Genomic DNA, 57,671 nt, shown 5'->3' with positions numbered 1-57,671 from the left:
GAGGTACAATAGTTACCTTAATAAGTGGTGCAGCGTGTTCCAGCATCCAGCTTACAGTAGCGTGACCAGCTTCGTGAATAGCAATTGCTCTCTTTTCGTCTGGAGTGATAATTTTGTTTTTCTTTTCTAAACCACCAATAATTCTATCTACAGCATCTAGGAAATCTTGTCTGTCAACCGCTGTTTTATTGTTACGAGCAGCAATTAAAGCAGCTTCGTTACACACGTTTGCAATATCAGCACCTGAGAATCCAGGAGTTTGTTTTGCTAAGAAGTCTAAATCAAGTCCTTCAACTTTTTTGATTGGTGCTAAATGCACTGCAAAAATCTCAGCTCTTTCGCGAATGTCTGGTAAGTCTACAAAAATTTGTCTGTCAAAACGACCTGCACGCATTAAAGCTTTGTCAAGAACATCGGCTCTATTGGTTGCTGCAAGAACAATTACGTTAGAGTTTGTACCAAAACCATCCATTTCTGTCAATAATTGGTTCAAAGTATTTTCTCTTTCGTCATTTCCGCCAGACATATTGCTTTTTCCTCTTGCTCTACCAACGGCATCAATCTCATCAATAAAGATAATAGCAGGAGATTTTTCTTTAGCTTGTTTAAATAAGTCACGTACACGAGATGCACCAACTCCAACAAACATTTCTACGAAATCAGAACCTGATAATGAGAAAAATGGAACTTGCGCTTCACCTGCAACAGCTTTAGCTAATAATGTTTTACCAGTTCCTGGAGGTCCTACAAGTAAAGCTCCTTTTGGGATTTTACCTCCTAGATTAGTATATTTTTCAGGGTTTTTAAGGAATTCTACAATTTCTTGAATTTCTTCTTTCGCACCTTCTAAACCTGCAACATCTTTAAAAGTAGTTTTGATATCTGTTTTCTCATCAAAAAGTTTTGCTTTCGATTTTCCAATGTTAAAAATTTGTCCGCCGCCGCCTCCAGCACCGCCTGACATTTTACGCATAATGAAAATCCAAACACCAATAATGATGATGATTGGAAGCAGACTGATTAAAATGTCGCTCCAATTGTTTTTTTGCAAGAAATTGAAATCTTTCAGTTTGCCTTCGCCAACTGCTTTTTCAAGTTTTGTTTGAAAGATTTGATCGTTACCAATTTCCAAAGTATAGTGAGGACCTTTGTTTGGTCTTTCAAAAATATCTTTAGAAACTTTTTTATTTGCGGCATCTTTAAGTGCTGCTTGAGTTAAGTAAACTTCGGCCTCGGCTTTATTATAAACGATAACCTTTTCAATTTGACCTTTCTCTAATAAAGTATTGAATTTAGATGAAGTTAATTGAGCAGGTTCGCTCATACTTGATCCACCAGTTGCAAAACTTATAAATAAAAAAACTAGAAGTATTGCGGTGTATATTAACCAAGGACTTATTTTAAATTTACTCGGATTTGGATTATTATCTTTAGCCATTAGAAAAAATTTTCTTTAGTATTTGTTTTCGATTGTAGTTATTTTGGCATCACCCCAAAGACTTTCGATATTGTAGTATTCACGAATGTGTTTCTGGAAAACATGTACCACGATATGCACATAATCCATTAGAACCCATTCTGCATTATCGGTTCCTTCTACGTGCCAAGGTTTGTCTTTTAAATCTTTTGAAACTGTTTTTTGAATTGAGTTGACAATGGCGTTAACTTGGGTGTTTGACGTTCCGTTGCAAATTACAAAATAGTCGCAAACCGCCGTATCTATATCTCTTAAGTCAAGAATATCGATGTCATTTCCTTTTACTTCTTCAATCCCTTTGATTATGTTCGCCAATAGAACATCATTATTAATAGTCTTTTTCGCCATGAATTATTTTATATGAATTTGTAAAGTTACCAAATTTTGTGATTATTTTTGATGCTTAACAAAATATTAAATTAAGTTATTTAAATTACTTAGATGAAACTAATCAAACTCGATGCCATAGATTCTACAAATGATTTTCTTAAATCAATGTCAAGTCAAGATGAACTAGAGAATTTTATGGTCGTAACTGCTGAAAATCAAACAAAAGGCAAAGGACAAATGGGAGCGAAGTGGGAGTCTGAGTTGGGTAAAAACTTAATTATGAGTGTCTTGGTGAAGGATTTTGTCTTTGATAATGAGCGAGTTTTTAATCTAAGCATTGTTGTTTCTTTGAGTGTTTTAGAAGTCCTAAAAGAATTAAATATTCCTGAATTATCTATAAAATGGCCAAACGACATTATGTCATATAATAAAAAAATTGGTGGCATACTTATCGAAAATACCTTAAAAAGTGATGGCAGAATCGTGTCAGTTGTCGGATTAGGGTTGAATGTTAATCAAACTAATTACGATGAATTGCCAAATGCTTCTTCGCTGGCTGTTATTTCTGGAAATAGTTTCAATAAGGAATCTTTAGTGGTTTTAATCGTTGAAAAAATGAAACAGAAAATAGATTTATGGCAGTCGTCTGCTTCATTTTTTTGGGAAGATTATTTTAATTTCTTATTCCGAAAAGGAATTCCAATGCCTTTTAAAGATCTTCATCCAAAAACTTCTGGAAAGAATTTCATGGGAATTATTCAAGGAGTATCTTCAGTTGGTAAATTGCAGGTTTTGTTAGAAGACGATTCTATATCAGAATTTGATATTAAAGAAATTCAGATGCTTTATTGATAGGCTCAAATGTTCAAAGCAGCAAAGGTTTAGAGGTTTTTTATCGGCTAAATCATTGTTTTGTTTTTAAACCTCTAATGCTTTTGTGTTTTTTGGTGCTATTTTTCTATTCCAATACATGATGTAGATTGTTCCTAAGATAGATGGAGCCATCCATGTAATGATATTTCCTAATCCGATTCCCGCAACAATAAAAGCCGTTATAGATGCGATTAAAGCGCCAATCATTTTACCAATATGTTTAGAAAGCCATTTTTTCTTTATTTCTGAAACGTTTTTAAAGAAAATAAAATCCTTTACAGTCATATAAAATCCAAAAGCGCCAAAAAAAGTGAATAAAATGCCATTTGCAATAGCGTTTAATTGGCAATACAATCCAATAGAAATCATTATTACAGAAAAGAACAACATACTTCCAGAAATTAATTTGTCTGTAAAATCAGCTTTTTGTTTGTGTTTAAAAGCCAAAGCTCTATTTCCAGAAACAACCAGATAAATGGTAAATAGGCCAATTAAGAACAAAAAGATATTTTGATGTTTAGGCATCCAGCAGATCGGAATCGAAATAAGTGAACTTATAATCATTCCGATAGAAAAAAGTTTCCCCATTCTTTTGTGTAGTACACTGCCTTTTTTAACAATGATGCTTCCAATTCCAGTTATCAGTCCAATTCCGCCAAAAAAAGCGTGAATGTAAATTAAGATCTTAATAGTTGCTTCCATTTTGTGGTTTGTTAGTTTTGATGGATCAAACTTCGGTCAATAATTTATTTTGTAATAATTTATAGTGCTGAACTGTATTTTTTCGAGGATGAGTTGTTTTTTTTTTGAAGGTTCTGAGGCTCTGAGTAATTATCCCGAGGCTTCGGGACTAAGGTTTTAAATTTACATGACAAAAAAAAGTCCAATCATTCGATTGGACTTTTCATTTATAATTCACAATTAATAATTCACCATTATTAAAGTTTCGTCATATTTGTTGCTAGAGTTTCGATAAACTTGCTGATAGGTCCTTTGATCATCATTCCCATCATGGCATTAAATTCACCATCAAATACTAATTGAACAGCACTTTCTGAATCAGAAACACTGTCAATATTTGAAACTAAAGTAAAAGGAAGTTTATCACTTGCAGCACCTAAAACAATTTTGTTTGGAGCTGTTTTTTCTTTCATTTTAAGTTTGATTTCCGGCATACCTTTCAATCCAAAAATAAAAGCATCTTCGCCTGTTACTTCAAATTTTGCGATATTATCCGGCATTAATTTTTCGAAATTCTTAACATCAGTCAATAAATCAAATAGATCTTGAGCTGATTTCTGAACTGTAACTTTTGGACTTTCTAAGTTCATATATTTTTTGTTTTATTATTTGTTTTTTTACCGCAAAGGACGCAAGGTTTTTCTATTTTACTTCGATTTTATTTAAGTCCGCAAAGTTGGAATTAAAAAAAGAGCAAAGCGATTTTTTAGAAAATCTAAAATCTAATCCCGAGACTTCGGGACTAAAATCTATTCAGGTTGTCCCCAAGTCGACGGACTTTCGTTCCATTCAAGCAAAGTCGATTGTTGATCTTCGGTAATGTATTGTTTTTGAACAGCTAAATCAAGCAGGTTTTCGTAGTTGCTTAATGTGTACAAATCGATATTAGCGTTTTTAAAGTTTTCTTCGGCAACATTAAAGCCATAAGTAAAAATCGCCGCCATACCTTTAATATTTGCACCTTCATTGCGTAAAGCTTCAACAGCCATCAAACTGCTGTTTCCGGTACTAATTAAATCTTCAACAACAACAACATTTTGTCCTTTTTGTAAAAAACCTTCAACTTGGTTTTGTCTTCCGTGCTTTTTTGCTTCAGGACGCACATATACAAATGGCAGTCCAAGGCTTTCGGCAACCAGAATACCAACTCCAATCGCTCCAGTAGCAACACCGGCAATTACGTCAGGTTTTCCAAATTGTTTTTCAATGTTTTTCGCAAACTCATCACGAACGTAATTTCGGATGCTTGGAAATGAAAGAATTAACCTATTATCACAGTAAATAGGAGATTTCCAACCAGAAGCCCATGTAAAAGGATTTTCGGGATTCAATTTAATTGCATTTATTTGCAAAAGCAATTCGGCTGTTTTTTCGGCAGTATCTTTATTAAAAATCATAGTACAAATGTATAAAGTTTTTGTGAACGACAAACCACTTTTTTTGACAAATGAAATCTCAAGAGAGACTGATTTTCAATTATTCTTGTTAGAGAGTATTGATATTGAGCAGCTTATTGTCAAAATGTTTCAAAATAAAATTCAAAAGGCATATTTGTATCATCCTGATGAAAAGGAGATTATGAAGACCCTTAAAGCCAAAATTCCTGTAAATAAAGCGGGAGGCGGTTTTGTCTATAATAAAAAGGGAGAGGTTTTATTTATCTTTAGAAACGGAAAATGGGACCTGCCAAAAGGCGGTATCGAGAAAGGCGAAGAAATCGAAGCAACTGCAATGCGCGAAGTTGAGGAAGAAACGGGCGTAGATCAACTTCGAATAACAAATAAACTGCAAAAGACATATCATATCTTTAAACGCAATGGAAAGTATAAGCTAAAAATTACGCATTGGTTCGAAATGCATTCCGATTTTGAAGGCATTCCGCAAGGTCAGCTTGAAGAAGGAATCGAAAAAGTGGCGTGGCTCAATCCTGAGCAAATCAAAGAAGCCTTAAAAAACTCTTACGAGAATATTAAATTATTATTTGAAGAAGAGAAGAAGATTAAAACCAATTAAAGTTTGTTTATCCAGATATAAAATTTTTTTTGTAGTAATAAGCTGAATATTAGAACGTAGGGATTAAATTTAATTTGTATTTTCGTTTACTTGTAAACTAACTTATTAAATGTAAATTCTATGTCATTTCAAGCGTATTTAAAGACAATTAAAGAAAAAACGGGCAATGGTCCTGCTGAATTTAGAGTTTTAGCAGAACAAAAAAGCTTTACATCAAACGGGAAACTTAAACCCGAAGTAAAAGCCGGCGAAATTGTAAACTGGCTGAAAGAAGATTTTGATTTAGGACAAGGACATTCAATGGCAATTTACGCTTTGCTAAAAGGGATTAAAGACGAAAACAGCAAATAACGATTATTAAAATCGGGGCGTGCCACCAATAAAAAAAAGACCCAATCAACTTTGTGTTCATTGGGTCTTTTTTTTATTGCTGTCGGGCTATACGCTCCGCTGCGGCGGACTGCTTCTATCCCTCACGCGGGCAATCGTTTTCAGAATATCTTTTAGATTATTAATTATTCTAAGTTTAAGAATTACCGTTTAATTTTGTCAAAAGATTATTTTCATTAAAAACAGCATTAATTATATTTTCATTCTTTTCAGCTTTAATTTCATTTTCGTTCAATGTTAATTTATAGCCCTTTTGAGTTAAGTAATTTGTAAAAGCATTTTTATGGTTTTGAATTTCAAACGTCGAAATCAGTTCTGGAAAAACAGTTAAGATTCTAGATAATTCGTCACTTTCAGATTTGTCTATTGCATCAGATTTTATGGTAACAACCATTGTTCCTTGACCATAATTTCCAAGATAATAACCGCTTGTATTAAACATTTCAGTTGCAATCATACCAATTAGATGTAAATCATTAGAAACAGCATCAAATTTGCCAACTTTTAATAAATCAATATTATTTTCTTCTCCATATTGTTTCAACAATAGAGCTTGTTTCATGACAGATTCTGCGTAACCGCCCGCTTTATTATCCCAGATCCAAAGCCAAGTTTCTGATGAATGCGAGAATGAACCCAAAACCTGCATTGGAAAAGTAAGATCATCTCCAAATGTTATTTCTTCTTTGTCCATGTCAACATTCCAAGAAAGTCCGCCAGTTACACTATAAAGATTTCTTTGTTTCTCTAAAGCAAGCGCCCCAAATTTTTCTAAAAAATCATTTTCATTTGTAAATTGTTTATCAATTTGTTGATCGATAGCTGATGCTGTTTTTTCTTCTTTCTTTTTAAAAAGAGTGTTAAATAGTCCCATTTTGTTATGACTTTTAGAATTGTAAAATTGATTGTATTCAAATATATAACTTTTAAAATAAGTCAGAAAAACATTAATTAAATATAAATGAACTTTTAGGTTTCAGCGTTTTATATAAAATTTTATTTTTAACTATTTCATGTCTCAAAAAGCGTACTTTTGTTCAATAAGCAATATATTTCAATTATGAGCACACTAGCAAAACCAAATCATATAGGGCGAAAAATAAGCCGAATTCGTGAACTTCGTGACATGAAGCAAGAAGCTTTGGCGCAAGCTTTAGGAACAAACCAACAAGCAATATCTGCTTTGGAAAATAGTGAAACAATCGATGATGAAAAGCTTATTGCTGTCGCAAAAGCTTTGGGAGTAAGTGTTGAAGCGCTTAAAAACTTTTCAGACGAAGCTGCGATTAATTATTTTAATAATTTCACAGATAATAGTGCTGGAACGTTTAACAATCACTGTACTTTTAATCCATTAGATAAATTAATGGAATCTATAGAAGAAAATAAAAAACTATACGAACGTTTACTTCAAGCTGAAAAAGAGAAAACAGAGTTTTTAGAAAAAATATTGAAGGATAAATAATAGTCTCTAACGAGATATAAAAGAAAAAAGCAACTCATTTCTAAGTTGCTTTTTTCTTTTTACAGTCTTTACTACTTATCGTTGCGGGCGCAAAGTCACAGACATTTGCGCAGCGTGCGACACTTTGCGGAGCTGGGGTTTCAATAGATCAACATGCGTTTTATTAAATGCATAACATATCTACAAGTTTTCTTGCACAAAAAGAATATGGTTTATTTTGATCAATTTCTTTGTCAATTTCTTTTTTTAGTGCGTCTTTTAATACTCCAACTGGAGTTGTGTTAAAATTGTCTATCAAAGTCCTAATTGTTCTCATTCTTTCCCCACGAATTTCCAGTAACTCAGGTCTATTTAAATCAATTTCAATCTCAGTAATTTTCGCTCTAATATCACCAGATTTTGCCCATAAAAAAGCCCCGATAGCTTCAAAATGATTTTTTGGATCATCATTATATGGGTCTATAAAAGGAGTTAAGTTGTCATAGGTGTCACTTTTGTTCATATTACATTTAGGACATGAAAGTCCTAAATTAAAATATTCGAAAGTAAATTGTGGAAATTTATCTTTGGCCTTTGGTTTAATATGTTCTATGTGCTCAAATGTAATATGACTGATCATACTTTCACAATACATACACTTACTATGACTTTCTTTTCTCAAAGAATCTTTTATTTCTTTTTTATTATAATTGTTTTCAAGAGATTTTGGTATTTTAGTTCCTAATACTATGTGATTTAACAATTGAGTAGTCCAATCCATTTTATTGGTTGTTAATATTACAGGTTCTGCTTCTTTTGTCAATTTAATCATAATTTATTTTTCAAAGTTTTATCAATTGCTAAAGGCATTAAATCTTCCAATCCTAGAATTTTAAGATCCTCTCGCATTTCATTAAACAATGTTTCATTCATTTCTCGTCCTGAATGTTTTTTAATAATTCCGTTTAATGTTTCTTCAACCCATATTGGCATTGTAAAGGGAACTCCCAAAACTTCATTTAATATTTCATTTGCGCTTTTTGCCTTGTTTATTAAATCTAAACATTCATTAAAAATTCTCTTATCTTCATTATATCTAAAGGCATATACATTTGAATCTTTTACAGATCCAATAATTAGCGGGCTATGAGTCGAAATAATAAATTGAACATTTGGAAATGCAGATATTATTGAAGGTAAAATAGATCTTTGCATTGTTGCGTGAAGATGGTTTTCTATCTCATCAATTAAAATTGTTATTGATGATTCATTTTGTTCAGAATAATTAAAAATTTGCCATCCTAAATCTATTATAGCACTTATGCCACCTGAAACAGCATCGAGCATAAATTCTCCAGTTTCGGTAACTAGTACAATTTCATAGCTTCTAATTGCAATTGATTTAAAACCTAAAGATTTTGGTAAGATTTGTTTTAAAACATTTTCAAAACCTACAAAATATGAACGAAGTTCGCTGTCTGCTTCAATGAATTCATTACCAGAACCTCCAATTGCCCAATTTAATAAAGTTTCTTTAATGTAGTAATTAGAAGGTTTGTATCTTGAATTTTCTGACAAAAGCTTTTGATAAATACTTGTGAAATATAATTGATAAGCTTGTAATTTTGTTCGTTTTGTTGTTGAAATGTGAGGAATTGATTGATAAAAAAATACAGGTCTATGAGATGGTATGTTTAAACCATTAACTTTTTGAATATTAGCTATATGGATACTATACTGAGCATTTTCATTTTCAACTGGAATATTTAAATCAGTCTTAGTTCCATTTGAATAATTTAATTGTCCTATGTTTGTTTCTTTTTTTTGCTCATCATTAAATAAACGAGTAAAAAAATTAATTATACCTGTTTTTTTGTTTTTTGCGGGTGTTGCTAATTCATTAATATACCAACCGAAATGTTGAGCTAGTAAATTTAGAATTGTGGTTTTTCCTGAACCATTTGCACCGGTTAGAATAGTTAGATTGGGATGGAATTCTATATCTATATTCTTGAATTGTTTCCAGTCATCAATTTTTAAATGTTTAAATTTCATTTTTGTAGAATTTGATAATAATATTTTTTGTGATCTCTATAATAACTAAAAAAGTATATTCTTAAGATTAAATTTATTTTAAATTACTTTTTTATTAAAATTCTATTTAATTCTCAAATATAGAGATTAATAAAAATTAATATTAAGGGAAACCATAAACAATAAAAAAAAATTATAAAACACGATAAACAGGATACTGCAAATGCGCCTTTTCATAATAAACAGAATGTTTGTAAATCCAGTTTAATTGTGGACCAGGATTTTTAGCAAATTCGGTATCAGATTGTTTTTTAGCTTCTAATTCTGCTTTTAGAGTTGGATTATCTTTTAGAAGTTTTGCGGCCGTATCTTCAAAAATATATTCGGAGTAATGTTCTTTTTGCTGTAAAATAGGATCGAAAAAATTCCAGTTAAAGAACGAATCAACGCCTTCTGGTTCAAAAGCTTCTACGAGATATTTCACACCTTTTTGGTTTGTTGGAACCAAGTAATCACCTTTGGCGAAAGCCATTTTTACAACTTTAGAAGTTATTGCTGTATTGTAGTGTAAATAATGTCCTTCGTAAGCGTTTGGAACCGTTTTAAAATCGGCAATTTTGTAGCTTTCAACCTCGATAATCGTGTCGTTTTTAAGCTGAGAATAAGAGATGTTGTTATTTTTTAAAAGATCAATAATATTCCAATATCCACGCGGAATAATATAAGCTGTCGGAATCACAACTTCTTTAACCGATTTGAATTCTTTTATATACGGAACATCTTTTTTATATGGTTTGTTTCGGTCATAATATAAACGGTTTCCAGTTGTGGCTTCGCTTTTTTTGTAACCTGCTTCATATCCTAAAAATGAAAATGTAGTTGCTTTTGTACTGTCCAATTCCCATTTTAATGTATAGGATTTTTTAGGCTGATATTGCTCTAAATTTTTTACTCTTAAATCTTTTATCTTTTGATAATTTGCATCGGTAAAATCCAAAGTCGATTTTGTGTATTCGTAGGTCATTTTTACACGTTCGGCATATTTTTTCAGCATATGTGTTTCAACCACAAAACCAATTGTATTAAATAACGATGTATAACCTGTTGTATATCTTGGATTATCTACAAATTGTCCAAAACCTTTATCTGGTGTATCTTTAAAAGAATCTACATACGGCGTTGTTTCAATTTTCTTTTTCTGTAAATCTTTTACCAAAGCGGGCATCATTTCGGCATTCATAAAATCGCCCAAAACGGTTCCTAACTTATTATGTTGTGTCATAATATAAGTTAGTTTGTATTGATAATCAGAACCATTGCTTACGTGATTATCAATAAAAACATCAGGATTTATTTTTTGGAATATTTCGACAAAACTTTTCGTATTTCGAGTGTCTGATTTCATCAAATCACGATTCAAATCATAATTTCTGGCGTTTCCTCTAAAACCATAAATTTCTGGTCCGTCTTGATTGGCTCTTGTCGTCGAGTTTCGGTTTAAAGCGCCGCCAATATTGTAAACAGGAATGGTAACTAAAACGGTGTTTTTTGGTGCTTTTATTCTTCCAATTGCCAAATCTCTGTAAAATTGCATTGTGGCATCGATTCCGTCAGGTTCACCGGCATGAATACCGTTATTGATAAAAAGAACAGCTTTGTTTTTCTGAATTTTATTAAAATCAAACTCCTTGTCAGGATTATAAACAATCATGTGCAAAGGTTCTCCAGAATCAGTCAAACCCATTTCTTTCATTTGAATTGTTGCAAAATCGTTAGCCAATACTTTATAATAGTCAATAGTTTCTTGGTAGGAAGCCGCTTGATTTCCGTTTCCTTTTTCGAAAAATGTATCGTATTTTTTATTGTTTTGAGCGAAAAACGTGATGGTGAAAAGTAAAATGGGAAAAGTAAAAAGTTTCATGGTTTGGTTTTATTGTAAATCAAATATAAGTTTTTTGTTTCAGGTTTCAAGTTTCAGGTTTGATCTACTTTGTACGTAGTTTTACCGCAAAGAGCGCAAAGTTTTATATAGTTTAGTTTTTATAAAAAAGCGCAAAGAGTTCGCAAAGCTTTATGTTTAAACTTTGCGAACCTTGCTTATAATCATTGCGCGCTTTGCGGTTAAGCAACTTGAAACAATGGAAACATGAAACCTGAAACAAAACTTTTTTCCCTACTTTTGCAAAATGAATAAAAAACACCATTCCAATAATATACTTTCGAATTTAGGTATTGAAAGCCTAAACGAAATGCAGGAAATGGCGCAAGACGCCATTTTGAACGACAACAATGTTTTGCTGCTTTCTCCAACAGGATCAGGAAAAACATTGGCTTTTTTGCTTCCAATTTTAGAATTATTACAGCCTGAGATACTTTCAGTTCAATGTTTAATTTTAGTGCCTTCGCGCGAATTAGGACTGCAAATCGAGCAGGTTTGGAAAAAAATGGGAACGCAGTACAAAGTAAATATTTGTTACGGAGGACACTCGATTGATACTGAAATTAAAAATTTGAGTAATCCGCCGGCTGTTTTAATTGGAACTCCAGGAAGAATTGCAGATCATATTGACAGGGAGACTTTTCGAACAGATAAAGTTCAGACTTTAATTTTGGACGAGTTTGATAAATCTCTTCAATTAGGGTTTCATGAGCAGATGTCTTTTATAATTGGCAGATTACCAAAAGTTAATAAAAGAGTTTTGGTTTCGGCAACTTCTGATATTGAGATTCCAAAATATACACGAGTTGTTAATCCAACTATTTTAGATTTTATTCCTGAAGAAGAGGAAAAAGCTAATCTTTCTATGAAGATGATTTTGTCTCCTTCAAAAGACAAATTAGAAAGTTTGTTCAATTTGATTTGTTCCTTAAAATCACAATCGGCTATTATATTTTGTAATCACCGCGATGCTGCAGAACGTATCAGCGATACTTTGAACGAAAAAGGAATTTACGCTACGTATTATCATGGCGGAATGGATCAGGATGAACGTGAACGTGCTTTGATTCAGTTTAGAAACGGAAGTGTGAGTTATCTTGTTACAACAGATCTTGCTGCGCGTGGATTGGATATTCCTGAGATGAAACATGTTATTCATTATCATTTGCCTTTAAAAGAAGATGAGTTTACGCATCGTAACGGTCGTACGGCACGTATGCAGGCAACTGGAACGGCGTATGTTATTGTTCATGAAAGCGAAAAAAAGCTGGATTATATCGATTATGATATGGAAATCCTTGATGTGAAGAATACGACAAGTCTGCCAAAACCACCCGAATTTCAGACTATTTACATTAGCGGCGGTAAAAAAACAAAACTGAATAAGTTTGATATCGTTGGTTTCTTTTCTCAAAAAGGGAAATTAGAAAAAGGTGATTTGGGACTTATCGAGGTAAAAGATTTTGTTTCGTTTGCAGCAGTAAAATTCGGAAAAGTAAAAGAACTGCTTAAGAATATTAAAGACGAAAAAATGAAAGGGAAAAAGTTCAAAATTGAGGTGGCTCGTAATGTGGTAAAGAAAGAGGAGGAGAAGAATAATAATAAATATTAAGGGGTGTAAAATTGCAGGTAATTTAGTAATGTTAGTTTTATGTAATTGTATATCAGCTTTTTAATTGTTTTATGTTTGAAGTTTGTGGTTTTATGTTAAAAAAATAATGATTTGATAGGTGTTTTTTCATTATTTCTGTGTTTTTTTGTTGCAGTAAAAAAAATATAAATCCCAAATTTATTATGAAAAGAACTATTACGATTGCCATTTTGTTCTTTAGTTTTGTGTCGTTTGCACAGATTAAAGTTCTTGAAACAGTTCCTGTTGAAAAACTAGGAAAAGTAAATAACAATTACATTCAGAAAATTGGAGATGAATACACGGTTTATTACACAAGTATTCAAAACGATGATGAAGACGCATCAAGTTTAAGAAAATTTACCTTCAAAAATGTTGACAACGATTACGTAAATCTTTACAACATTATTGTAAATGGTTTTACAGCAACTCCGTTGTATGACATAAAATTAGAATTACCAAACAATTATATTTGGTTACACTATACAGGAAACGTTGTTCCAGACAAAGCGACAGTTCAGTTTATGGTTTCAAGCAAAGATAAAGATGCTGCGACAAACAATGTTTCTGAGCCGTTGATCAAAGAGCAAATCAATAAATTATTTCAACGATAATTTTTAGTTTCTCCCGAAGCTTCGGGATCAGGTTTAATTTGTTTCAAGTTATTTCCAGAACAGAAAAATAATAAAAAAGGCTATTCGTATTTTGAATAGCCTTTTTTAGTTTCAAGTTTCAAGTTTCAAGTTTCAAGTTTCAAGTTTCAAGTTTCAGGTTTTAAAAGTTAAGCAAAAGCCTTTGCAACTTTACCACTTTGTAACTATGAACCTAAAAAAAAAACTATATCTTCTTCACATATTGCGTGATAATCACAATTTGTTGACCATCGACTTTTCCTTCAATATATTCGGCATTTTCATGGTCAAGACGAATGTTTCTAACTGCAGTTCCTTGTTTGGCAACCATACTTGATCCTTTTACTTTAAGATCTTTGATTAAAACAACTGAATCTCCATGTTGTAAAACTACGCCGTTGCTGTCGCGGTGAACTAATTTGTTTTCGTCGTCTTCGCCTTCGCCAGTTGCTTGTGCCCATGCCAGCGTGTCTTCGTCTAAGTACATCATGTCAAGTAATTCTTGCGGCCATCCTGCAGCGCGCATGCGGCTTAACATTCTCCAAGCTACAACTTGTACAGCAGTATTTTCATTCCACATGCTGTCGTTAAGGCATCTCCAGTGATTTAAATCGACGTTGTCAGGATTTTCAATTTGGTCAATACAGGTATTACAAGCTAAAATACTTTCGTCAAGACCGCCTTTTTGAGTTGGTAATACTTGATATACTTTTAGGTTTTCTTCAGCGCCGCAAAGTTCGCATTTAGATCCGCTTCGTTTGTTTAATTCTCTTTCGATACTCATTACTTATTGTTTATTTTAAAAATGCGAAATTACTTATAATTAAATTGGTTTACAAATTTATAAGGATATCACTCAATCATATTTTAGAGGTCCAGTTTACAATTTTATCGAGTGCTTGACGATCTATTTCATACAAGTCACTGTATTTTTTTGTTTTTTTCCAATCATCAGTGCCGGCTTTTAAAAAATGATTTAGTCCGTTTAGTATTTCGACATCTATATTTTTATTGTTTAATGCATTGACTAATTCGGCTGTCTTTTTACTGTCAAAAAAACTATCGTTTGTGCCTGCAATAAAAAGCATTGGAATTTTTAAATTTTCAAATAATACTTTGGTGCTTACTTTTATTTTTGGATTACTTCGAGAGCTGTATTGAGGTTTATCAAATGATTTAAATTTTTCAATTGGCGTAGACATTAGGATTAAAAAATCTAATTTGAATCCTTGCTGATAAGCATCAATTGTTGCGATTCCGCCTAAACTGTGTCCTAGAGCACCGATTTGCTTTTTAGAAAGGGAATCGATTTTTTGAATATTATCTAAAGCATAATATAAGTCTTTGATAATTTGATCTACGCTAAAATTTACATTGCCTCCAGATTTTCCAACTCCTCGATCATCAAAACGATAAACTGCGATTTGATTTTTTAATAGTTCTTCTGCCAAAACATCATGTGAATTACGATCGTTTTGACCGCTTCCAGGCGTAATAATTACGATTTTTGAATATCCCGTTTTAGGAAAAAGTAGAGTTCCGCTTAATTTTACATTTTCTTCGGAATCCATAAAATCAATTTCCTCTGAATTGTACTGATCGATATTCTTTATTTCTCTGACAGAATTAGAATTGTTTTGACTGTTTATTTTGTTGAATGAAATAAAAAGAAGAAAAAGAAAGAGCTTTTTAATCCAGAAAGGGTAGGTTTCGAGAATGTATTTTTTGCTCATTTTACTTTTTAACTCTAACCGCTTCTGGAACCAGCATTTCGTATTCGCCGCCATTACGCAATACATCACGCACAATGCTTGAACTTATGTATGATGTGCTTGCAGCAGTTAATAAAAAGACAGTTTCTATTTTAGACAGTTTTCTATTGGTGTGTGCAATAGCTTTTTCGAATTCGAAATCGGCTGGGTTGCGCAAACCTCTTAATATGAAATCAGCTTTTTGTTTTTTTGCTAAATCTATTGTCAGACCTTCGTAAGTGATAACTGAAACTTTTGGTTCATCTTTGAAAGTTTCTTCTATAAAACGTTTTCTTTCTTCTAATGAAAACATGTATTTTTTTTCGGCATTTACACCAATTGCAATTACGATTTCATCAAATAAAGAAATTCCTCTTTTGATAATATCTTCGTGACCTAAAGTAATTGGGTCAAATGATCCTGGGAATAGGGCTTTTCGCATTTTTTTTAAGGTTCTAAGGTTCTGAGTTTTTAGGTTAAAAGGTTCTTTAGAAAACTTCGACTTTACTCCGTGTGGTAATATTGTGTTTGAAAAAGAAAGTGCTAAGATCGTAGAACCTTAGCACCTTAGTATCTTAGCGTCTTTAAGAAAGAGCCAGTTCAATTGCATTTGTAAACAAATCTTCAAGAGAAATTCCTGCTGCTCGTGCTTGCTGCGGAATCAAACTTTCTGTTGTTAAACCAGGAATTGTATTCATTTCGAGCATATATGGTTCGTTGTCTACAATGATAAATTCGCTTCTTGAGAATCCTTTCATTTTTAGAACTTCATAAGCACGTTTGGCAACATCACTTACTTTTTGTGTTAACTCATCAGAGATTCTAGCTGGTGTGATTTCTTGTGATTTTCCTTCGTATTTGGCTTCATAATCGAAGAAATCATTATCAGATACGATTTCGGTAATTGGCAATACTTTAATTTCTCCTTTGTAATTGATTACTCCAACAGAAACTTCGGTTCCGTCAAGGAAGCTTTCAATAATGATTTCGTTGTCTTCTTTGTAAGCAACTTCAATCGCGATTGGAAGTTCAGCTTCTGTTTTTACTTTTGAAATTCCAAAACTAGATCCAGCTTTGTTTGGTTTTACAAAACATGGCAAACCTACTTTTTTAACGATTTCCTCAGTATTGATAACGTCGCCTTTGTTTAAGTAATACGAAATTGCTGTTTTGATTCCGTAAGGTTTTAAAACAGATAATAAATCTCTTTTATTGAATGTTAACGCTGATTGATAGTAATCGCAAGAGGATTGCGGAATTCCTAATAATTCAAAATAAGCCTGCATTAATCCATCTTCACCTGGAGTTCCGTGAATGGCATTGAAAACACAGTCGAAAGTAATTTTCTGATCGTTTATAGTTACAGAAAAGTCGTTTTTATCGATTGCATATTCAGCGTCTTTTTCGTCTACATATACCCATTTTTCTTTAAAAATATGTATACGGAACCCGTTGTATTTTGTTTTGTCAAGATATTGATATACAACGTTTCCGCTGATAAGCGAAATTTTGTATTCGCTTGAATATCCGCCCATGATGATGGCAATGTTTTTCATTCTATGATGTTTATTTGTTTTATCTTTTATTTGTTTAACTGTTTATTCGTTTAACTGTTTGTTTGCCACGAATTTTTCAAATTTTCACGAATTGTTTTCTTATGCGTTTTGTTTGTCAGACTGAGCGGAGTCGAAGCACCGTTTGTTGAATCACTTTGCGGGGCTTCGACTCCGCTCAGCCTGACAATATTGTGGTTACGTTATTAAAATAAAGAACAAAAATCTTCTTTTGAAACCAAGCGCTCTAGCCCTGATGGGAGCGGCATCCTTTTGTGCCGGTGTTCGGCATAAAAGATACAGCAGACAGCAGGAAACAGCTCCTTATACTAACAGGTATTAAAAGCTATTTCGTTTAAAACAAAATTATCATTTTTTTTGAAACGAAATAGCTTTATCTTTGCCTCTAATAAAAATAAATTTATGAGTTTACGTAAGTATTTAACAAGCCGTGTATTTTTTATTCAAGTATTAAGTGCGGCTGCTATTATTGCCGTTTTAGGTTATTTGTTTATGCATTGGCTGACTTTTACCACGGATCACGGTCATGAAATTGCGGTTCCAAATTTAGCTAAACTGACAGAAGAGCAGGTAGAGCAAAAACTGGATGAGCTGGATTTAGATTATGTGCTTTTGGATAGTGTTGATTATCGTAGTGAATTTCCAAAATATAGTGTTGTTGAGCAAGATCCATTGCCGGGAACAAAAGTAAAAGTGGGAAGAAAAATATATATTAAAATAAATTCATCAGGATTCTCATCTGTTAGAATTCCTGATTTAATTGAAAAAACGTATCGTGAAGCGGTTCCAACTTTAAAAGCTTTAGGGCTTGAACCGGGAACGATTACTTATATTCCGAATCTTGGAAAAGATATGGTTTTGGAGATGCGTTATAAAGGAAGAAATTTAAAAGTAGGAGATCGTGTGTTGAAGGCTTCAAAAATCGACTTGGTTTTAGGAGACGGAAAAGCAACTTACGAAGATGAAGGTAAGGCTGCCGATAGTACAGCTGCACCAACTACTGAAACCCCACAAGATGAACAATAATATTGAAAATTTAGATCTGGAAGACGAATTATTCGAGCATTTCAGATTTGAAGTCCCTAAAGGTCAAGCGCTTTTGCGTATTGACAAATATTTAATGAATTTGATTCAGAATGCAACGCGAAATAAAATTCAGAACGCTGCAACTGAAGGAAACATTTTTGTAAATGATATTCCAGTAAAATCAAATTATAAGGTTAAACCTTTTGATGTTGTAACGGTTATGTTATCGCATCCACCGTTTGAAAATCATATTCTGCCAGAAGATATTCCGTTGAATATTGTGTATGAAGATGACGCTCTTTTATTGATTAATAAAGAGCCTGGAATGGTTGTGCATCCTGGTCACGGTAATTATACAGGAACGCTGGTTAATGCTTTGGCGCATCATTTTGATAATCTGCCAATGAACAGCAGTGAACGTCCGGGTTTGGTGCATAGAATTGATAAGGATACATCAGGACTTTTGGTTGTGGCGAAAACGGAGGCAGCAATGACTCACTTAGCAAAACAATTTGAAGCTAAAACTTCTGAACGTGAATATATTGCTCTTGTTTGGGGAAATGTTACGGAAGAAGCAGGAACAATTGAAGGAAACTTAGCAAGACATTTAAAAGATCGTATGCAAATGGCGGTTTTTGCTGATCCAGAAATTGGAAAACCTGCAATTACGCATTATAAAGTTTTGGAACGTTTTGGATATGTTACTTTGATTTCTTGTAAATTAGAAACAGGAAGAACACATCAAATTCGTGCGCATATGAAACACATTGGACATCCGTTGTTTAATGATGAGCGATATGGCGGACATTTGATTTTGAAAGGAACTACTTTTACAAAGTACAAACAGTTTATTGAAAATTGTTTTAAAGCGTTGCCGCGTCAGGCTTTGCATGCAAAAACGCTTGGTTTTGTACATCCGAATACAGGTGAAATGATGCGTTTTGATACGGAACTGCCACAGGATTTTCAGGATTGTATTGAAAAATGGCGTAATTATGTCAAATCGCATAATACGGAAGACGAAGAGAATTAGATTTGATAATTTGTCAATTAGAAAATTAGAAAATTTGTTATAGTAAAAAAAGCTCCTGATGGAGCTTTTTTTGTTGTATTATATTTGAACTATATAGCCAAAGGTTTTAAGCTTGGGAAACTTAGGAAACGGATTAGGATAATTTATTGCGCTCTAAAGGTTGAAACCGCTGGCAATGTTTTTTTTCTAATTCAAATAGATTTTTATTGAAGCGTTTTAATCGTTAAATCGGTTATTTTGACTTCTCCGTTGGTTATGAAACCTAGTTTTCCTTGTTGGCTGAGATTACTTTTTTCTAGGGAACATTCTAATGAGGTTTGATTGTTTACTGAAAAGTGTAATTGATTATTTTGAACTTTTATTTTTACATTGTACCATTTGTTGTTCTCTAATTTCATTGGTTTAGTAAATAGACTTTTCCCGCCTCGTTTACCATATTCATCACTGTTTTTGTTGTAAACACCTTTTCCAATTACAATATTTTGATCAATTTGATAGAGATAAGTTCTAATGTAGTTTTCTTTATCAAAGTTCAACATAATTTCGAATAAAGATTCTTTGGTCATGTTTGCTTTAAAATCAATTTCGTAGTTTTTTGGAAGTTGTTTTTTGGATAGTATTACTCCCCAATGCATCGGGCCTCCGGTTCCTATCAAAGTATCTTTTTTTAGAAACCATTCTTTTGAATCGCTGTTCCAATCTGATTTTAGTTTTGAAACTTCAGCGAGCTTATAATCTTTTCTAACTGTAGAAATTGAATTGGAGCAGGAGGTAAGCAGAAGTATTGTAAGTACAGCTGCATAATAGTTGAATCTCATTTTCTTGTTTAATTTAATTCTGAATGGTATTTTATTTTACCAATAGAACCTGTTGACGCTGGCAAAAGCTCAAAAACAGAAGTAGGAGCAAGTCCAGATTCAATTCGGTGAGAAACATATAATACTGTAACGTTAGTTTCCTGTTTGATGGTATTGATCAGCTGAATAACTAAATCTACATTTTCGTCGTCTAAGCCTTCTACAGGTTCATCTAAAATTAATAACGGCGGATGTTTTAAAACGGCGCGAACAATTAATGCTACTCGCTGCTGTCCGATAGAAAGATCTATAAAACGTTTTTTTCTTAAATGCGTCATTTCGATGACTTCAAGCCATTGCGAAACAATTTGTTTTTGGTGTGTTGTTGGCTCAATGTAAAGTCCAATAGAATCAAAGAATCCAGAAAGAATCATTTCTTCAAGTGTATGGCTTTTTTGAAATAAATCGGTCATCGAAGTAGCAAAGATTCCAATTTGTTTTTTGATGTCCCAAACGCTTTCACCGCTTCCTTTTTTTCTTCCAAATAAAAACAAATCCTGACCAAATCCTTTTGGATTATCGCCAGTGATTAAAGATAGAATAGTGCTTTTTCCTGAACCGTTCTGACCAACTAACTGCCAGAATTCACCTTGTTTTATAGTCCACGAAATAGTATCAAGAATTTTTCTTTCGTCGTAACTTACAGAAACATTGTCGAGTTTAATTAATACACTTTCGTGAAAAGTATGCGATTCAATCGCTCTAGGAATTGCGGCTGTATTTAGAGTTTTAAAATGATTTTCGGTTTTTGAGATCGGATGAAGTTCGAAGGTATTGTCGTTAATCTGCGCTTTATTCGGAACAAAATCAAGAACATCAACTGTACGATTCAGAAGTTGAATAATAGCAATTTCATTCGTTAAGCTTTTTAAAGATTCTGCCAAAACTACACGAGAAGCCTGATCTAAATGATCAAACGGATTATCGAAAATGATAAAATCAGGTTTTTGATTGATACAGTATTTTAAAAATTCTTTTTTACGTTCTCCCGATGAAAATGTACGCAGTTGTCTGTGCGATTCTGGAGATGCTTCGACACTATCATATTGGTATTCTTTTTCAATGAATTTTTCAATTGCAATGTCAGAGAATAAAATCCCTTTTTGATTGTTAAAAACGGCTAATTCTCCTTTTGCTTCACTCGAAAGCAAACTGTCTATAAAAGCTTTTTTATTTACTTGATTTGATAAAAGTATATCCCAATGCTGCATTTCTGTATTTTAAAAAATTGTTGATTGTGTTGTATTTTTGAGTCTTTTTGCTGTTTTCAAAAGTTATTGGAAGCATCAAAACTATTTATTCTGTTTTTTTTACTGCCATTTCACGATCATTTCTAGACCATTCGCTCCATGATCCTACATAAAGCTTCGGAATTTCTATTCCGGCATAATCCATTGCTAACAATGTGTGACATGCTGTAACGCCTGATCCGCAATGTACAATTATATTTTCGGATGGTTTGTCTTTTAAAATTGCAGCATATTTTTCTGCTAAAACTGCTGACGATTTAAAAAGACCATTTTCGTCTAGGTTTTCGCTAAATGGAACATTTATTGCGCCAGGAATGTGTCCGGCAATTAAATCCAACGGCTCGGTAAGTCCGTCAAAACGATTTTTATCTCTTACATCAATTACAATATTCTTGCTGTTGTTTCGTGCTTTTTCAACCTCTTCAATATCTGCCAGTTTTAGTTTCCATTCAGAAACTGGACAATTCTCTGCTGTTTCATAAGGTTTGATTTCAGAAGTTACAGGGAAACCTGCTTTTATGGCTTCTTGTAAACCTCCGTTTAAAACCTGAACTTGTTCGTGACCAATTGCTTTTAGCATCCACCAAAACCTAGAAGCGGCGTTTGAGCCGTTTTTATCATCATAAATTACAACATACGATGTTGGTGAAATTCCTAATTTAGAAAGTACTTCAGAAAATTTAGAGAAAGATGGTAATGGATGTCTGCCGCCGTTTGAAGGATTCTCGACTGTTGCTAAATCTTTGTTTAAATCAACATAACGAGCACCTTGTAAATGTTCGATTTTAAAGTTTTCTTCGGCATTAATTCCTGCTCTGGCATCAATCAATATGATTTCAGATAAATTGCTCAGGTTCAATAATTCTTCAGCATTTATAATTGGAGAAAGTTTAGCAGCCATTTTGGATAAATTTATTTTTTAGAGCTTCCTAACCAGAGTAAGCTGTTTGTAATTAATTTAGTTTGGATTTTATTTTCAAAAGTATACGAAAGCGTTTCGTTAGTTCCGTTTTCATAATCTATATCATTATGTCCCATGTTGATATAAATCATTTTGTAGTTTTTATTTGTCCAGACAACTGGATAATAACCGTTATGCCAAATTTCGCTTGCTTTTGGTCCTGTTCCTAACGGAAAACTGCTTTCATCAATCGCAACAAGAATTTTTATGTCTGTATTTTTTCTTAGATCATTACTCCATTTGTACCATTCGTTTGGTGCTGAAGCAAAGGTTTTAGGAAGGTTTTTTGTTGCGGAGTGCTGATTTTCAATTTTTAAAACTGCCGACGTTGGTTTCCAAGTATTACTTACATATTCGCCGGAACCTAAAAAAGTATTGTGATACCAATTCCAGTTTTGTGGATATTCTGAATCATTTAAAGCAAAAGCAGAAAAGTGAAAACCTATAAAACCGCCGCCATCTTTCATGTATTTTTCAAAGGCTTTTCGCTGTTCTAATGTTTCAGGTCTTGTATCTAAAAATAAAACGACTTGATAATTGGCTAAAAATTTCGAGTTTAAGTTGTTCAAATTGTCAGTTGAATCATAAACAAAATGATTTTCTTCTGCGATTTTAGGAAATCGTTTATTGGCTTCATGAACAAAACTAATATGGGCTTGATCATTTTTTGCCGTATAAAAAGCAATAACCTTAAATTTAGGTTTTTCTTTTTTTTGCTGTGAAAATCCTGTAAAGCAAACTAAAAAAAGCATCATAAGGATACTTTTTTTAGTTGTAGAATATTTTTTGTTATTGAAAATAAGCATTTCTAAGGCAGCTTAACTTGGAATTTTCTCAATTAGAATTTCGTTTTCTGCGCTATCAAAATAAGTGCAGGTCATTTCTATAATATCAACTCTCCATTTTGCTATTCCGCATTGACCAGAATGGTTGCAAAAAGTAATATAATCTGTTTCGCCGTGTTGATGTTTTACTAAAAATTCTATAAAAAGCTCTTTATTAACCGTTGGAGCAATTGCAATTGGACTGTATTTTTCATCAGAAGTAACAGTATAATTGTTTACGCCGTAATATTCGACATGACCATCGTGTACAAATGTGTCGTAGCCTTTTACGCCCAGAATAATCAGGTCTTGTATATAATTAGGAAAATCGGCACCGCTTTGTACTTTGGCGTGAGCCTCTTTGATTTGCTCTATAGTAAACATATGTTTCGTTTTTAATTAATTACTTTTTCAAAAATACGATTATTGATTTTATTAACGAATCAAATTAAGGAATGTATCATAAATAAGGTTGAGAAAATGTAAAGTATAAAATTACTGTTATGCATTTTGAAATACAAAAAACAGTGTCATAAAGTTATCAGAAAACTGGTATTCTAAGTTGTTTTGTTGTTTTTGAAGCCATTTATCGATTATTTATTGTGTTTTTATCGATTAAATGATCTTGATTATGAAAATAATGTATTTAAACGAGTAATGTGGTACTTGGAGGGACTTCTTTTATTAACAGGAAAATTGTCTTTAAATTAGTGTAAGAATGTTGTCAGCTAAAAATGGTATTATGAAAAAAACAATACTTATACTCTTGCTTTCCGTCTCTGCATTTGCTCAGGAAATCAATACTTTTGATTTCGCCGTTATAAACTCTACTCTGATATCTGCTAATATTGATCTTGATAAAGGAAGGAGTGTTGTTGCGGCAAATAAAGATCAATATTCAGCCTATTTTCAGTATGCTCTTGCGATGTGTCAGGAAGATATTATTTTTGGTGCTGGAATTGATAAATCTGAGATTGACAGGACTTATATTGGTTATATTGGTAAGATATGCGATAAGTTTAGAGCTACAATCGGAATTGGTTATGTTGATTCTCGAAGCGGTTATCAAGGAACATTTACAGGATTTAGTATTTCGTATCATTTTGGAGAAAATACTTATGTGGGAGGAAATTTAGAAAATGTACATTCTGTAAGTATGGATTATGAAACGGATGAAAGTTTTGATTATTATCAAAAAATGGTTCCGAAGGTTTTTGCCAGTTATGAGTTTGTTCCAAATTTTATTGTTTTCGGACAATTAAGCAGCAGGGTTAATGATATAGCCTTGAAATATCAGGTTAACCGATTTTCGGCAGGTGGATTTTATTCGGGACATGGTGTTGAAGGAATTTTTGGAACTGTAAATATTGGCCGATTTGCGATTTCTTGCAGTACTACTTTTGACAGGGTAAATTTTGGATTGAAGTTTGAATAGGTTTGATTTAAAAGGAAATAAAAAATCCGAAAAGTGATTGCTTTTCGGATTTTAGTGTTCTATATGCAGTTAGATTTAATTTTATAATCCAACAAAATCATCGCTTTTAGGAAAAATACTCAATGCCTGAATTGCAATTTCCGGTGTTGGAGAAGCTAGTTTTCTTAGTTTAGTATCCATCCACGCGCCATCCACAGTAATAACAGCACAAAGTGTATCGTCTTCACGTCTAAATTCATGAATAATAGACCAGCGTGAAGCATCGGCTTTCATTTTTGATGTTTTGGTATGAATAAATATTTTGTCTGAGAGTTTTAATTCTTTTCTAAAAACACATTCTTCTCTAAACAAAACAGGACCAAAACCTTGTGTTTGCATTACTCTTAAAGTTAAACCTAATTCTTCTAGAATTTCGATACGATGCTGCGCACCAAAATCGTAATAAGCACTATGACGAACGTGAAAGTTTGGGTCTAGATCTGACCAGCGAAAAGATATTTCTTTTGTAAATGATGCCATTTTGTAATTGTAATTTTAATGAGAAATCGAAATTACGAATAAAAAAGGAAAGGTAGTTATGAATAAGCATATTATTATGCACGCATATTAAGTTGCTTACCTTTATTAGAACGAAATTTTAAGTCATTGAATTGAAACTTCTTCAGCAGCCATTTCTTAGAATTATATTTATTGATATTCTATAAATGCTTTATGAGGTGGCAGACTAAATTCTGAATCAGAAATTTTTATTTTTTTTATATCGATGGCTGTCATACTTAATGTAAATTCTGGATAATAATAACTAAGTTTAAGAAATACAGCTTTCATTAAGTCGGTAATTTTGTTTTTATTGAATGCAGAAAAGTCTTTGAAATATTTAGGGTTCAGTTTTAAATCGGGTGAATAAAAATACTCTTCTCGAATAATATTTAAAGTGTCTTTTACAGTTAATTTATCACATAAGTAGCCAAGTATAGTAGCAGCATTTTTTGTAATTTCATATTTGAAACTAACATTTTCTAGTTTTGAAGGATCTAAATAAAACAAAGTGTCAGATTCTTTTTGATTCCAATTATTCTTAATGTAGAGTTTTTTTTCATTAGATGAATATAATTGAAAACTCATAAAATCACTATTAGTAATCTGTTTATACTTTCCTTTTTTTGTTATAAAAGTTGATTTTTCTCCCATTAACTGGTTAACTTTTGGAATATTTACTTCGACATTATTTTTATCAAAATAAGTAATTTGATATTCAATTTTTCCTTCAAAGTCCTGTGAGTAACCTAAATATGTAAACAGGAAAATTATAATTGTTTTTAGGTTTTTCATTTTACAAATTTTCAAGATTTTGTTTGATTTTTTATCATTACAGTTCCGCTGATAATATCATGAACGGCTCTTTTTTTATTACTTGAAAAGATGGTGATAAAAGAAAGCCATCCTAGAAGAAGTTTGAAAAAATAACGAATAATAGCTTGAAAAAAATTAATAGATTGGGTTTCATCCGAGTTTTTTCGAATTTGTATTCTCTTTATATTGTTGGCAATAGTTCCTCCAAAAGTGGTCATAATTGGTTCGTACAAAAATATTAGGATTAATAAAACGGCTCTTAACCAATCAGGAACATTTTTGAAATTGGATAAAACGTCAGAAATAAGAATCATGCAAGCAATAATTAGTATAGAGTCGATGAGAATAGATTGAATTCTTTCAAGTAGAAAAGGGTATTTTTCTTCCATAATTTTTATCGAATATAAAATTAATTTTCTTTCTCTGTTCCTGTTTTTTTTATTAAACTAACAATCCACTTTCTTTTAGATGCTTAAAGATAATTTTATCAACCTCGGAGATTATATTTAAATCAGTGTAGTTTAACCATTTGATTTCGGCTATTTCGTTGCTCTCTTTTGGTGTTCCAATATAATCTGCTTTGTAGCATGTCATTTTTACAATGATTCCATTCACATCTCCATCTGATTGTGCTTTGAAAGTTCCTATGTATTCAATAGATTCGGGGATGATGTCAACACTTAATTCTTCTTGAATTTCTCTAATTAAAGTTTGCTGGTCAGTTTCATTATTTTCTCTTTTTCCGCCCGGAATATAATATTTGTTTTTTCCTTTTGATTTTGTGCTTAAAATTTGACCATTTTCAATTTTTATTAATGCAATTTTATCAATTTCAACCATCATTATTTTAACTGTAGTTTTTTTGGCTTTGTTTTTTTGGCTTTGTTTTTTTTGCTCTTTTATAGAGCTTATTAATTTTCAAATGTAGGGTGTTTTTGTATTAATAATCAATAGCATTAATCATTTTTATTATGCTTTTATCGAACACAGGTAAGATTGGTTTGAATGCGATTGTGTTCTGATAAATAATATGTAAATGAAATTGTAATAGGTAGTTAGGTGAAAATTATAGAAGAAAAGTAATGAGAAATGCGACAAATTAATGACATGAATTATTGAGTTATGCCATGTGTGTCAGGTTTGAAAAATGTCATGTTGTCAGCCGATTATTGGTTTGTCAATAGTAAAACTGACAATTTTATTTAGTTTTTTATATTGGCACAAAGATTGACTTATGCCACCTGAGTTATAAAATTAAATCAAAAATTAAATATATAAAAAATGGGTAAAATAATCGGAATTGACTTAGGTACGACGAACTCTTGTGTTTCTGTAATGGAAGGTAACGAAGCAGTTGTTATTCCTAACGCAGAAGGAAAAAGAACAACTCCATCTATCATCGCTTTTGTTGAAGGTGGCGAAATTAAAGTAGGTGATCCTGCAAAAAGACAAGCAGTAACGAATCCTACAAAAACGATTGCTTCTATTAAACGTTTTATGGGACACACTTTTGCTGAAACTCAAGAAGAGGCAAAAAGAGTTCCTTACAGTGTTGTAAAAGGTGACAACAATACTCCACGTGTGGATATTGACGGTCGTTTATACACTGCTCAAGAATTGTCAGCAATGACACTTCAAAAAATGAAAAAAACTGCTGAAGACTATTTAGGTCAAACTGTAACTGAAGCGGTTATTACTGTTCCTGCTTACTTTAACGATGCACAACGTCAAGCTACAAAAGAAGCTGGAGAAATTGCTGGTCTTAAAGTTATGCGTATCATCAATGAGCCAACTGCAGCTGCACTTGCTTACGGATTAGATAAAAAAGGAACAGATCAAAAAATTGCTGTTTACGATTTAGGTGGAGGTACTTTTGATATCTCTGTTCTTGAATTAGGAGATGGTGTATTTGAAGTATTATCTACAAATGGTGATACTCACTTAGGTGGTGATGATTTTGACCAAGTTATTATTGACTGGTTAGCTGACGAATTCAAAACTGAAGAAGGTATTGATTTACGTTTAGATCCAATGTCATTACAACGTTTGAAAGAAGCTGCTGAGAAAGCTAAGATTGAATTATCATCTTCTGCTGAAACAGAAATCAACTTACCTTACGTAACTGCTACGGCTTCTGGACCAAAACACTTAGTGAAAAAATTATCTAGAGCTAAATTTGAGCAATTATCTGATACTTTAGTAAAACGTTCTATGGAGCCAGTTGCTAAAGCATTAAAAGATGCAGGTTTATCTACATCTGATATCGACGAAGTAATCCTTGTTGGAGGTTCTACTCGTATGCCAAGAATTGCTGACGAAGTTGAAAAATTCTTCGGTAAAAAAGCATCTAAAGGTGTTAACCCTGATGAGGTTGTTGCTATTGGAGCTGCTATTCAAGGTGGAGTTTTATCTGGAGATGTAAAAGATGTATTGTTACTTGACGTAACACCTCTTTCTTTAGGTATCGAAACTATGGGTGGTGTATTGACTAAATTAATTGAGTCTAACACAACTATCCCAACTAAAAAATCTCAAGTATTCTCTACTGCTGCTGATTCTCAACCATCTGTTGAAATTCACGTATTACAAGGAGAAAGAGCAATGGCTGCTGATAACAAAACTATCGGTCGTTTCCACTTAGATGGTATCCCGCCAGCACCAAGAGGAGTTCCTCAAATCGAGGTTACTTTTGATATTGATGCTAATGGTATCATCAAAGTTTCTGCAACTGACAAAGGAACTGGAAAATCTCACGATATCCGTATCGAAGCTTCTTCTGGATTAACAGCTGAAGAAATCGAAAAAATGAAAAAAGATGCTGAAGCTAATGCTGATGCTGACAGAATTGCAAAAGAAAGAGCTGAGAAATTGAACGAAGCTGATAGTACTATTTTCCAAACTGAAAGTCAATTGAAAGAATTGGGAGATAAAATTACAGATGAGCACAAAACAGCTATTGAATATGCTTTAACTGAATTGAGAATGGCTCACCAATCTCAAGATCTTGACGCAATCCAAAAAGGATTAGACAATGTTAATGTAGCTTGGAAAACAGCTACAGAAGCAATGTACGCTCAAGGTGATGCAGGACAACAAGCTGCTCCACAACAAGAGCAGTCTCAAGGAGACAACGTTGAAGACGTTGAATTCGAAGAGGTAAAATAATTTACTCTGTAGAGGCGCATTATGTGTGTCTTTGCAATTGAATATGAAAACCGAGTCAGAAATGGCTCGGTTTTTTTTATGCGTATAATTCAGGTTTAATTACTGAAAATAATAAAAAGTGTACTTTTTAAAAGCAATGTGTTTTGTTAAATCTTTCTGAGCAAAATGATAAATGTCATTTCTCATTCGGATTCTTTTTCGTAATATTACTATTGTAAATTTTTTTGAATGAGAAAGATCAAATACAAGAAAGGGAGAAAGCTGCAACATATTACTTTAGAGTATACAGGCTCGCATAAAGAGCATGAAACCGAAATGCAGCTTTTTGTATATAACGATACAGATGTTGTTGAATATGATAAGTTTACCGTTCTAGCTCTTAATTCTTGCTTTGATTATACTAAAAATAATTGGCTTAATATTCATGGTTTAAATGACATTGGTTTGCTTAAAACTATAGGTGCACATTTTAAATTTGATGATTATTTATTGGCTGATATTTTAAACACTACAAAAAGAACCAAATTAGAAGAACAGCCTGGTATTTTGTTTTTCAATATAAAATCACTTTTACCTTCGGAATATTCAGATAATATAAGTGTTGAACAGCTTAGTTTTATTTTAAAAGACGGAATTTTAATTTCTTTTCAAGAAAAGCGAAGTGATTTCTTTACGCATATTCGCGAACGCCTTCGAACGCATTCTGGAATTGTAAGAACTAAAAAAGTAGATTATCTGCTTTATTTATTATTAGATGCTGTAATCGAAAATTTCTACATTACAATTGAAGATGAAGAAGATAAAATTGAAGAACTTATCAATTTGACTAAAAAAGGCGCAGATCCTGTTATTTTAGAAAAGATTGAAAATCACCGTGATAATTTTAATTTTTTAAAGCGTTCAATTGTTCCTCTTCGAGATTCGCTTTATTATTTAAAAACCATTAAAGACGATGACGACAATGGTTTGATACAAAAGGAAACTTTTAATTTTTTTATCAGACTGCATCAAAAAAGCTTAGAACTTTTAGAGCAAATTGAATCAGATATGAGCTCACTTGAAAGTGCTTCTAACTTTTATTTTTCGGAACAAAGCCGAAAGATGAACGAGATTATGAAAACCCTTACTATAATTTCTGCCATATTTATACCGCTTACTTTTATTGTTGGAGTTTACGGTATGAACTTTGAAAACATGCCAGAACTTAAATATCGTTACGGTTATTACAGTGTAATGGCGGCAATGGTTTTACTAGTAGTAGCCTTGATTGTTTACTTCAAGAAAAGGCGTTGGTTTTAACTTATTAATATTAAAATAGAATTCAAATAGATACGTTAAGTTTCAAAATATAAATTATGAGTAAAGCAATATATATAGCAACGAGCGATCACAATAGCGGAAAATCGATTATTACACTCGGTTTGATGAGTATTTTGATTGGAAAAACAGCCAAAGTTGGGTATTTTAGACCTATTGTAGAAGATTTTGTCGATGGCGAATTAGATAATCATATTGAAACCGTTTTGTCGCATTTTAACCTCGATATTAAGTTTGAAGATGCTTATGCCATCACAAAAAGCAAACTGATTAAGAAAAAGAATAAAGGAAAAATAGGAGAGGTTTTAGATTTAATTATCGAAAAATATAAAAAACTCGAAGAACGTTTTGATTTTGTTTTGGTAGAAGGAACAAGCTTTACCGGCGAAGGAACTTCAATTGAATTAGATTTGAATGTTTTAATTGCCAAAAACTTAGGAATTCCAACAATAATTATTGGTTCAGGAGTTGGAAAAACATTGGAAGAATTGGTTGACAGTTTATATTTAGTTTACGATTCGTTCAAAGTAAAAGAGGTTGAGGTTTTATCAGTTTTTGCTAATAAAGTACAACCGGAAAATATTGAATTAGTAACTAAAAGTCTTCAAAAAAGCTTACCAGAGAATGTTTTAGTCAATACAATTCCGTTAATTTCAAGTTTAAACAATCCAACAATGCAGGAAATTGTTAATGAACTTGATGCTAAAGTTTTGTTTGGAGGCAACTATTTAAATAATGAAATTGGTCACTTTAGCGTTGGCGCCATGCAATTGCATAATTATTTGGTTCATTTACATGATAATGCTCTTGTAATCACTCCTGGAGATCGCTCGGATATTATTTTAGGAGCTTTACAGGCTAATGAATCGGCAAATTATCCAACAATATCAGGGATTATCCTAACTGGTAATATTGTTCCAGAAGAAAGCATTTTAAAGCTTATAGAAGGACTTTCGGCTATTGTTCCAATTATAGCAGTTGACGGCGGAACGTATCACATTACAAACAGAATTGGTGCCATTAAGTCTGAAATCTATGCTAACAACACACATAAAATTGAAACGTCGATAACTACTTTTGAAAAATACGTTGATAACGAAGCTTTATCCGAAAGATTAATCACTTTTGAAGCGGAAGGCATGACGCCAAAAATGTTTCAATACAACATGGTTAAAAGAGCCAGACAACATCGTAAACACATCGTTTTGCCTGAAGGTAATGATGAGAGAATTATTATTGCAGCTTCGAGACTTTTGTCGATGGATGTTGTGGATATTTCGATTATTGGTGAAAGAAAACAAATTGAAAGTAAAATTGCAGAACTTGGAATTGCATTTGATTTTTCTAAAGTGAATATCATCAATCCAAAGGAATCTGAATTGTATGAAGATTATGCTAATACTTATTATGAGCTTAGAAAAGCAAAGAATGTAAGTATTACAATGGCAAGAGATTTAATGGAAGATGTTTCGTATTTTGGAACAATGATGGTTTATAAAGGCCATGCAGACGGAATGGTTTCTGGCGCGGCACATACTACACAGCATACTATTCTGCCAGCTTTACAATTCATAAAAACTAAACCTAATTCGTCTGTAGTTTCATCTGTATTTTTTATGTGTTTAGAAGATCGAGTTTCTGTTTTTGGAGATTGTGCTATTAATCCAAATCCAACTGCAGAACAATTGGCTGAAATTGCAATTTCATCGGCAGAATCAAGCTCAGCTTTTGGAATTGAACCAAAAATTGCCATGCTTTCTTATTCTTCTGGATCATCAGGAAAAGGTGACGAGGTAGATAAAGTAAGAGCAGCAACCGAAATTGTAAAACAAAAACGTCCTGATTTAAAAATTGAAGGTCCAATTCAGTATGACGCTGCAGTTGACCGCGCTGTTGGAAAAAGTAAAATGCCAGATTCTGAAGTAGCAGGGCAGGCGAGCGTGCTAATTTTTCCTGATTTGAACACAGGAAATAATACTTATAAAGCGGTACAGAGAGAAACAGGAGCGTTGGCAATTGGCCCAATGCTGCAAGGATTAAATAAACCTGTAAACGATTTAAGCCGTGGTTGTACTGTTGACGATATTATCAATACAGTAGTAATTACAGCAATTCAGGCGCAGGGAATGTAAATTCAATTAAAAATTAAAAATAGAACGCGGATGAAACTGATTCGCTAACGCGAAAACGCAGATTTGGATGGATTTTATTATTTATAGAATTAAAAATCTGTTTTAATCCGTGTCTTTACGAAGTAAATCCGAGTCATCCGCGTGCTAATCTCAACAATAAAAAATTAAAATTTTCTGTCTTCGAGATTAAAAACAAAACTTAGTGACTTAGCGCCTTCGCGGCAAAAACATAAAAAGAATGAAAATACTAATAATAAACTCCGGAAGTTCATCTATAAAATATCAATTAATGGTTATGCCTGCAAACGAAGTGATTTGCAGTGGTATGATTGACAGAATTGGTTTAGAAACATCAAATATTACTTTTAAAACAGCTTCAAATTCGCGTGAAGAAATATTGCCGATTCCAACTCATAAAGTAGGATTGCAAAAAGTAGCGGATATGCTTTTGGATGCTGAGAAAGGAGTAATTAAAACAACTTCAGAAATTGCTGCGGTTGGGCATAGAGTTGTACACGGAGGAAGTTATTTTTCTGATACAACAATTATTACCGAAGAAGTAAAAGAAAAAATTAAAGAACTTTCAGAATTAGCTCCGCTTCATAATCCAGCACATTTGGTAGGAATAAATGTTGCAGAAGAAATATTTGCTGAAGCCAAACAAGTTGCGGTTTTTGATACTGCATTTCACCAGACAATTCCGGTTCAAGCTTATAAATATGCGATACCAAATTATCTTTTAACAGAGAACAAAGTTCGTGTGTATGGATTTCATGGAACAAGCCATAAATATGTATCTGAAAAGGCAATAAACCACTTAGAGAATAAGTCTAGAATTATCACAATCCATTTAGGAAACGGATGCAGCATGACGGCTGTAAAAGACGGAAAAAGTATTGACACAACAATGGGGTTTTCACCTGCAAATGGTCTAATAATGGGTACAAGAGCAGGAGATATTGATCAATCTGTAATATTTTATATGGTTAAAAATTTAGGATATACACCAGATGAAGTAAACTCGATTTTGTTGAAACAAAGCGGAATGCTTGGCCTTACAGGTTACAGCGATTTGCGTGATATTGAATCGGAAGCTGAAAAAGGAAACAAAGAATGCCAGTTGGCTTTGTTAATGAATGCTTATAGAATTAGAAAAACTATTGGAGCTTATGCAGCTTCTTTAAACGGATTAGATGCTATAATTTTTACAGCAGGAATTGGCGAAAACTCTTCATATATGCGTAAACTGGTTTGTACGGATATGGAGTATTTTGGAATTGAAATTGATGACGATAAAAATCAAATTCGTTCGAAAGAAATTAGAGAAATCAACAAGCCAAGTGCCAAAGCCAAGATACTTGTAGTTCCAACTGATGAAGAATATGAAATTGCGAATCAGGTTTTCCAGTTACTAAACAACTAATTTCTTAAATTGTTTGAAATGAATATTATTGCGCTATTGTTATTTTTAATTTTTGCCATTATTTCGGGAATTCATTTTTATTGGGGTTTTGGTGGAAAATGGGGTAGTAAGGCAGTTGTTCCTACAAAAGATGATCAAACACCACTTTTTGTACCTAGCACAATTTCGACCTTTGTTGTGGCGGTTGGAACCTTATTTTTTGGAGTTCTATATTTGATAAAATTTGAATTCATACAGTTAAGTTTACCTTTAGGGCTAGACAAATATGGATTTTGGATCATAATTTCGATATTTATTTTAAGAGCAATTGGGGAATTTAACTACGTTGGCTTCTTTAAAAAACATAAAAGTTCGCAGTTTGCTGCTAATGATACAAAATATTATTCGCCATTATGTTTGATAATTGGCATACTGACTTTAGTTATAGAACTGAATAACTAAATATTTTGAATTAAAGATTATAAGAAAGCTCCTTGTCGGGAGCTTTTTTTATGGCTTCAGATTAAATATTTGTGAGTATCTTTGAGGTATAAATCCGAATATTTTGAAATCGAAACTTTTTAAATTACTATTCTTCTTTTTCATTGCTTTTCAAATTCAAGCACAAGAATTACTTCCCTTCGTTGAAAATTATAATAAATCAGATTATCAAGGTGATAATCAAATCTGGAACGTTGCTCAAGGTAAAGATAAGGCAATGTATTTTGCAAATAATCATTATGTGCTGCGTTATGATGGTGTCATTTGGGAAAAGTACTCTTTGCCAAACAAAACGATAATTCGATCGATTTTGATTGAAGGCGATCGAATTTATTCAGGATCGTATAAAGAATTTGGATATTGGTACAGAAAAAATGGTAAAATGCATTACGTTTCTATTACCAAAAATCTTCGCTTATTTGATGAGAAGGACAATGAAGAAATCTGGAAGATATTCAGGTTTAACGGTTCATTGTATTTTCAATCTTTCAATGATGTTTTTATTTACGATGGAAAACATATTCAAAGAATTAAATTTCCTTTTTTAGTTTCCTATTGCTTTGTAGTCGATAATAACCTTTATGTCGCTTCTGTCGAGAAAGGTCTTTTTCGAATGAATGGTTCCCGAATTGCAATTCCAAAAGGCTGGGAGATTTTAAAAAAAACCGTTGTGCATGCGATCGAAAAATATAACGGCAAGACTTATATTTTTACTCAAAAGCGCGGAGTTTTTGTTGCGGATAAAGACGGATTAAAACCTTGGAATAATCCATTGAATGAAACATTAAAGTCTAACGGAATTAATGTTGCTAAGTTTATTAAAAATAATAAACTTGTGGTTGGAACAGGTAATAAAGGTGTGTTTATCTACGATTTTAGTACCAATACATTTAAAAACATTGACAGAAACAATGTTTTGATGAATAACTCAGTGTTAAGCATTGGTTTTGACAAAGAAGAAGATTTATGGCTTGGTTTAGATAACGGAATTGCTCATGTTGAGGTAAATTCTCCAATTTCATTTTTTTATGACAATTCTGGAATCTTAGGCTCTGTTTATTCCGTCGCTACTATTGACAAAGGATATTTAATTGCTTCAAATCATGGTATTTTTGAGTTTGATTCTGGAAACTTCAAAATGATGCCTAATACCCAAGGGCAGGGATGGAATATCACCAAAATTGGAAGTAAATATGTTATAGGTCATAATGACGGTACATTTTGTTATGAAAATGGTGCTTTGACCAAGATTAATAATGTAAATGGAGGTTGGAATTTATCAAAAAGTATCATTAACGATAATTACTTTCAATCGACTTACAGTGGGATTTTAGTATATAACAATATTTTAGATCTTAGCCAAAGCAAGAAAATTGACGGATTATCAAAACCTATAAAATATGTTGCCCAGAATAAGAAAAATGAAATTTGGGCGGCAGATAATTATCGCGGTTTATATAGAGTTTTCTTAGATGATAATTTCAAAACCAAGAAAGTTGAAAACATAACTCAGCTAAGTAAAATAAAAAATGATTTTGGGGTTAAGATTTTTGAATTTAGAGGAGAAATACTTTTTCTAATTAATAACATTTGGTATACGTTTAATTCTATCACAAATAAATTAGAAGAGAATGAATTGTTCAATACCAATTTTAAAAATATCTCAGATGTAGTTGCCATAGATAAAAACCATTTTATTGTTCTGCAAGAAGGTGTTCTCTATCATATATATGCAAATGAGAATAAATTTGTCTGGAATATTATTCAAGAAAAATATTATAAAGGAAAGTTGATTAATGAAAATCTAAGAATTTTTAGAAGCAACAATCATTATTTATTAAATCTTGATGATGGATTTATTTCGCTTCAATTAGAATATGAAAATAAGCAAAATAAAGGAGTCAGAATTGAAGCTTATAATAATGGTGAACTTCTTCCAGATGAAAGTAAAATAAAACACAATACTGAACTTAGAATAAATGTGATTTCGGGAATTTATGGAGCCAGTAAACCAAATTTATTTTATCAGATAAATAATGACAAAAAATACATCCCAATTTCAAATGGTTCTGTTGTTTTAAACAACTTAAGCAGTGGATCACATTCTGTCATGATTTTTAAACATGATGGTGCTAATTACGATAAAGTTTCAAGTTTTGAATTTAAAGTTTCGCAGCCTTGGTATTTTTCATTTTGGATGGTGCTGCTTTATTTACTGGTAATAGCCACAGTCTTATTCTTTTATTACAAATGGAATAAACTTCGTTATACACAAAAATTAAAATTGCAGGCCGAGGAGTTAAAACATCAGCGCGAAATTCTTGAAATGGAACTTAAGAAAGAGAATGAGCTGAATATTCAAGAATTTGAGAAACATATTCTAGAGCTTGAATTACAGACAAAATCATCTGAAGTTGCTGGTAAATCTTTGTCGATTGCCAAACAAAGCGAAATGATCGAAAATATTCAAGGTATTCTAGACACAGAAAAAGATTTCAATAAACTAAAAAGTGAAATCAAAAAGGCGATAAAAATAAATGAGGTTAATAAGCACGAGTGGGAGACTTTTGAAACAAATTTGAATCAAATTCACAATGAGTTTATTATTAACCTTTCTAAAAAATTTCCACATTTAACTCCAAAAGATATAAAGCTCTGTGTTTATCTTAAAATGAATCTTTCTTCAAAAGAAATTGCTCCTCTAATGAACATTTCTTTTAGAGGTGTAGAATTGCATAGATATCGTCTAAGAAAGAAGCTGAGTCTTACTCAAGAGGAAAACCTGTCAAAGTTTTTATTAAGTCTGTAAGATTTGGTTTTAAAATTTATAGATCTTATATTTTTCCATCTCATTTTTTATATAATTCTAATACATCAATACTACATCATAACGTTATGTTAACGAATTTTATTTAACATTTAGAATGTTGATAATCATTTGTATAACTTGAAAATTTAACACAATGATGTAGTTATGTTGTAGTGGTATCTGATGTACTACAACGTTGTAATTGTTTAATTTGGCTCTACTAACTTAAACGATTACATACTGTATGAAAAATTTTATTTTTAGCTTTTTAGCGCTCTTATTGTTACCATCTTATATGATGGGACAAGCGCAAGCAATTAAAGGAAAAGTAGTAGACAGCAGCGGAATGGGAATTCCTGGAGCGATAATCGCTTCATCTGATGCTCGTGCTACTGCTGATGCAGATTTCGACGGAAACTTTACAATTAATGCAAAACCTGGCGACATATTAAAGGTGTCTATGTTAGGCTTTAATTCAGTTTCTGTACCGGCAACAGCCGCACCAATGACAATTACCTTAAAAGAAGCAGAAGATACTGCATTAAAAGAAGTAGTTGTAATTGGATACGGTACAAGAAAAAAGATTGATAATACATCTGCTGTAAGTTCAATCAAATCTGAGGAAATTACCAAAATGAAGGTAATAAATGCTTCTCAGGCTATCCAAGGTAAAGCAGCTGGTGTACAGGTATCTACTTCAGATGCGCCTGGAAGTACACCTTCAGTAATTATCAGGGGAGCTGGTAGTGCTTTAGGAGGAAAAAATCCTTTATATGTTGTTGATGGTATGCCTACTGACAATATCAACAACATTAATACTAATGATATTACATCTTACGAGATTTTGAAAGATGCTTCTTCATTAGCTATTTATGGAACCAGAGGTGCAAATGGTGTAATTATGATTACAACCAAAGCAGGTAAAGGTAAAATGACTGTGGACGTTGAAAGTTTTGCAGGTTTTAGAACTCCTTTAAAAACCGTAAGAATGGCAAATAGCGACGAATTTGTTCGTTATTCTAATGAAGCATTTAGAACTCCCGCTAAACCTCAAGACAGATTTTCTGCAAACCAGCCTTACAATACCAATTGGTTTGATCAAATTACAAGAACGGGATCTTATACTCAGAACAATATATCAATCTCAGGGGCTTCAGAAAACGTAAAATATTTTTTTAGTGTTGGTAACTACGAAGAAAAAGGTATTTTAAATGGTTCTGATTATGGAAGAACTACAATTAGAAATAATAATGAGTTTAAACTTTCAGAGAAAGTTAAAATAACTCAGAATTTTAGTTTAAGCAGTATTAAAAACACACCAATGCCTTTAAGCGCTTTTACAAATGCTTATAGACAATCTCCACTAGTTCCAGTACGTTTTCCTGATGGAAAATATGGTGTACCTTTTGTTTCGAACGGAATTGTTTCTGAAACAGGTGATTCATTTAATAATGTTGGTAATCCAGTAGCTCAATTAGACTATACAAATGAGCAGCAGCAAACTGTTGTTTTACAAGGAGGTTTAAAACTGGATTATGATATTATCAAATCATTAAAATTTACATCACAATTTAACGGAGAGTTTTATACTTACAAACAGTATAATTATGTAGACAATTTAGCTCTTTGGTTATCACAAGATCCTACACGTGTAGAATCAGCATATGATACAAAAAGTTTAAATACAAATACTTTAACAAGAAGTAGAGATCAATATTTCAATTGGAATTTATCTAACTACTTAACTTATAATAAAGTTTTTGCAGACATTCATGATGTTGAAGTTACTGCTGGTATCGAGGCAAATGTTCAAGGTACAAGAGAGAAGCTAACGATTGACAGAAAAAATGTAAATCCAAATTCGGATTATTGGTCTTTAAAAGATATTAATGTAGCAAGCTCAGTTACAGGTTATAAAGATGAGGCTCTAAATCAAAGAAGATTAGCATCTTATTTTGCTCGTTTCCAATACAAATTAATGGATAGATATTTACTTACAGGTACTGTAAGACGTGATGGATCATCACAATTTGCTGAAGACAAACGTTGGGGAACATTTCCATCAGTTGGTTTAGGATGGATTGTATCTAAAGAAAGCTTCTTAAGTAATGTAGAAACAATTAATATGTTAAAAATAAGAGGTTCTTGGGGTAGATTAGGAAACCAAAATATTCCATTAAACACTCAAACTTTCACTTCAGGAGTAGATGTTCCAGGTCTTGGATCAGGTACAACAATTAACTCGCAAGTTGATCCTAATTTATCTTGGGAAATCGTAGAAGAACTTTCAGGAGGTTTTGATTTTGAAGTATTGAACAACAGATTAAAAGGATCTTTTGATTTGTATGAGAAAAACACAACAAATACAATTTTAAATGTTAAGCCTTACGCAACTTCTGGAATAACAGTTCCTGCGCCAGCACATGTTGGAGAAGTATCTAATAAAGGTTATGAAATTGCATTACGTTGGGATGATAAAATAAATGATAATTTAAGTTACTGGGTAGGTGGAAACTTTTCTCACAATAAAAATGCACTTACAAGTCTTAAAAATGTTCAAATAGCTTCAGTTATTGGAGGAAGTTTAGGAAATGGTCAAAACACCAAAATACTTGATAATACTTCTATAGGGCAGCCATTAGGTAGTTTTTATATGTATGAATTTGCAGGAATTGATCAAGCAAATGGTAATATGTTATACTACACAGCAAATGGAGATAAAGTAGTTCAGACTGTATTAAACGAGAAAACAGATAAAAAATATGTTGGATCAGTTCTACCAACTTCTAATTATGGAGTGACATTAGGTTTGACTTATAAAAATATTGATTTTTCTGTTGACGGATACGGAACTGGAGGAGCAAAAGTTTACAATGGTAAAAAAGCACAGCGTTTTGGTGGTGAAAACATAGAAGCTTCTACGGCTCGTGATTTCTGGACTCCAACTAATACAACAGCTTCTAATCCAGCTCCTTCAAATGTAACACCATTTGCTTCAACATTTTTCTTAGAATCAGCTGATTTCTTTAGAATCAATAACATTACTTTAGGATACAAACTTCCGATAAAAGATGATAAATTTTTTAGCTATTGTAGAATATATGTAAATGCAATTAATCCATTTATCTCTCAAAAATTCTCAGGATTTTCTCCTGATGTTGTAAGCGATGGTAAATTGGTTGAAGGTACTCAAGGAGTTGAGTTAGATGCTTACCCATCATTGAGATCATTTGTTATGGGAGTTAATTTAAAATTTTAATATTATGAAAAGAATATATATATCAATGTTTGTATTATCTGGATTATTTTTTTCTGGATGTTCAGATAATTTTTTAGAAGTAAATCCTACGGAAGCAATTCCGGCAGATGTTGAACTGGTAAATAATGATACAGATGCGAAGGGGTTTGTAACGGCAATTTACAACCAGTTTTTAGGTTGGGACATGTCTTCTTTTGGTTGGTATGCAGTGACAAGTATTATTACTGATGATGCTGATAAAGGTTCAGATCCTGGAGATGCAGGTGGTGATAAAGATATTGTTGATGCTTTAACCTATAACGCTTCAACTCCATCATTTCAATCTACTTGGGATGCTAATTATGCAGCAATAAATAGATGTAATCAAGCTTTGGCTATTTTTCCTAAATTGGATAAAGTAACACCTAGTTTAAAAGTAAGATTAGAAGGTGAAGCTAAATTTATGAGAGCTTTTATGTATTTTACTTTAGTTAAAGGATATGGCGGAGTTCCTATTATAGATCACTTACCAATTCCTACATCTGATGAAGATAGAATAATGCAGTTAACTCGTAAATCGCCAGCAGAGGTTTATGCGTTTATTGAAAAGGATTTAAATGATGCTATAACAAATTTACCAGATAAATCAGCTTACGGACCAGATGATAAAACCCGTGTTTCTAAAGGTTCTGCTTATGCTTTAATGGCAAAAGTAAATCTATATCAAAAAAATTGGCAGAAAGTAATTGACAATTGTGATAAAGTAACCGGCTATGCATTAGTTTCAGATTATGCTTTACAGTATAAAAAAGAAGGTGAGTTTGGACCAGAATCTCTTTTTGAGATTAATGGAGTTGGTTCAACTTCTAGCCCTGGATTTGGAATTGGAAATTATACTGTTTCTCAAGCTCCACGTGGAGCTGGAGGATGGGGATGGGGCTTTAATACACCATCACTAGGTTTGGCAAATGCTTATGAAGCAGGTGACGTAAGAAGAGCAGCTACAATTATTTTTAGAGGAACATTTTTATATGATGGAAGAGAAGTACCTTCTACTGTATCAAATGCGATGTATAATTATAAAGCATACTCATCTAATTTTTACAATCAAGAATTTACCGATACAAATCTTAGATATTTAAGATATGCTGAAGTTATATTAATGAAAGCGGAAGCATTAAACGAATTAGGACAAACTTCTGGTGCTATTCCTTTAATAAATCTAATTCGTAAAAGAGCAGGTTTAGGTGATACTCCTTTTACTTCTCAATCTGATGTTAGAAAAGCAATCTACAAAGAAAGAAGATTAGAATTTGCTTTCGAGCACGACAGATGGTTTGACATTGTGAGAACAGGACAAGCTGAAGCAGCTATGGCAGCAGATGGAAAAACTTTTGTTGTTGGTAAACATGAATTATGGCCTATTCCAACTACATTCTTAAGAGAAGCTGCGGGACTTTCTCAACAAAACCCTGGTTATTAATTTACATCTTAAAAATCACTTCCTCTAAAATCTTAGAGGAAGTGATTATTTATTCAATATTTTAAATTTTTATAATGATTAGAATTTCAGTTTTATTTTTAGCTTTTACTTTTTTTGGATGTGGATCCTCTGCTGATAAATCTAAAGGAAATACAGAAGAAAAAACTTCTAGTGTTACTCTGACAGATGAACAGCTTATCGAAATTGTTCAAAAACAAACCTTTAAGTATTTCTGGGATTATGCAGAGCCAAATTCTGGATTAGCAAGAGAACGTTATCATCCTGACGGAAATTATCCAGAGAATGATTCAAACATTGTTACAACAGGAGGTTCTGGTTTTGGTTTAATGGCACTTGTATCAGGAATGTCTCAAGGTTATATTACAAAAGAACAAGGAGTTGAAAGACTTAACAAGATTGCTGACTTTTTGGGCAAAGCAGATCGTTTTCACGGAGCATGGTCACATTGGATTGACGGAAATACAGGAAAAGTAAAACCTTTTGGAACCAAGGATAATGGCGGCGACTTAGTCGAAACTTCATTTTTGGTTGCGGGAATGATTACAGTTCGTGAATATCTTAAAACAGGTTCTGAAAAAGAGAAAGCTGTTGCAGCAAAATATGATGCACTTTGGAAAGGCGTTGACTGGCAATGGTATACCAATAACAAAAATGTTCTATACTGGCACTGGTCGCCAAATTACGACTGGCAGATGAATTTTCCGCTTGAAGGATATAATGAATGTTTAATTACTTATGTCTTGGCAGCATCTTCGCCAACACACACAATCGATGCAAAAGCATATCATGAAGGCTGGGCTAGAAGCGGCGGAATTGTTACTTCAAAAACAAAATATAACATTCCTTTAATTCTAAAACATAATGGAGCTGAAGAGTTTGGCGGACCATTATTTTGGGCACATTATTCATACGTTGGATTAGATCCAAATCAATTAACAGATAAATACGCTGATTATTGGGATTTAAATGTAAATCAAACAAAAATCAATTATGAATATTGTGTTGAAAACCCAGCAAAAGTAAAAGGTTACGGCCCTGATTATTGGGGATTAACAGCATCATATTCTAGAAATCCTGACGGATCAATAGGATACAATGCGCATATGCCAAGTAATGATCAAGGTGTTATTTCTCCAACTGCTGCTATAAGTTCAATTGCATACACACCAAAAGAATCTATTGCTTTAATGAGAAACCTTTATCAAAACCATAAAAAAGAAACGTGGGGCGAAGCAGGTTTTTATGACGCATTAAGCTTAGGAAATAATTGGGTTGCAAAACGATATTTAGCCATAGATCAAGGTCCAGAAGTAGTAATGCTCGAAAATTACCGTACAGGATTACTATGGAAATTATTTATGAATGCTCCAGAAGTAAAACAAGGTTTAACAAAACTTGGATTTAAATCCGGAAAATACGGAATTTAAGATTTAGTATTTATGAAATATAAAGCAGGCTTATTGTTTATCCTTTTTTCTCTAATTGGTTTTGCACAAAGTGAAACTACAGGAAAAATAAAAACGGTTGTTGTAACCAATTATGAGTTGGGATATGTTTTACACAAACCGTTAAACATAAAAGAGAAAAAGCCATTAATCGTTTTTATTTCAGGAGATGGTGAAAAAGGTACTGACCTTGAAAAAGTCAAAATTAACGGGCCTTTAAAATATCTAAAAACCCATCAGCTAGATGCTTATGTTTTAGCGTCGCAATGTAAAGAAGACGAGAATTGGGATATAGAATCAATTTATCAGCTGATTTTAAAAATTCAGAAAGAGAATAAAATTGATTCAGAACGAATATATGTTACTGGTTTAAGCTCAGGAGGCTGGGCTTCATGGAATTTGGCTTTTGCACACGCGGATCTATTTGCAGCAAACGTACCTGTCGCTGGTTTTGTAGATTTAATTCAGTTAGAAAAAGCTTGTGAAATAGCCAATATTCCAACCAGAATTTACCATGGTTTATTAGATGATGTGGTCAATGTAAATTATGCGATTACGATTTACAAAGAATTAAAAAAATGTAATGCAAAAGATGTTCAATTGACCATTTTTGATAATGCAGGTCACGACAGCTGGACAAGAGTTTATGACAATCCTGAAATTTATGACTGGATGTTTAAACAGAAAAAAACGAATACGAACAAATAAATATAATAGAATGAAAAACAAATTAGTCTTACTATTTTTAGGATGTGCTGTTTTGGGTTATGCCCAAAAAAAGAATACTAAAAATACAGTAAAAATTAAACCAAAGTCAGAGTTTGTAGCTGAGCTTTTGTCAAAAATGACATTAGACGAAAAATTAGGTCAGCTTAATTTACCAACTTCTGGAGATATTACAACAGGACAAGCAAACAGTTCTGATGTGGCTAAAAAAATTGCTGAAGGTAAAGTTGGAGGTTTATTCAATATTAAATCTGTTCAAAAAATTAAAGAAGTACAAAGAATTGCAGTTGAAGAAAGCCGTTTAAAAATTCCATTGATTTTTGGTATGGATGTTATTCACGGTTATGAAACAACATTTCCAATTCCGTTAGGATTATCTTGTACTTGGGATATGGGCTTAATCGAAAGAAGTGCACAAATTGCCGCGCAAGAAGCAAGTGCAGATGGTATCAACTGGACATTCTCACCAATGGTTGATGTTTCTCGCGACCCACGTTGGGGAAGAGTTTCTGAAGGTTCAGGTGAAGATCCATATTTAGGAAGTGAAATTGCAAAAGCAATGGTTAATGGATACCAACAACACGATCTTTCTAAAAACAATTCAATTATGGCATGTGTAAAGCACTTCGCTTTATACGGTGCGCCAGAAGGTGGTCGTGATTACAATACTGTAGACATGAGTCATATTAGAATGTTCAACGATTATTTTCCTCCTTACAAAGCCGCTATTGACGCTGGAGTAGGTTCAGTTATGGCTTCTTTTAATGAAGTTGACGGAATTCCTGCAACTGGAAATAAATGGTTAATGACAGATGTTTTAAGAAAACAATGGGGCTTTAAAGGTTTCGTAGTAACAGATTTTACAGGAATTCCTGAAATGATCGAGCATGGAATGGGAGATTTACAAGCAGTTTCTGCTCAGTCTCTAAATGCTGGTGTTGAAATGGATATGGTTGGAGAAGGATTCTTAACTACTTTGAAAAAATCTTTAGACGAGAAAAAAGTTACAATGGCTACAATCGACAATGCTGTTAAACTTATTCTTGAAGCAAAATACGATTTAGGATTATTTAGTGATCCTTATAAATATTGTGACGAAAAAAGAGCAAAAACAGAAATCTTTACTTCAAGCAGTAGAAAAGAAGCAAGATCAATCTCTGCGCAATCTTTGGTTTTATTAAAAAATCAAAACCAAGTATTGCCTCTTAAAAAATCGGGAACTATTGCTTTGATCGGGCCATTGGCAGATGCTAAAGAAAATATGCCGGGAACTTGGAGTGTAGCGACAAAAATGGAGAATGCAATTTCATTGTTAGCAGGAATCAAAGAAGTAGCAGGAAAATCAACAAAAGTATTATATGCAAAAGGAAGCAACTTAGATTACGATGAAACTTTTGAAACTAACGCAACAATGTTTGGAAAAACATTACACCGTGATTCTCGTTCAAAAGAAGAGTTATTGGCAGAAGCTTTAAAAGTAGCGAACCAATCAGATGTAATTGTTGCAGCTCTTGGAGAATCTGCAGAAATGAGTGGAGAATCTAGCAGTCGTACGAATTTAGAAATTCCAAAAGCACAAAAAGATTTATTAAACGCATTATTAAAAACTGGAAAACCAGTAGTTTTAGTTTTATTCGACGGTCGTCCGTTAGTTATTAAAGAAGAAAACGAAACTGTTCCAGCTATTTTAAATGTTTGGTTCGCAGGTTCAGAAGCAGGTTATGCTATTGCTGATGTTTTATTTGGAGATGTAAACCCTTCAGGAAAATTGACTTCAACTTTCCCAAGAAGCGTTGGACAATTGCCAATTTACTATGCACACAAAAATACAGGAAGACCACTTTCTAACACAGAAGGAAAATTTGAAAAATTCAGATCTAACTATATCGACGAAAGAAACGAACCATTATTCCCATTTGGTTTTGGTTTAAGCTATACCACTTTTGATTATTCAAATTTGAAAATTTCATCTGATAAAATGAATTTCAGTGGAAAATTAAAAGTTACAGTTGATGTAGCAAATACTGGAAATTATGACGGAAAAGAAACAGTTCAATTATACATTAGAGATTTAGTTGGTTCAGTAACAAGACCAGTTAGAGAACTGAAAGGTTTCCAAAAAATAGCACTTAAAAAAGGTGAAAAACAAACCGTGACTTTTGATATCACAGTTGAAGATTTAAAATTTTATAATTCTGATTTACAGTTTGTAGCAGAACCTGGACAGTTTGATATTTTCGTTGGAGGAAATTCAACTGCCGACAAGAAAGTTAGTTTTGAGTTAACTAAATAGTTGGTTTATTGGTTAGTTAAAAGCCCTTCGTTTGGTTGACGGAGGGCTTTTTTTCTAAAAAGACGTTTTTATTCAATTATAATTTCAAAAAAATGAATACTAGTAAAATATTTCGAGCACTTCTTTTTTTCGCAGTAATAATAGCTTTCCATTCTTGCAGTGTACAAAATAATGGTATTGTCGCACATCGTGGCGCATGGAAAAAGAATAATCTTCCAGAGAATTCTATAGCAGCTTTAAGACACGCTATCGATTTGAAAAATGCAGGTTCTGAATTTGATGTTTGGAGAACTGCCGATGATTCTCTTGTAATCAATCACGATGCACATTATAACAAATTACTTATTGAAGAAACAAATTACGCAGATCTGATAAAGTTCAAACTTTCAAACGGAGAAAAACTGCCAACACTGCATGAATATATTACAGAAGGCAAAAGAAACAATAAACTAACACTTTTAGTCTGCGAAATAAAACCTTCGGAAATAAGTAAAGAGCGAGGAAAAAAGACTGCTTTAAAAGCGGTAGAAACCATCAAAAGATTGAAAGCTGATAAAATTACCTGCTACATTAGTTTTGATTATGAAATATTAAAACAAATTAGAGCAGTTGATAATAAAACCGTTTTGCAATATTTAGAAGGAAATAAATCGCCAAAAGAAGTAAAAGTGGATAATATTAATGGTATTGATTATCATTACTCTGTTTTCAAAAAACATCCTGAATGGATTAAAGAAGCAAAAGAAAATAATATTATTCTAAATGCTTGGACAGTTAACGAAGCTTCGGATATGGATTGGATTATTCAAAGTAAGTTTAATTATATAACGACAAATGAGCCAGAACTTTTGGCGCAAAGAATAAAAGAGAAAAAGTAGTTTTCAAGAAAAGCTTAATTCAAAATAAAGCAAATCATCTTGTTTTTAAACTTTAAAAATCAAAAAATGAAAAATAGATATACACTACACTCAAAAGTACTTTCGTTGCTTTTAATAGTTTGTAGTTCCGTCGGTTGGGCGCAAAACAATAATATTCCAGGTAAAACAGAATGGTTTGATCCAAGTAAACCGGCAACAACTTATTGTAATCCTATAAACATTGGATACAATTATACAACCGAAAATCATAATGGAATTCCAGTATCTCGACGTTCAAGCGCAGATCCTGTTATTATTACCTTTAAAGGCGAATATTATTTATTTGCCACAAATCAGGCAGGTTTTTTTTGGAGTAAAGATATGTCTGATTGGAAATTTGTCTACGGAAGCTTTCAAAGAAAACCTGCAGATGATGATCAATGTGCACCAGCAGCTTGGGTTGTAAATGACACCTTATTTTATGTAGGTTCTACTTGGAAAAGAGATCATCCAATCTGGAAAACCGATGACCCAAAATCTGGTCAATGGCTGCGACATGTTGATAAAGCAATGCTGCCAACATGGGATCCTGCCATTTTTCAAGACGATGATAAAAAAGTATATATGTACTATGGTTCAAGCGGAAAATTGCCGCTTGTAGGTGTAGAGGTAGATTACGATACGTGGCTTCCAAAAGGAAATCAGGCTGATTATGCAGAATTGTACAAAGCTACTGAAGTAGAAGATATTCAAAAAGTTTACGGTCAAGTAAAAGAAGTTGCGATTTTAGATCCTGCAAATCATGGATGGGAGCGTTTTGGACCAAACAATGATATGGAACCAGCGCCTTGGGGTAATTTTATTGAAGGTGCTTGGATGACAAAACACAACGGAAAATACTATATGCAATATGGTGCACCAGCAACAGAATTTAAAGGTTATGCAAACGGAGTTCATGTAGGCGATAATCCGCTAGGACCTTTTACCTATCAAAAACACAATCCGATGTCATACAAACCAGGCGGATTTGTAATTGGTGCAGGTCACGGAAATACATTTGCAGATAATTATGGAAATTATTGGAATACTGGAACGTGCAAAATATCTATTAAAGATCGTTTTGAGCGTCGTATAGATATGTTTCCAGCAGGATTTGATAAAGATGATGTAATGTATTCAATAACTTCTTATGGAGATTTCCCAATTGTGCTTCCAACAAGTCAGCGCGATCAAACAAAAGGAGCTTCATCAGGATGGATGCTGCTTTCGTACAAAAAGCCAGTAACCGTTTCTTCATCTGAAGAATGCATGGAAGTTGAAACACACAGAATGGATAACGGAGGTAAAAAGGTATATGAAAAGTTCTGTTATGGACCTGAAAATTTAACCGATGAAAACATCCAAACCTATTGGTCAGCCAAAACAAGTGATTCCGGCGAATGGCTTCAAATGGATTTGGGCAGACCAATGGAGATAAAGGCATTGCAGATTAATTATGCAGATCATAAAGCAACACAATACAATAAGGCAATGGATATTTATTATCAATATAAAATATTCATGTCTGATGATGCTCAAAACTGGACATTAGTTGTCGATAAATCTAAAAATGCAAAAGACGTTCCGCATGATTATGTTGAACTTACAAAATCAATAAAAGCGAGATATATTAAGATGGTTAATATTCATAATGCATCAGGTTTATTTGCAGTTTCAGATTTCAGAGTATTTGGAAACGGATTGCAGGCAAAACCTAAAGCTGTTTCCTCTTTTAAAGTAGATAGAAAAGCAGCAGATTCACGTAATGCAATGATTTCATGGAAAAAACAAGCAGATGCAGTTGGATATAATATTTACTACGGAATTGCTCCAGACAAATTGTATAACAGCATCATGGTTTACGGTGAAAATGCCTATGACTTTAGAGGTTTAGATAAAGGTACAAAGTACTATTTTACAATTGAAGCTTTTAATGAAAATGGGATTGGAGATAAGACCAAACTTATTGAAGTGAAATAGTTTATTATAATAAAATAAACCCGCTGGGTGTAATGCAATAAAAAATAATAGTTGAACACATAGAAATATAGATTTTATGTTAAAAAAAAAGTAAACCAAAAAGAAGCTCGTTTCTCACACATAGTCCCGAAGCTTCGGGATGAATTAATGCAAGTGAAACGCCTTTCTTTAGTTCAATAATTCTATGTTTCTATGTGTTAAAAATAATTACACCGAACGGGTTAGTAAAATAAATGAACTCCAATTGCAAACGAAATAGGTTTGTAATTGGAGTTTTTTTTGAGAAACGTTTAGAGAAAAACTCGAACAGTTTTAAAAGAATTTTGTTCCTTTGTGATCTAAGCTAAAAAAAACTCAAACAAAAGACCAAAACGCTATAAAAACTATGAAAAAAACGATTCTTTTAACTGCTTTAGTTTTAAACGGATTGACATTATTTGCCCAATCAAATGACGAGAAAAACATTAAATTATTTTATAAAAAAGCTTTAACCGAAGCAAAATGTTATTCTTGGTTAGAATATTTGTCTAATGATATCGGAGCACGTTTATCAGGCTCGGCAACTGCAGAAGAAGCAGTTCAATATACCAAAAGACAATTAGAAAGTCTTGGACTTGATAAAGTATATTTGCAAGAAGTTATGGTGCCTCATTGGGTGCGCGGCGAAAAAGAAACTGCTTTTATCCTTGACGGAAAAGTAAAAACTGCCGTTCCAATTTGTGCTTTAGGCGGATCTGTTGCAACGGCAAAAACAGGACTTACTGCCGAAATTATAGAAGTGCAGGGCATTAAAGAATTGAGTGAATTGGGAGCTGATAAAGTAAAAGGGAAAATTGTTTTTTACAACAGACCAATGAATCCTGAAAATATTGAAACATTTACTTCATATGGAGCTTGCGTAGATCAAAGATATGCTGGCGCTAAAGAAGCCGCTAAATTAGGAGCTGTAGGAACAATTGTTCGTTCAATGAATTTACGTTTAGATGATTTTCCACATACAGGAGCGCAAAGCTATGGAGATTTGAAAAAAGAAGAATATATTCCAACAGCAGCAATTAGTACAAATGGTGCCGAATTGTTGAGTAAATCTTTAAAAAGAAACCCAGCTTTAAAATTCTATTTTAAACAATCATGCGAAACTTTACCAGATGTATTATCTTATAATGTTATTGGAGAATTAACAGGAACAGTAACACCAGAAAATATCATGGTTGTGGGCGGACATTTAGATTCTTGGGATTTAGCAGACGGTTCTCATGATGATGGAGCAGGAGTAGTACAAAGTATGGAAGTAGTTCGTATACTTAAAAACTTAAATTATAAGCCAAAAAATACAATTCGTGTTGTATTGTTCATGAATGAAGAAAATGGCGGAAGAGGTGGAGCGAAATACGAAGAAGTTTCTAAGCAGAAAAAAGAAAACCACATATTTGCATTAGAGAGTGATTCAGGCGGATTTTCTCCAAGAGGATTTTCTATAGAAGCTGATGATGCTAATTTTAAGAAAATACAAGGATTTAAAGACTTATTTGAGCCTTATTTAGTACATAGTTTTACAATTGGGCATGCAGGTTCAGATATTGGTCACTTAACGTCTAAAGCCATCGTTAAAGCTGGTTTAAAACCAGATTCACAACGTTACTTTGATTATCATCATGCTGCAAATGATAAATTTGATGCTATCAATAAAAGAGAATTAGAACTTGGAGCAGCAACAATGACTTCTTTGATGTATTTATTAGATCAAAACGGAATTGAACTGCCGAAAGCTAATTAAGATTTAAAAATCTATAATATATAAAATAGACTGTCATTTTTGACAGTCTATTTTTTTTGATAAAAATAATCCCAGAGGGATGATATATTTACAGAAAGAATAGTCATTTTATTGTAAAGTTCCAGCGGATCGACATATATAAACAGAAAATAATTATGTCGCTCCGCTGGAGCTTTTTGACTTCGTGTAATTGTTTTTCTATAAATATTATGCTTCTCTGAAGCAAAAATAATTTTAAATACCAAGTGAAAACCCCAGAGGGATGAAATATTTGTAGAATAGAAGAATCGTGTTTTTAAGAAAGCTCCAGCGGAACGGCATATGTTTTGGGATAATTAAACGGATGATTCATAATTTGTATTTAAAGCCTTATCACAATCAAATAATACAAAAAGGTTATTGGAATATTAGAAAGCAGTATTAAAATCTTAAACGCAATCTCTTTTCGATATTCCGGTAAATGAATAAATCGATCCGTTAGATTCACTAACATTATAGTATTTACAATTATCGCAGAAGATGCAAACGGCCATGCAATAACTAATACATTCGGGCTTTCATTCGAAATAATATAAAGCATAAATAAGATCGTACTAATAATAAAAGTGCCAACAGCTAATTCAGTCGATTGCTTTTCTTCAAAAGGTTTGTGATGAGTTGTTTTCATAAATTAAATTTTAAATGATTGCTGAATAGTATGAATTGGTTTTAAAAGCATTTTTGAAAAATCAAGATAATGGAATGGCAGCGCTCGTTTTCCTTTTTTGTATTGCTTGATAAAATACAGCAGTTTGTTTGGGTAAAATACAGTTCCAGAGAGTATAACCATAAACAAATACAGACTTCGTTTCCCGTTTCCTAAAAGATAATACTGCATTCCAATTTCTTCATATACAGAGATACCCGTATTTGTCAAGACATGAATAATGTCATGATCTTCAAGTTTCTCTTGTATATCGAAATGATTCTTATACAGAAAATTACCTAATCCGCGGCCTAAACTTCCTTCTGGATAATCCATTAGCTGCGACTTGTCTATTTCCCAAGGTGCATTTTTTTTAAAATATTTTTGATATGGCTTTTTACTGCATTCATAAAGTTTTTCAATCAGATAATCTCGCATAGATATATTTTTAAAAGTTCTTTGAAATTCAAAGTAAAATAGTAAATAAAAAAGCCAATTGATTTTTCGAATTAGCTTTTAGTTGTTTTCTAATAATTATTAACTAAAGTTTTTAGTAAACTCGAATCTGAAAGGTCAGAAGGAGCAACTACTTTTTCTTGAAGCGGAATTTCATTACCATATCGTTCTTTTAATATTTTTTGAACTCTGACATCAGTTAAATTAAAATCTTTTAGTTCTCTTAATTTTGAAAGCTCAATGTCTGCAGCATTTTTATAAATTTTCCAAACCAATTCCGAACAATAAATTCTATTATCTGTCCATTCAAAATAAGAATCATAATCTATACCATCAAACTGCTGACTGTAATCTTTCATTTTTTGAAGAACAGCAGGAGTTAAAACAGCTGTATTTTTTAATCTTTTTACCACATATTTATTGTCTTTTCCATGCTGAATCCAATCTTCAAACGGAGTTAGTTTTATTGGTTGAACGGCTTCAAAAACAAACCATTTTCCGTTTATGTCGTAGATAATTCCGCAATGTGAGAACTTTGAGTTTGTGGCAATTCGCACTGCTTCGCATTGAGGCGACTGTGATGTTTGAAAAATAATATCACCATCTTGAATTTTACTCACAGCCTTATTTTCTGTTTTCGCTTTAGAAGAAAATGGATTATTTGGAAAAACAGACATTGCTACAAATAAAGCAAGACCAAAGCTCAGTAGAAATGTAATGCCGAAAAATAGATATTTTTGTTTTTTCATGTTTTTTATATTTGAAAGCTAAAAGTAATTTTTTCGTCGTTATATCTAATTTATTTTGATAAAAGATTAACACAACTAAAAAGAACTTTGAATTACAAAGTAAATAATAAAAAAAATAGTTACCAAATAAATGATAACTATTTTTAATTCTTTTCTTACGAAATATTAGATTCTGAAAATACCGCCGACAGCAATAATTCTTTGAAAAAAGAAAAAGTCTTGCGAAGCCTTATCTTCGTTGCTTACTGTAGTTCTAATATCCTGCATATTGATGTAACCGCCTTTTAATTCTCCCTGAATATAGAAGTGTTTGAAAAAAGTAACATTGATACCAGCTTTTGCCGAAACACCGTAACCAGAAATATGAAAATCATCATGACGATCTTTTCCTAGTAAAGTTGTATTTGTTTTAGGATATAAAAGTCCAGCACCTAAACCTTCAGTCAAGTTAATTTGTACCTTATCTATATTTGGCAGACCAAACCATTTTGAAACATCATCAAATCTTGAAACCTCAGTATTGATGTAATTCAAACCGTCAGTATGCTCATAAATTAAGAAAGGAGTGTCAGTGCTCCCAGGAGGCATTCCGCCTTCTTGTGCGCCGCCTATAGACATATCTACAGGTCTGTTATTGTAAACTCCATTGTAAATTGAACCAGCTTGATCAGCAGGTAAATCGATGTATCCGTTAACGTTTGCAATTTGATTCTGTGACATTACATATTTCATATGATCAACACCAATTGTTACGCTGTAATGATCACTAAAAAAGTAACCCAGTCTCAAGTTTGTTTGAGGAATTGTCATGTTTACAGGATTAACATAATCAACATGCCAGCCTTTCGGTTTATCATGAGCTTTCATATTTTCAACTGTAAAGTTGTAATCTTTACCTCTGAAATTTACATCAGAGTTAGAGTAACTTTCTCTGTTTCCACCCCACATCACAAAAAATTTTCCTTTATTATGAGCAGTGTATTTTTGTACCGGAATTTCCTCTTGGGCAAATGTGTTTAAAGAAGCACAAATCAAGAAGAAAAATAGAATTTTTGTTTTCAAAGAACTTAGTATTATAAATTTAGAATGAGTTAACTGTTTTTCTAATAGCAACTAATTTTGTCATTAAACCTTCAAAATAGTCTAAATGAAGCATATTAGCGCCATCACTTTTTGCATTTGCAGGATCAAAATGTGTTTCGATAAAAATACCATCAACACCTACGGCAATACCAGCTTTGGCAACCGTTTCGATCATATCTGGTCTTCCGCCCGTAACTCCTGCTGTTTGATTTGGCTGCTGTAATGAATGTGTAACATCTAGAACAGTAGTTGCATATTGCTGCATAGTAGGGATTCCTCTATAATCAACAATCATATCTTGGTAGCCAAACATAGTACCGCGATCAGTAACCATAACATTTTCGTTATTACAGTCTAATACCTTTTGTACCGCATGTTTCATGCTTTCAGGACTCATAAATTGTCCTTTTTTCAAGTTTACTGTTCTTCCAGTATTTGCAGCTGCCACAACTAAATCCGTTTGACGAACTAAGAATGCTGGAATTTGTAAAACATCAACGTATTGCGCCGCCAAGTCAGCATCTTCATTAGTATGAATGTCTGTAACTGTTGGAACGTGAAAAGTTTCAGAAACTTTTCTTAAAATTTTTAAAGCTTTTTCGTCTCCAATTCCAGAAAAGCTGTCAATTCTAGAACGGTTTGCTTTTTTAAAAGATCCTTTAAATACATAAGGAATTTGAAGATTGTCGGTAATACCAACTAATTTTTCAGCAATTCTAAGAGCCATTTCCTCTCCTTCAATAGCGCAAGGTCCCGCCAATAAAAAGAAATTTCCGCTGTCAGTATGCTTAATTTGTGGAATATGTTGTAAGTTCATAAAATTATTTTTTTGCACTGCAAAGGTAGTCATGATTTATGAATAGCAGATGAAGATTTAAGATTATTTTAAGAACTCGAATAACTGACTAGAAGCTTAGTAGAATTAAGGAATTTTTAAATTTTCTTTAGAATGATTAAATGCTTTTTTCAAGACAATATTAAAGCATGAAAAGAAATTGATAAATGACATTTATCATATTCTGAAGTTTTACAGTTTAATGTTGTTTTTTAGTTTTGACTAATACCTCTTTTCGATTTATTTTCTCTCCATCGTTTTATAAAATATTGAATAATAATAACGACAAGTAGAACTAAGAAAGTGAACAAAATTAGTGCAGCAATTGCTAAAAGAGGCATTCCGCATCTTGTTACATCGGGATGTTCATCATGAAACCTTGAAAAGTTTGTGGTGGCAGTATATAAAGAAATAACAGAACAAACAATCTGCAGGAGAATATTAAGGATCAAGACCTTTTTGAATTTAAACGAACCAGGTTTAAAAATTGCAAATGTGCCAAATAGCAGCTGAGATAATAAAGGCAGAATAATTAAAATAAAAGGAATCGATCCAAACATTGTTACTTATGTATTTATCAATTACAGATTTACTCTTTTTTTAAAGTCAGTCCCAGCGGAACCATCAAAATTCCTTTTTCATAAATATTCAAATACAGCGTTATCGGTTTTTTTTGTCCTTCCCAAGTCAATTCGTATACATTTAAAAAACCAGCACCCATATCGCTTCTTTTCGTAGGAAACGGGCAGCAGGTTTCTAAGCGTTTATAAGTGATTGTTTCACCATTTGGACCAGCTAAAGCATTCAAAAAACGAACTTCGTTTGTGGCTTCATCTTTTGTATTTCTAAAAAAGATATTTACAGGATAATCAGGATCATAACCGTACTTTTTGTCTTTGCTGAATAACGAAATAACAAAAGTATTGTTTTTACCTAATACCAAATCAGGTGCATTATCATCTACATTTTTTAATGTTGATTTTGTGCTGATGCAGGATGATACAGTAATTAGTAAAATAATGAAAAGAGCTGTTTTTTTCATGATGAGATCTATTTTGGTCGTACAAATGTAAAAGGTTTTTTTGCTGTATAACTGCGTTTAAAGAAGAAATAAGTATTTGGATCAAAATACTATTCAACCTTCTTCGGATTCATTTTTAATATACCAATTACAATCAGATATTGTGCCACAAGATAGGTGAGCATGATAAAAAAGGAACTTTTCTCAATTGGGTTGTAAAATTTATTAATTGCCAGAATACTATCAGAAATAACAAAAATAACCGCACCAGAAAAAACTAGTTTATTGCCTGGTTCATTCCAACTTAATAGTCCGTTGTAGGCAAATAAAAGCATAATCGAAATTACACTGGCGTAAACAATTACAGGTATTTTTAAATCGCCCAAAGAAGGGAGTAATACAGATAACATTCCAATTAAATAACAAGCAATTAGTATACTTCCAATTCCTATTGCAATACTGTTCTTTTTTAAATTTCTTTTAGTTTGACGATTAAAAAGTATACAATAAACAATGTGAGAAATCAAGAAAGAAACTAATCCTAGAATAAAATAGATTTCGGATATATCTGAAAAAAGCAATATTACATCGCCAATCCAGGAGAATACTAAGGCAGTTAAAAGAATATTTTTAGTTGGAAAATTTTGATAAAAATAAACTCCAAAAATTAAAATTGGTATTAATATCGGCTTCAAAAAAAAGTTTAAATTTTCGTGTCCTAAAAATAGAATAAGAAGATAAACGGCGCTGAAAGCAATATAGATTTTGAATAAAGTAGCGTTTCTCATTTTGTGGTTAATGTATTTATGGGTTGGTTTTGGATAGTTTTAAAATCAATTGTTATAAAGTATACCGATACTAAAAACGACAAACTCAGATAACCTAAAATAATATAATTGCTTAGATAAAAAACTTGATTTAAACCAAACCAATCACCATAATAAGTAATTATTGCTGTTGCGACTGCCAAGCGCAAACCTTCCCAAAAAATGACGTACCTATTTTTGTCCATTAATTCACAATAACTGTAAATAGTTATTAAGATGAAAAAACCGTAGATAAAAATGTTTGGAAGTCCGATTTTGGCAATATTATCAAACAAATAACTCACAAACAAAAGTGTTATTAAAAGTTGTGCTACTGACCAGTAAATTAGTTTTTGAGAGTTTTGCGTGCCATATTTTTCAAAATCAAAAACATTCTCAATTTTATTAACAGGATATTTTTCCTCGAAATTTTCTGGACGCCATCCAGTTGGTTTAAACCAAATGGTAAGTTTGTCTTTCCAATTCTCGGCGCGCCATGCATCTTTAATCAATAAGGTAAGATGCTGAAAATTTATTTTTATTGGATTCCAAGTATTAGCAGGTCTAGTGATTCCGAAAACCGGCGGAACATCATCAAGTTCCGCTTGAAAGGTGCCAAAAAGTTTATCCCAAAAAATAAAAATCTGGGAATGATTCTTATCTAAATATTCTGGATTTATAGCATGATGCACTCTATGATGTGATGGCGTAACGAGAATATGTTCAAGGACTCCCATTTTTTTAATGTGCTTAGTATGGTACCAAAACTGCAGGAACAAATGAAGCGGGAGTGTAATTGCAATTACTGAAGCCGGAACACCTAATAAGGCGGCGGGAATTAACAAAAAGGTAAACAAGTTAGCCAAACTTGCAATAGGCTGGCGCAGCGCACAAGCGAGATTAAATTCTTCGCTGCTGTGGTGAATAGCATGTTTGTTCCAGAAAAGATTAATTTGATGTGCCCAGCGATGGCTCCAATAGCCATAAAAATCGATAACAAAAAAGGCGATAATATAAGAGAGAACATTGGCTTCCTGATGAAAAAGGGCAATTTTAGAAACCATCCATTCGTAGGATATAAAAGTAAGGCTTAAGCCTAAAACGTCTTTTACAGAATTTGTAATACCAGAACTAATACTGGATACGCTGTCTATCAAAGGTGCAGTATCGTTCTTTTTGTAAATGCCATATATTTTTTCAATTACAATTAGAACTAAAAAAACAGGCATTGCGATAATCAATATTTTTCCGTACTCTTCCATAAAAAAAACATTCTATTTTATT

Annotated in this window: 54 protein-coding genes (1 of these 54 cut by a window edge); 23 read left to right on the top strand and 31 right to left on the bottom strand. The window is 32.6% G+C overall.

The genetic code is table 11. The annotated features are described in order from the left end of the window. Both ftsH and rsfS read right to left on the bottom strand, forming a co-directional pair. Positions 1-1,438: the 5' portion of an ATP-dependent zinc metalloprotease FtsH gene (gene ftsH / locus B0A81_RS11325; RefSeq protein WP_089058140.1), read on the bottom strand. It extends 488 nt beyond the left edge of the window; only the first 1,438 of its 1,926 coding nucleotides appear in the window; the start codon lies at positions 1,436-1,438; its stop codon lies off the left edge, out of view. Positions 1,439-1,453: 15 nt separating this feature from the next. After that, positions 1,454-1,825: a ribosome silencing factor gene (gene rsfS / locus B0A81_RS11320; RefSeq protein ID WP_026729351.1), complete on the bottom strand. Its 372-nt coding sequence runs from the start codon at positions 1,823-1,825 to the stop codon at positions 1,454-1,456. Positions 1,826-1,918: 93 nt separating this feature from the next. Between rsfS and B0A81_RS11315 the strand changes: the two genes are divergently transcribed. Then, on the top strand, positions 1,919-2,659 hold the full coding sequence (locus B0A81_RS11315; RefSeq protein WP_089058139.1) for a biotin--[acetyl-CoA-carboxylase] ligase: 741 nt from the start codon (positions 1,919-1,921) through the stop codon (positions 2,657-2,659). Positions 2,660-2,725: 66 nt separating this feature from the next. On the opposite strand, the gene B0A81_RS11310 is transcribed toward B0A81_RS11315, so the two are convergent. The 3 genes from B0A81_RS11310 to pyrE form a co-directional block, all read right to left on the bottom strand. Then, positions 2,726-3,382, bottom strand: a complete 657-nt coding sequence (locus tag B0A81_RS11310; protein ID WP_089058138.1) for a hypothetical protein — start codon at positions 3,380-3,382, stop codon at positions 2,726-2,728. 236 nt (positions 3,383-3,618) lie between these two features. Then, complete coding sequence (locus tag B0A81_RS11305) at positions 3,619-4,011, bottom strand: orotate phosphoribosyltransferase (protein ID WP_089058137.1); 393 nt, start codon at positions 4,009-4,011, stop codon at positions 3,619-3,621. A 159-nt stretch (positions 4,012-4,170) separates the two neighbouring features. Further along, a complete protein-coding gene (gene pyrE / locus B0A81_RS11300; RefSeq protein WP_089052308.1) occupies positions 4,171-4,818 on the bottom strand; it encodes an orotate phosphoribosyltransferase in 648 nt (215 codons plus the stop codon). Between the two features lie 7 nt (positions 4,819-4,825). Between pyrE and B0A81_RS11295 the strand changes: the two genes are divergently transcribed. Both B0A81_RS11295 and B0A81_RS11290 read left to right on the top strand, forming a co-directional pair. Then, positions 4,826-5,434 carry an NUDIX hydrolase gene (locus B0A81_RS11295; RefSeq protein WP_089058136.1) on the top strand — a complete coding sequence of 203 codons (609 nt, stop codon included), beginning with the start codon at positions 4,826-4,828 and terminating at the stop codon, positions 5,432-5,434. A 120-nt stretch (positions 5,435-5,554) separates the two neighbouring features. Further along, positions 5,555-5,785 (top strand): DUF4287 domain-containing protein, encoded by a 231-nt coding sequence (locus tag B0A81_RS11290; RefSeq protein WP_089058135.1) that lies wholly within the window; start codon positions 5,555-5,557, stop codon positions 5,783-5,785. Between the two features lie 175 nt (positions 5,786-5,960). Here the strand turns inward: B0A81_RS11290 and B0A81_RS11285 are convergent, their stop codons facing one another. Then, entirely contained in the window at positions 5,961-6,698 is a 738-nt protein-coding gene (locus B0A81_RS11285) for a DUF6882 domain-containing protein (RefSeq protein ID WP_089058134.1), read from the bottom strand. A 186-nt stretch (positions 6,699-6,884) separates the two neighbouring features. Here B0A81_RS11285 and B0A81_RS11280 point away from each other — a divergent pair, with 186 nt between their 5' ends. Next, positions 6,885-7,289 (top strand): helix-turn-helix domain-containing protein, encoded by a 405-nt coding sequence (locus tag B0A81_RS11280; protein WP_089058133.1) that lies wholly within the window; start codon positions 6,885-6,887, stop codon positions 7,287-7,289. A gap of 163 nt (positions 7,290-7,452) precedes the next feature. Here the strand turns inward: B0A81_RS11280 and B0A81_RS11275 are convergent, their stop codons facing one another. The 3 genes from B0A81_RS11275 to B0A81_RS11265 all read right to left on the bottom strand — a co-directional run bounded on the left by B0A81_RS11275 (position 7,453) and on the right by B0A81_RS11265 (position 11,223). Next, complete coding sequence (locus B0A81_RS11275) at positions 7,453-8,091, bottom strand: HNH endonuclease (protein ID WP_165768060.1); 639 nt, start codon at positions 8,089-8,091, stop codon at positions 7,453-7,455. 5 nt (positions 8,092-8,096) lie between these two features. Next, positions 8,097-9,323, bottom strand: a complete 1,227-nt coding sequence (locus B0A81_RS11270) for an AAA family ATPase (protein ID WP_089058131.1) — start codon at positions 9,321-9,323, stop codon at positions 8,097-8,099. A 172-nt stretch (positions 9,324-9,495) separates the two neighbouring features. Further along, positions 9,496-11,223: a M14 family metallopeptidase gene (locus tag B0A81_RS11265; protein WP_089058130.1), complete on the bottom strand. Its 1,728-nt coding sequence runs from the start codon at positions 11,221-11,223 to the stop codon at positions 9,496-9,498. A 265-nt stretch (positions 11,224-11,488) separates the two neighbouring features. Here B0A81_RS11265 and B0A81_RS11260 point away from each other — a divergent pair, with 265 nt between their 5' ends. After that, on the top strand, positions 11,489-12,853 hold the full coding sequence (locus B0A81_RS11260; protein WP_089058129.1) for a DEAD/DEAH box helicase: 1,365 nt from the start codon (positions 11,489-11,491) through the stop codon (positions 12,851-12,853). 182 nt (positions 12,854-13,035) lie between these two features. Beyond that, a complete protein-coding gene (locus tag B0A81_RS11255; RefSeq protein ID WP_089058128.1) occupies positions 13,036-13,485 on the top strand; it encodes a hypothetical protein in 450 nt (149 codons plus the stop codon). Between the two features lie 223 nt (positions 13,486-13,708). Here B0A81_RS11255 and B0A81_RS11250 read toward each other — a convergent pair whose 3' ends face one another. The 4 genes from B0A81_RS11250 to B0A81_RS11235 all read right to left on the bottom strand — a co-directional run bounded on the left by B0A81_RS11250 (position 13,709) and on the right by B0A81_RS11235 (position 16,810). Further along, a complete protein-coding gene (locus tag B0A81_RS11250) occupies positions 13,709-14,287 on the bottom strand; it encodes a PhnA domain-containing protein (protein ID WP_089058127.1) in 579 nt (192 codons plus the stop codon). Between the two features lie 76 nt (positions 14,288-14,363). Beyond that, a complete protein-coding gene (locus tag B0A81_RS11245; protein WP_165768059.1) occupies positions 14,364-15,236 on the bottom strand; it encodes an alpha/beta hydrolase in 873 nt (290 codons plus the stop codon). A gap of 1 nt (position 15,237) precedes the next feature. Continuing rightward, positions 15,238-15,696, bottom strand: coding sequence for a pantetheine-phosphate adenylyltransferase (coaD, locus tag B0A81_RS11240; protein ID WP_089052301.1), 459 nt, complete (start codon positions 15,694-15,696; stop codon positions 15,238-15,240). Between the two features lie 142 nt (positions 15,697-15,838). After that, positions 15,839-16,810, bottom strand: coding sequence for a D-alanine--D-alanine ligase (locus B0A81_RS11235; RefSeq protein WP_089058125.1), 972 nt, complete (start codon positions 16,808-16,810; stop codon positions 15,839-15,841). 420 nt (positions 16,811-17,230) lie between these two features. Between B0A81_RS11235 and B0A81_RS11230 the strand changes: the two genes are divergently transcribed. Continuing rightward, on the top strand, positions 17,231-17,854 hold the full coding sequence (locus tag B0A81_RS11230) for a PASTA domain-containing protein (RefSeq protein WP_089058124.1): 624 nt from the start codon (positions 17,231-17,233) through the stop codon (positions 17,852-17,854). Continuing rightward, a complete protein-coding gene (locus B0A81_RS11225) occupies positions 17,844-18,887 on the top strand; it encodes an RluA family pseudouridine synthase (protein ID WP_089058123.1) in 1,044 nt (347 codons plus the stop codon). Before B0A81_RS11230 ends, B0A81_RS11225 begins: the two co-directional genes overlap by 11 nt. 203 nt (positions 18,888-19,090) lie before the next feature. On the opposite strand, the gene B0A81_RS11220 is transcribed toward B0A81_RS11225, so the two are convergent. The 5 genes from B0A81_RS11220 to B0A81_RS11200 all read right to left on the bottom strand — a co-directional run bounded on the left by B0A81_RS11220 (position 19,091) and on the right by B0A81_RS11200 (position 23,163). Beyond that, positions 19,091-19,705, bottom strand: coding sequence for a family 16 glycoside hydrolase (locus B0A81_RS11220; protein ID WP_089058122.1), 615 nt, complete (start codon positions 19,703-19,705; stop codon positions 19,091-19,093). Positions 19,706-19,713: 8 nt separating this feature from the next. After that, a complete protein-coding gene (locus B0A81_RS11215; RefSeq protein WP_089058121.1) occupies positions 19,714-20,955 on the bottom strand; it encodes an ATP-binding cassette domain-containing protein in 1,242 nt (413 codons plus the stop codon). A gap of 85 nt (positions 20,956-21,040) precedes the next feature. Then, positions 21,041-21,895 (bottom strand): sulfurtransferase, encoded by an 855-nt coding sequence (locus tag B0A81_RS11210; RefSeq protein ID WP_089058120.1) that lies wholly within the window; start codon positions 21,893-21,895, stop codon positions 21,041-21,043. A gap of 11 nt (positions 21,896-21,906) precedes the next feature. Then, positions 21,907-22,710 carry a ThuA domain-containing protein gene (locus B0A81_RS11205; protein WP_244281379.1) on the bottom strand — a complete coding sequence of 268 codons (804 nt, stop codon included), beginning with the start codon at positions 22,708-22,710 and terminating at the stop codon, positions 21,907-21,909. A gap of 63 nt (positions 22,711-22,773) precedes the next feature. Continuing rightward, complete coding sequence (locus B0A81_RS11200) at positions 22,774-23,163, bottom strand: DUF1398 domain-containing protein (protein WP_089052292.1); 390 nt, start codon at positions 23,161-23,163, stop codon at positions 22,774-22,776. Between the two features lie 358 nt (positions 23,164-23,521). Here B0A81_RS11200 and B0A81_RS11195 point away from each other — a divergent pair, with 358 nt between their 5' ends. Next, a complete protein-coding gene (locus tag B0A81_RS11195; protein WP_089058179.1) occupies positions 23,522-24,214 on the top strand; it encodes a hypothetical protein in 693 nt (230 codons plus the stop codon). An 81-nt stretch (positions 24,215-24,295) separates the two neighbouring features. On the opposite strand, the gene B0A81_RS11190 is transcribed toward B0A81_RS11195, so the two are convergent. The 4 genes from B0A81_RS11190 to B0A81_RS11175 all read right to left on the bottom strand — a co-directional run bounded on the left by B0A81_RS11190 (position 24,296) and on the right by B0A81_RS11175 (position 26,407). Next, a complete protein-coding gene (locus B0A81_RS11190; protein ID WP_089052291.1) occupies positions 24,296-24,733 on the bottom strand; it encodes an acyl-CoA thioesterase in 438 nt (145 codons plus the stop codon). A 168-nt stretch (positions 24,734-24,901) separates the two neighbouring features. Next, positions 24,902-25,546: a hypothetical protein gene (locus tag B0A81_RS11185; protein ID WP_089058119.1), complete on the bottom strand. Its 645-nt coding sequence runs from the start codon at positions 25,544-25,546 to the stop codon at positions 24,902-24,904. Positions 25,547-25,557: 11 nt separating this feature from the next. Next, a complete protein-coding gene (locus tag B0A81_RS11180) occupies positions 25,558-25,956 on the bottom strand; it encodes an RDD family protein (RefSeq protein WP_089058118.1) in 399 nt (132 codons plus the stop codon). A gap of 52 nt (positions 25,957-26,008) precedes the next feature. After that, a complete protein-coding gene (locus B0A81_RS11175) occupies positions 26,009-26,407 on the bottom strand; it encodes an NUDIX hydrolase (RefSeq protein WP_089058178.1) in 399 nt (132 codons plus the stop codon). A 441-nt stretch (positions 26,408-26,848) separates the two neighbouring features. On the opposite strand from B0A81_RS11175, the gene dnaK reads away from it, so the two are divergent. The 14 genes from dnaK to B0A81_RS11105 all read left to right on the top strand — a co-directional run bounded on the left by dnaK (position 26,849) and on the right by B0A81_RS11105 (position 50,752). After that, on the top strand, positions 26,849-28,732 hold the full coding sequence (gene dnaK / locus B0A81_RS11170) for a molecular chaperone DnaK (RefSeq protein WP_089058117.1): 1,884 nt from the start codon (positions 26,849-26,851) through the stop codon (positions 28,730-28,732). 228 nt (positions 28,733-28,960) lie between these two features. Then, on the top strand, positions 28,961-30,031 hold the full coding sequence (corA, locus tag B0A81_RS11165; RefSeq protein ID WP_089058116.1) for a magnesium/cobalt transporter CorA: 1,071 nt from the start codon (positions 28,961-28,963) through the stop codon (positions 30,029-30,031). Positions 30,032-30,087: 56 nt separating this feature from the next. Continuing rightward, positions 30,088-32,181 (top strand): phosphate acetyltransferase, encoded by a 2,094-nt coding sequence (gene pta, locus B0A81_RS11160; protein ID WP_089058115.1) that lies wholly within the window; start codon positions 30,088-30,090, stop codon positions 32,179-32,181. A 238-nt stretch (positions 32,182-32,419) separates the two neighbouring features. Then, positions 32,420-33,604: an acetate/propionate family kinase gene (locus B0A81_RS11155; RefSeq protein ID WP_089058114.1), complete on the top strand. Its 1,185-nt coding sequence runs from the start codon at positions 32,420-32,422 to the stop codon at positions 33,602-33,604. Positions 33,605-33,622: 18 nt separating this feature from the next. Beyond that, positions 33,623-34,045 (top strand): DUF3995 domain-containing protein, encoded by a 423-nt coding sequence (locus tag B0A81_RS11150; protein ID WP_089058113.1) that lies wholly within the window; start codon positions 33,623-33,625, stop codon positions 34,043-34,045. A gap of 103 nt (positions 34,046-34,148) precedes the next feature. Continuing rightward, the gene (locus B0A81_RS11145; protein WP_089058112.1) at positions 34,149-36,893 is read left to right on the top strand and encodes a helix-turn-helix and ligand-binding sensor domain-containing protein; all 2,745 of its coding nucleotides are present in this window, start codon (positions 34,149-34,151) and stop codon (positions 36,891-36,893) included. Between the two features lie 244 nt (positions 36,894-37,137). Next, complete coding sequence (locus B0A81_RS11140) at positions 37,138-40,152, top strand: SusC/RagA family TonB-linked outer membrane protein (RefSeq protein ID WP_089058111.1); 3,015 nt, start codon at positions 37,138-37,140, stop codon at positions 40,150-40,152. Positions 40,153-40,156: 4 nt separating this feature from the next. Continuing rightward, on the top strand, positions 40,157-41,614 hold the full coding sequence (locus B0A81_RS11135) for a RagB/SusD family nutrient uptake outer membrane protein (protein WP_089058110.1): 1,458 nt from the start codon (positions 40,157-40,159) through the stop codon (positions 41,612-41,614). 74 nt (positions 41,615-41,688) lie between these two features. Next, positions 41,689-43,062, top strand: coding sequence for a glucoamylase family protein (locus B0A81_RS11130; RefSeq protein ID WP_089058109.1), 1,374 nt, complete (start codon positions 41,689-41,691; stop codon positions 43,060-43,062). Positions 43,063-43,074: 12 nt separating this feature from the next. After that, positions 43,075-43,788: a carboxylesterase family protein gene (locus B0A81_RS11125; RefSeq protein WP_089058108.1), complete on the top strand. Its 714-nt coding sequence runs from the start codon at positions 43,075-43,077 to the stop codon at positions 43,786-43,788. A gap of 10 nt (positions 43,789-43,798) precedes the next feature. Then, on the top strand, positions 43,799-46,099 hold the full coding sequence (bglX, locus tag B0A81_RS11120; RefSeq protein WP_089058177.1) for a beta-glucosidase BglX: 2,301 nt from the start codon (positions 43,799-43,801) through the stop codon (positions 46,097-46,099). Between the two features lie 92 nt (positions 46,100-46,191). Continuing rightward, positions 46,192-46,977, top strand: coding sequence for a glycerophosphodiester phosphodiesterase family protein (locus tag B0A81_RS11115; protein ID WP_089058107.1), 786 nt, complete (start codon positions 46,192-46,194; stop codon positions 46,975-46,977). A 66-nt stretch (positions 46,978-47,043) separates the two neighbouring features. Further along, positions 47,044-48,975 carry a discoidin domain-containing protein gene (locus tag B0A81_RS11110; protein WP_089058176.1) on the top strand — a complete coding sequence of 644 codons (1,932 nt, stop codon included), beginning with the start codon at positions 47,044-47,046 and terminating at the stop codon, positions 48,973-48,975. A gap of 385 nt (positions 48,976-49,360) precedes the next feature. Beyond that, positions 49,361-50,752: a M20/M25/M40 family metallo-hydrolase gene (locus B0A81_RS11105; RefSeq protein ID WP_089058106.1), complete on the top strand. Its 1,392-nt coding sequence runs from the start codon at positions 49,361-49,363 to the stop codon at positions 50,750-50,752. A 361-nt stretch (positions 50,753-51,113) separates the two neighbouring features. Here the strand turns inward: B0A81_RS11105 and B0A81_RS11100 are convergent, their stop codons facing one another. From B0A81_RS11100 to B0A81_RS11060, 9 genes are all read right to left on the bottom strand, one after another. Then, positions 51,114-51,419, bottom strand: coding sequence for a hypothetical protein (locus B0A81_RS11100; protein WP_089058105.1), 306 nt, complete (start codon positions 51,417-51,419; stop codon positions 51,114-51,116). A 3-nt stretch (positions 51,420-51,422) separates the two neighbouring features. Continuing rightward, entirely contained in the window at positions 51,423-51,875 is a 453-nt protein-coding gene (locus tag B0A81_RS11095) for a hypothetical protein (protein ID WP_089058104.1), read from the bottom strand. Positions 51,876-51,964: 89 nt separating this feature from the next. Continuing rightward, entirely contained in the window at positions 51,965-52,642 is a 678-nt protein-coding gene (locus B0A81_RS11090) for a YiiX family permuted papain-like enzyme (protein ID WP_089058103.1), read from the bottom strand. Positions 52,643-52,807: 165 nt separating this feature from the next. Next, positions 52,808-53,704 carry a hypothetical protein gene (locus B0A81_RS11085; RefSeq protein ID WP_089058175.1) on the bottom strand — a complete coding sequence of 299 codons (897 nt, stop codon included), beginning with the start codon at positions 53,702-53,704 and terminating at the stop codon, positions 52,808-52,810. A gap of 19 nt (positions 53,705-53,723) precedes the next feature. Beyond that, complete coding sequence (kdsA, locus tag B0A81_RS11080) at positions 53,724-54,542, bottom strand: 3-deoxy-8-phosphooctulonate synthase (RefSeq protein WP_089058102.1); 819 nt, start codon at positions 54,540-54,542, stop codon at positions 53,724-53,726. Positions 54,543-54,772: 230 nt separating this feature from the next. Beyond that, positions 54,773-55,120 carry a hypothetical protein gene (locus B0A81_RS11075; protein WP_089058101.1) on the bottom strand — a complete coding sequence of 116 codons (348 nt, stop codon included), beginning with the start codon at positions 55,118-55,120 and terminating at the stop codon, positions 54,773-54,775. 29 nt (positions 55,121-55,149) lie between these two features. After that, a complete protein-coding gene (locus B0A81_RS11070; RefSeq protein WP_089058100.1) occupies positions 55,150-55,602 on the bottom strand; it encodes a 2-dehydro-3-deoxyphosphooctonate aldolase in 453 nt (150 codons plus the stop codon). Between the two features lie 89 nt (positions 55,603-55,691). Next, the gene (locus B0A81_RS11065) at positions 55,692-56,369 is read right to left on the bottom strand and encodes a lysoplasmalogenase (RefSeq protein ID WP_089058099.1); all 678 of its coding nucleotides are present in this window, start codon (positions 56,367-56,369) and stop codon (positions 55,692-55,694) included. Next, positions 56,366-57,649, bottom strand: a complete 1,284-nt coding sequence (locus B0A81_RS11060; protein WP_089058098.1) for a sterol desaturase family protein — start codon at positions 57,647-57,649, stop codon at positions 56,366-56,368. Before B0A81_RS11060 ends, B0A81_RS11065 begins: the two co-directional genes overlap by 4 nt. Positions 57,650-57,671 lie beyond the last annotated feature (22 nt).

The sequence above is a fragment of the Flavobacterium plurextorum genome (assembly GCF_002217395.1).
Taxonomy (GTDB): Bacteria; Bacteroidota; Bacteroidia; order Flavobacteriales; family Flavobacteriaceae; genus Flavobacterium; species Flavobacterium plurextorum.
The sequence above is the reverse complement of the archived record's forward strand: the minus strand, read 5'-3'. Positions and strand labels throughout refer to the sequence as shown.

What these genes read in the sequence shown, in the direction of transcription:
- rsfS (WP_026729351.1), bottom strand. Translation starts at nt 1,825, where the DNA reads ATGGCGAAAAAGACTATTAATAATGATGTTCTATTGGCGAACATAATC.
- B0A81_RS11315 (WP_089058139.1), top strand. Translation starts at nt 1,919, where the DNA reads ATGAAACTAATCAAACTCGATGCCATAGATTCTACAAATGATTTTCTT.
- B0A81_RS11310 (WP_089058138.1), bottom strand. Translation starts at nt 3,382, where the DNA reads ATGGAAGCAACTATTAAGATCTTAATTTACATTCACGCTTTTTTTGGC.
- B0A81_RS11305 (WP_089058137.1), bottom strand. Translation starts at nt 4,011, where the DNA reads ATGAACTTAGAAAGTCCAAAAGTTACAGTTCAGAAATCAGCTCAAGAT.
- pyrE (WP_089052308.1), bottom strand. Translation starts at nt 4,818, where the DNA reads ATGATTTTTAATAAAGATACTGCCGAAAAAACAGCCGAATTGCTTTTG.
- B0A81_RS11295 (WP_089058136.1), top strand. Translation starts at nt 4,826, where the DNA reads ATGTATAAAGTTTTTGTGAACGACAAACCACTTTTTTTGACAAATGAA.
- B0A81_RS11290 (WP_089058135.1), top strand. Translation starts at nt 5,555, where the DNA reads ATGTCATTTCAAGCGTATTTAAAGACAATTAAAGAAAAAACGGGCAAT.
- B0A81_RS11285 (WP_089058134.1), bottom strand. Translation starts at nt 6,698, where the DNA reads ATGGGACTATTTAACACTCTTTTTAAAAAGAAAGAAGAAAAAACAGCA.
- B0A81_RS11280 (WP_089058133.1), top strand. Translation starts at nt 6,885, where the DNA reads ATGAGCACACTAGCAAAACCAAATCATATAGGGCGAAAAATAAGCCGA.
- B0A81_RS11270 (WP_089058131.1), bottom strand. Translation starts at nt 9,323, where the DNA reads ATGAAATTTAAACATTTAAAAATTGATGACTGGAAACAATTCAAGAAT.
- B0A81_RS11265 (WP_089058130.1), bottom strand. Translation starts at nt 11,223, where the DNA reads ATGAAACTTTTTACTTTTCCCATTTTACTTTTCACCATCACGTTTTTC.
- B0A81_RS11260 (WP_089058129.1), top strand. Translation starts at nt 11,489, where the DNA reads ATGAATAAAAAACACCATTCCAATAATATACTTTCGAATTTAGGTATT.
- B0A81_RS11255 (WP_089058128.1), top strand. Translation starts at nt 13,036, where the DNA reads ATGAAAAGAACTATTACGATTGCCATTTTGTTCTTTAGTTTTGTGTCG.
- B0A81_RS11250 (WP_089058127.1), bottom strand. Translation starts at nt 14,287, where the DNA reads ATGAGTATCGAAAGAGAATTAAACAAACGAAGCGGATCTAAATGCGAA.
- B0A81_RS11245 (WP_165768059.1), bottom strand. Translation starts at nt 15,236, where the DNA reads ATGAGCAAAAAATACATTCTCGAAACCTACCCTTTCTGGATTAAAAAG.
- coaD (WP_089052301.1), bottom strand. Translation starts at nt 15,696, where the DNA reads ATGCGAAAAGCCCTATTCCCAGGATCATTTGACCCAATTACTTTAGGT.
- B0A81_RS11235 (WP_089058125.1), bottom strand. Translation starts at nt 16,810, where the DNA reads ATGAAAAACATTGCCATCATCATGGGCGGATATTCAAGCGAATACAAA.
- B0A81_RS11230 (WP_089058124.1), top strand. Translation starts at nt 17,231, where the DNA reads ATGAGTTTACGTAAGTATTTAACAAGCCGTGTATTTTTTATTCAAGTA.
- B0A81_RS11225 (WP_089058123.1), top strand. Translation starts at nt 17,844, where the DNA reads ATGAACAATAATATTGAAAATTTAGATCTGGAAGACGAATTATTCGAG.
- B0A81_RS11220 (WP_089058122.1), bottom strand. Translation starts at nt 19,705, where the DNA reads ATGAGATTCAACTATTATGCAGCTGTACTTACAATACTTCTGCTTACC.
- B0A81_RS11215 (WP_089058121.1), bottom strand. Translation starts at nt 20,955, where the DNA reads ATGCAGCATTGGGATATACTTTTATCAAATCAAGTAAATAAAAAAGCT.
- B0A81_RS11210 (WP_089058120.1), bottom strand. Translation starts at nt 21,895, where the DNA reads ATGGCTGCTAAACTTTCTCCAATTATAAATGCTGAAGAATTATTGAAC.
- B0A81_RS11205 (WP_244281379.1), bottom strand. Translation starts at nt 22,710, where the DNA reads ATGATGCTTTTTTTAGTTTGCTTTACAGGATTTTCACAGCAAAAAAAA.
- B0A81_RS11200 (WP_089052292.1), bottom strand. Translation starts at nt 23,163, where the DNA reads ATGTTTACTATAGAGCAAATCAAAGAGGCTCACGCCAAAGTACAAAGC.
- B0A81_RS11195 (WP_089058179.1), top strand. Translation starts at nt 23,522, where the DNA reads ATGAAAAAAACAATACTTATACTCTTGCTTTCCGTCTCTGCATTTGCT.
- B0A81_RS11190 (WP_089052291.1), bottom strand. Translation starts at nt 24,733, where the DNA reads ATGGCATCATTTACAAAAGAAATATCTTTTCGCTGGTCAGATCTAGAC.
- B0A81_RS11185 (WP_089058119.1), bottom strand. Translation starts at nt 25,546, where the DNA reads ATGAAAAACCTAAAAACAATTATAATTTTCCTGTTTACATATTTAGGT.
- B0A81_RS11180 (WP_089058118.1), bottom strand. Translation starts at nt 25,956, where the DNA reads ATGGAAGAAAAATACCCTTTTCTACTTGAAAGAATTCAATCTATTCTC.
- B0A81_RS11175 (WP_089058178.1), bottom strand. Translation starts at nt 26,407, where the DNA reads ATGGTTGAAATTGATAAAATTGCATTAATAAAAATTGAAAATGGTCAA.
- dnaK (WP_089058117.1), top strand. Translation starts at nt 26,849, where the DNA reads ATGGGTAAAATAATCGGAATTGACTTAGGTACGACGAACTCTTGTGTT.
- corA (WP_089058116.1), top strand. Translation starts at nt 28,961, where the DNA reads ATGAGAAAGATCAAATACAAGAAAGGGAGAAAGCTGCAACATATTACT.
- pta (WP_089058115.1), top strand. Translation starts at nt 30,088, where the DNA reads ATGAGTAAAGCAATATATATAGCAACGAGCGATCACAATAGCGGAAAA.
- B0A81_RS11155 (WP_089058114.1), top strand. Translation starts at nt 32,420, where the DNA reads ATGAAAATACTAATAATAAACTCCGGAAGTTCATCTATAAAATATCAA.
- B0A81_RS11150 (WP_089058113.1), top strand. Translation starts at nt 33,623, where the DNA reads ATGAATATTATTGCGCTATTGTTATTTTTAATTTTTGCCATTATTTCG.
- B0A81_RS11140 (WP_089058111.1), top strand. Translation starts at nt 37,138, where the DNA reads ATGAAAAATTTTATTTTTAGCTTTTTAGCGCTCTTATTGTTACCATCT.
- B0A81_RS11135 (WP_089058110.1), top strand. Translation starts at nt 40,157, where the DNA reads ATGAAAAGAATATATATATCAATGTTTGTATTATCTGGATTATTTTTT.
- B0A81_RS11130 (WP_089058109.1), top strand. Translation starts at nt 41,689, where the DNA reads ATGATTAGAATTTCAGTTTTATTTTTAGCTTTTACTTTTTTTGGATGT.
- B0A81_RS11125 (WP_089058108.1), top strand. Translation starts at nt 43,075, where the DNA reads ATGAAATATAAAGCAGGCTTATTGTTTATCCTTTTTTCTCTAATTGGT.
- bglX (WP_089058177.1), top strand. Translation starts at nt 43,799, where the DNA reads ATGAAAAACAAATTAGTCTTACTATTTTTAGGATGTGCTGTTTTGGGT.
- B0A81_RS11115 (WP_089058107.1), top strand. Translation starts at nt 46,192, where the DNA reads ATGAATACTAGTAAAATATTTCGAGCACTTCTTTTTTTCGCAGTAATA.
- B0A81_RS11110 (WP_089058176.1), top strand. Translation starts at nt 47,044, where the DNA reads ATGAAAAATAGATATACACTACACTCAAAAGTACTTTCGTTGCTTTTA.
- B0A81_RS11105 (WP_089058106.1), top strand. Translation starts at nt 49,361, where the DNA reads ATGAAAAAAACGATTCTTTTAACTGCTTTAGTTTTAAACGGATTGACA.
- B0A81_RS11100 (WP_089058105.1), bottom strand. Translation starts at nt 51,419, where the DNA reads ATGAAAACAACTCATCACAAACCTTTTGAAGAAAAGCAATCGACTGAA.
- B0A81_RS11095 (WP_089058104.1), bottom strand. Translation starts at nt 51,875, where the DNA reads ATGCGAGATTATCTGATTGAAAAACTTTATGAATGCAGTAAAAAGCCA.
- B0A81_RS11090 (WP_089058103.1), bottom strand. Translation starts at nt 52,642, where the DNA reads ATGAAAAAACAAAAATATCTATTTTTCGGCATTACATTTCTACTGAGC.
- kdsA (WP_089058102.1), bottom strand. Translation starts at nt 54,542, where the DNA reads ATGAACTTACAACATATTCCACAAATTAAGCATACTGACAGCGGAAAT.
- B0A81_RS11075 (WP_089058101.1), bottom strand. Translation starts at nt 55,120, where the DNA reads ATGTTTGGATCGATTCCTTTTATTTTAATTATTCTGCCTTTATTATCT.
- B0A81_RS11070 (WP_089058100.1), bottom strand. Translation starts at nt 55,602, where the DNA reads ATGAAAAAAACAGCTCTTTTCATTATTTTACTAATTACTGTATCATCC.
- B0A81_RS11065 (WP_089058099.1), bottom strand. Translation starts at nt 56,369, where the DNA reads ATGAGAAACGCTACTTTATTCAAAATCTATATTGCTTTCAGCGCCGTT.
- B0A81_RS11060 (WP_089058098.1), bottom strand. Translation starts at nt 57,649, where the DNA reads ATGGAAGAGTACGGAAAAATATTGATTATCGCAATGCCTGTTTTTTTA.